Consider the following 50045-nt stretch of genomic DNA (forward strand, 5'->3'; position numbering starts at 1 on the left):
CCCCCGGCGTGACAGGCCGGTATTCTAACCAACTGAACTACCGCTCCAACCGTGGTGGGCGTTGACGGAGTCGAACCGCCGACATTCTGCTTGTAAGGCAGACGCTCTACCAACTGAGCTAAACGCCCTGAAACTTGTTGCTGGACACTGCATTCGCTGTGTCGTTCAGCGAGGAGGCGAATTAAAACACAGCTTGTACTGGCTTGCAAGTAGGTGTTTGAAAAAATGTTAGGGATAGTAATTTCAGGTTTTAAATAGCATTGGCATTTTGTCGGACAGGGTATGTGTAAGGATTTTGCCTCGTGCTATCATTGCCCGATTACCCCGTATCGGAATTGTATCAATGAAACCGACTTTTCTGGATTTTGAGCAGCCGATTGCAGAGCTGGAAAACAAGATCGAAGAGCTTCGTTTTGTCCAGGATGATTCTGTGGTCGATATCTCGGAAGAGATCGCCCGCTTGCAGAAAAAGAGTCAGGAACTCACCAAGAACATCTATAGCAAACTGACCCCATCCCAGATTGCTATCGTGGCCCGTCATCCACAACGTCCTTATACCCTCGATTATGTGGACGGCTTGTTTACCGACTTCCATGAAATGCGTGGCGATCGTGCCTTTGCTGATGATCCTGCCATCGTAGGTGGTTTGGCTCGCTTCAATGGCCAGCCCGTCATGGTAATCGGCCATCAGAAGGGCCGGGACACCAAGGAAAAAATTGCGCGCAATTTTGGTATGCCGCGTCCGGAAGGCTATCGCAAGGCTTTGCGCCTGATGAAGACGGCCGAGAAGTTCGGCATCCCGGTGGTCACTTTTGTCGATACCCCGGGTGCTTATCCGGGCATTGGCGCCGAAGAGCGTGGTCAATCCGAAGCGATCGGCCGCAATCTGTATGAAATGGCCAAGCTTAAAGTGCCGGTCATCGTTACCGTTATCGGTGAAGGTGGCTCGGGTGGTGCGCTGGCGATTGCGGTTGGTGACTACGTGAACATGCTGCAGTACTCCACTTACTCGGTGATCTCGCCAGAAGGTTGCGCTTCGATTCTGTGGAAGACTGCCGAGCGTGCGCCGGAGGCTGCCGAAGCACTGGGCATTACCGCGCCGCGCCTGAAAACCCTGGGTCTGATTGATCGCGTGATCAACGAGCCGCTGGGTGGTGCGCATCGCGATCATGCCGCGATGATGACCGCGCTGAAAAAAGTGCTGCAAGAACAGCTGAAAGATGCGCTTACCCGTCCGGTGGAAGAGTTGCTGAAAACGCGCTTTGACCGGCTGATGAGCTATGGCCGCTTCAAGGAAGATGCAGCCTGATCTGCTGGATGTGCTGATTGATGATTGGCCGGGCCTTGTGTCCGGCCAATCTGCTTTGGTGCTCGGTTTTTCCGGCGGTCTTGATTCGATGGTGTTGCTGGATCTGCTGTGCCGCTGGCGCGATGAGCGCGGCGGCCCGGCGCTTTCGGCGATACATATCCATCACGGGCTCAGTCTGCAAGCGGATGTCTGGGCGGATTTTTGTGGCCAACGTTGTGCAGAGCAGCTGGTGGCTTTGCAAGTCGTGCGTGTCAATCTGGCGCGGAGCGGCGGTCACAGCCTGGAGGCCGAGGCGCGAGCTGCGCGCTATGCCGCCTATGCGGCGTGTGCAGAGCCGGTTGTGGTGCTGGCGCACCATGCTGATGATCAGCAAGAGACGCTGATATCGCAGCTGTTGCGTGGTGGCGGGCCGCGGGCGCTGGCCGGGATGCCTGCATGGCGGCAGTGGCAGGGCAAGAACATCTGGCGGCCACTGCTGAAGGTTGGCCGCAAGCAATTGCAGAGCTATGCCGAGCAGCGCGGGCTGGCATGGGTCGAGGATGAAAGCAATCTCGATACGGCAGCGTATCTGCGCAATTTCGTTCGCCACGACATCCTGCCGCGCTTGACGGCGCGGATACCGGCGCTGGCGAGTCAGCTGCAACGTGCGGCACAGCGCATGCACGATGCTGCCGAGATGGCTGATGCCCTGGCGGCTATTGATCTGCAGGCGGCGAGCGCAGCGGATGGCCGTCTGTTGGCCAGCGTGGTGCTGTCCCTGTCGCCCGTGCGCCAGCGTTATGTTCTGCTTGCCTATCTGCAGCGGTGCGAGGCAAAGCTGCCGTTGCCCGAAGCTTTGCAGGAGTGGCTGCGACAGTTGGCCGCAGTGGCTGCCGAACCGCAACTATTACTCAAGAATGGCGTGCTGTTTGCCAGTCAGGGCATGATCCGTTTCTTGCCGGAAATCACAGTCACCGCTGATGTGCTACCCGCTGTGCGGATTGGCGAGGATCTGACACTGCCTGGCGGTAGGCTGCTCTGGTTGCGTCATCGCCACGGCTTTGCCGATGAGTGGCATGGCCGATTGCTGCAGTTGCAATGGCGGCAGGGCGGCGAGCGTATGGCAGCCAAGGTTGGCCGCAAGCCGTTAAAGCATTATTTTCAGGAAGCTGGTGTGCCGGCCTGTCTGCGCGAGCAATGGCCGCTGCTGTTTGATGCAGAGGGCGATCTCGTGGCGGTGCCTGGTGCGGCAGTGGCTTACCCTTTGCAATCTGATGGTGAAGGGTGGTGGCCGCAATGGTTGCCAACAGGGATGGTCAGAAAGTAAAAAGGCTGCGCAGGCAGCCTTTTTTCATGCGAGATTTTTCGGACCGAAGGCGCCCGGCAGTAGTGCATCCAGTGTCGTCTCGATGCGGCCTTCGCCATCACAAATCGCCCGTACCGGCATGGTCGGGCCAAACTCGTTGAGCACCTGACGGCAGGCTCCGCAGGGTGGCGTTGGAGTGGCGGTCGGGGTGTAGATGCAGACGGCGAGGATTTCCTGCATGCCATCGACGCGTGCGCTGTAGATGGCGGTGCGCTCGGCGCAGTTGGTCAGGCCGTAGGAGGCGTTTTCGACATTGCAGCCGCGCACGATCTTGCCATCGCTGGTGAGAATCGCGGCGCCCACTGCGAAGCGGCTATAAGGCACATACGCCTGACGGGCGGCGGCTTTGGCCTGTTTTTCCAGTTCTGCCCAATCGATATTCATGTTTGCTACTCCTGTATGGGCAGCTGATGCTGCGCCTGCGGCGGATACATTGTCAATGTTTCGATAATCATGTCGGGCATGAAAAAGCCCCGCTAGGGGCGGGGCCGGATGCGGGCAGCTGTTGAGCTTATTGCCACACCACCAGAGTATGGTTTTTCTTGCCACGCTTGAGCAGGCTGTAGCGGCCAAACAGGCGGCCTTCGTCGCCGATCTGGTGCTCGAGGCTGTCTGCCTTGTCACCATTGATGCTGACAGCGCCGCTCTGGATGAAGGTGCGCGCCTCGGATTTTGACTTGGCGAGGCCAGCTGCGGCCAGGGTGTCGATCAGGCCGTTCTGGTCGGCAGGCAGGGTTACGCTCGGCATGCCGTCCTGCGCCAGTTGCGCGAGGTCGGATTCGGTCAGGTCGGCCACGCTGCCGGAGAACAGGCTGGCGCTGATGCGCTGGGCCGCGGCCACGGCGGCTTCGCCGTGTACCAGCGCGGTTGCCTGCTCGGCGAGAATGCGCTGGGCTTCCGGCTTGGTGCCGCTGTTCTTGTCCTTTTCTTCGATGGCGGCGATTTCGGCCACCGACAGGAAGGTGAAATAGCGCAAGAACTTGTACACGTCGGCATCGGCAGTGTTCAGCCAGAACTGGTAGAAGGCATACGGTGAGGTCTTGCTGGCATCCAGCCATACCGCGCCGCCTTCAGTCTTGCCGAATTTGGTGCCGTCAGCCTTGGTTACCAGCGGCAAGGTCAGACCGTATACCTGTTTCTGGTGGATACGGCGGGTCAGGTCGGTGCCGGCAGTGATATTGCCCCACTGGTCCGAGCCGCCAATCTGAAGTACGCAGCCGTGGCGACGGTACAGCTCGGCAAAGTCATAACCTTGCAGCAGGCTGTAGCTGAATTCGGTGTAGCTGATGCCCTGGTCTTCACGGTTGATACGCTGCTGGACCGACTCTTTCTTGATCATCTGGTTGACCGAGAAATGCTTGCCGATATCACGCAAGAACTCCAGCGCGCCCATGCCGCCAAACCAGTCGTAGTTGTTGGCCATGATGGCAGCGTTGTCGCCTTCAAAACTCAGGAAGGGCGAAACCTGGCCGCGGATCTTGTCGACCCAGCTGGCGATGACGTCCGGGGTGTTCAGCTTGCGCTCGGTAGCCTTGAAGCTCGGGTCGCCGATCATGCCGGTCGCGCCGCCCACCAGAGCAATCGGCTTGTGGCCGGCCTGCTGGAAACGCTTCAGCACCAGTACCGGCACCAGATGGCCAAGATGCAGGCTGTCGGCGGTCGGGTCGAAGCCGCAATACAATGTAACCGATTCCTTGGCCAGAAGTTCTTCGAGCGCTGTCGCATCAGTTTGCTGAGCGATCAGGCCGCGGTCTTGCAGGTCCTGGATCAGGCTGGTCGGTTGCATGTGTATGATCTCCGTAAAGGCTGAAGGTGAATGAGTTACCCCGGCGGTGGCCGGAGGGGTGATTCTAGCGTAAATGACTTTGTTGCGCTGCCGGCATGTACGGCTGTTAACAAAAGGCGCTGTGGCGGTACGGGCTGGGCGGGTATCATTTCGCCTGCATGTCATGAGCAAGGGGCGGTGATGAAGAAGGTAACGATATGGGATGTGCCGACAAGACTGTTTCACTGGAGCTTGCCGGTGTTGTTCGGTTTGTTGTGGTTCAGTGGCGAGCAGGGCGGTGACTGGCTGGTCTGGCATATGCGCTTTGGCATGCTGTTGCTGACGGTCTTGTTGTTTCGCCTGGGCTGGGGTTTGTTTGGTAGCCAGACCGCGCGCTTTGCCGAGTTTATTGCTTCGCCGGCAGCAGCTGCGCGTTATCTGCGCGAGGGCAAGGCCGAGCGCTATGGCCATAATCCGCTGGGCGGCTGGATGGTGGTGGCGATGTTGCTGGCCTTGCTGTTGCAGATTGCGCTCGGGCTGTTTGCGGCCGATGTCGACAGCTATCTCTACGATGGCCCGCTGAAAGCTTGGATCGACAGTGATCTTGCCGAGCAGGTCAGCGGCTGGCACGGCCTTTGGTTCAATGCACTGCTGGGTCTGGTGGCCTTGCATTTGCTGGCGATCGTGCTGTATGCAGTGCTGCGCCGACAGAATTTGGTGCGACCGATGCTGCATGGCAAGTCAGATGATCAGGGCTTGCCTGTGCCGAAGATCCAGCCAGTGTGGTTGGCTGTGCCTTGGCTGCTGTTGGCGGTGGCGCTGGTTTATGTCGGGATTCCGTGGTTGGCCGCCATGGCGCCATCGGCTTATTGAGCCGGTTGAAAGCAAAAAAGCCACCGCATGCGGTGGCTTTTTTACTGCCGGCCGCTTAGCGGATCGGGCCGCGGAAGCTGTCGTGACAGGATTTGCAGCTGGCGGATACCGCTGCGTAATCGCGGCGGATGGCAGCCAGATCATCGGTCTGGGCGCTCTTGTGCAGGCTGTCAACAGCCTGCAGGAATTTGCTTTCTTCGGCCTTCCATTTGGCAGGCTGAGTCCAGATTTCCGGCTTGGCACGGCTGACGTCGTCAATCGCGTTGCTCTTGAACTGGGCAAACGGTGCCGCAGCAGTCGCTTTCAGGGCGTCGGCATGCTTGGCAAAGACATCCTTGCGAAAGCCGCCGCTACGCAGCATCACGCCCATGGGCTCGAAATTGCGAAGGACGGTCTTGAATGATTTCTGGCGCTCGGCGCCGCTCTCGGCATGACTGATGGCCGGGAGGCTTGCTGCCAGTACGGCGAGCAGGACTAGCTTTTTCATATTCGGTTCTGCGGTGGACTTGAGGCTGGTGTCAGAGCAAGGTTGGCCGCAATAGTTCGCGGCCAACCCTTTAAAGCTGCGCTAGTGTAGTCCAGAGCCTAGTCTTTGCGGAAGTTATCGTGGCAAGCCTTACAGGTTTGCTGGGTAGCGCCGAACTGGGCCTTGATGGCGGCTAGGTCGCCGCTGGCAGCAACGGTTTTGAGCTTGCCGACTTCGGTCTTGTGCTTGTCTACCGCAGCCTTGAACTTGTCAGGCTGGCTCCAGATTTCCGGTTTGGCATCGGTCTTGCCCTTGTCGCTGCCGGCCGGGAAGTGTTGCCACGGCAGTTGCGACAGGCTTTCCAGGTGGATGGCGAGCTTGCTGAACTCTTCCTTGTTGTACGGGGTATCGCCTTTGAGCATCTTGCCCATCGGGCCGACAGTCTTCTTGTACTGCTCGAAGACGTGCTTGCGTTCGGCGATCGGGTCGGCGGCGTGAGCGATGGCGGAGGTGGTCAGCAGCGCTGCCAGCGCCAGGGTAATCGCTTTCATGGGTTCTCCTTTATTGAAGTGACTTGGCGAGGGTTGTGCCAGCTTAGCATGTCGTTGTTCTGGACTGTGGCTTGCGCTGATTAAGGGTTGTTAAACAGGGTGTTACACGATAACATTTGAGAATTGATTTCATTATTGTGGCCAATCAAGCATGAATAGCATGACTTTTCTGGCGGCGGCCGAAGAGCTTTGCAGCCGGCAAGGTGCCAGGCTGACGGCTTTGCGCCGGCGTGTGCTCGAGCTGGTGCTCGCACATGATGGCGTGGTCAAGGCTTACCAGATCCTGGCCGAATTACAGCAGGAGCGCGGCATTGCCGCCCCGCCTACCGTCTATCGCGCGCTCGACTTCCTGGTGGAAGTTGGCCTCCTGCACAAGGTGGATGCGCTCAATGGCTTTATCGTTTGTCGTCACGTCGGTTGTCACCATCAGGGGCTGATCCTGGTGTGCTCGGTTTGCGGCAAGGTCAGCGAGCTGGATGCCTCGCCGGCATTTACTGCCCTGCGTGAGGAGGCCGACGAGCGCGGCTTTGTGATTACCGAACAGAATTTGTTGCTGACCGGGCATTGCCGGTCGTGTACCGCATGAAAAAAACCACTGTAAACGTGCTGACCGGCTTTTTGGGTGTCGGCAAGACCACGGCCTTGCGCCATATGATCAGCCAGCGGCCGGAAGGCGAAAAATGGGCGATCATCGTCAACGAGTTTGGCGAGATCGGCATTGATGGCGCGGTGCTGGACAATGGCGAATTGCCGGTAGCCGAGATTGCCGGCGGTTGCCTGTGCTGCGTGGCCGGCCCGCAGATGACGGTGACGGTGGCGACGCTGCTGCGCCGCGAGCGCCCTGACCGCCTGATCATCGAGGCCAGCGGCCTTGCGCATGCGGCAGGACTGATCGACGAATTACGCGCCGAACCGCTGGGCAAAGCGCTCGAAATCGGCGCGGTGGTGACCCTGGTTGACCCGCGCCAGTTCGTCAATAACGACTATTTCCGCCAGCCCCTGTATCGCGATCAGGTGATGATCGCCGATGTCCTGCTGGCCACCAAGGGCGATCTGGCCGATGCCGAAACCCTGCAGACTTATCGCGAGAAAGCTGCGGCGTTGTTCCCGCCCAAGTCGCTGATTGCCGAGATCAGTCATGGTGCGGCCAACCCTGCATGGCTGGATCTTGAGGTTCAGCCAAAGTCGCGCTACCGGCCGGCGGTGAAGCCGGGTGAGGCCAGTGGCTGGCAGTCGCAAGGCTGGACTTTCGCACCGGATGCCGAGTTCTCGGGCGAGGCACTGACCGACTTCTTCGATCAGCTGCCGCAGATGGTAAAAGGCCTGGTGCGCGCCAAGGGGGTTTTTCGCGTGTTGGATACCTGGTTGTGGCTGAACTGGACCGAGGGCCAGTGGGCGGCCAATCAGGTGGCGTGGCGGCGCGACAGTCGCTTCGAGCTGATTGCCAGCGAGCTGGATGCTGCCGCAATCGAGGCGGCAGTGAAGGCTTGCATCTTGCCCGCCGGGCAGACACAGGACTAAGCCATGTCACACTCTCATCACGGGCATGAGCATGATCATGCCGGGCATGCCCATTCCCATCCGCATCCTCACTCGCCAGGCGAGCATGCCCATTTGCCGCGCTGGCGGCTGATGGCGATGTCGGTCTGGCAGCGTCTGCTGCTGGCGGCGCTACCCTTGTTGTTGCTGTGGCTGGCGGTGTGCTGGGCCTTGCAGGAGGTCGCATGATTACGCTGGAAAATCTCACGGTTTCTTATCGTCGCCACCCGGCCGTGCATCATGTGAATGCCCATTTCGCCAAGGGTACGGCGACGGCGATTTTCGGCCCGAATGGTGCCGGCAAGAGCACCTTGCTCAAGGCTATGACCCGGGCTTTGCCGCTGGATGGCGGCCGTGTGCTGGCACCAGGTCTGGCTGCGCGCGAGATGGCCTATCTGCCGCAGCAATCGGAAATCGACCGCAGTCTGCCAGTGTCGGTCATCGACCTGGTCAGCAGCGGCCATTGGCAGCGCTGCGGCCTGTTTGGCCGGGTTGGCCGCAAGCAGGACGAGGCTTCGTGGAATGCGCTGGTGGCGGTGGGGCTGGAAGACTTTGCCTTGCGCCCGGTTGCAGCGCTGTCTAGCGGCCAGTTTCAGCGCGTGCTGTTTGCCCGCATCCTCGTGCAGGATGCGCCGCTGATCCTGCTTGACGAGCCATTTAATGCGATGGATGCGGCGACGACCGCGCAACTGCTGCAGCTGGTCGAGCGCTGGAAGGCCGAAGGGCGCACGCTGATTGCCGTGTTGCACGACGAAGAACAAGTCAAACAGCACTTCCCGCAAACCTTGTTGCTGGCACGCGAGGTGGTGGCGTTTGGCGATAGCCATGAAGTGCTGACTGCGGCCAACCTGCAGCGGGCGGTGCATACCGCCGCGCACTGGCTGGCCAATGCCCCGGTTTGCCGGGTGGATGGAGTGGCAGGATGATGGATCTGGTTTATCAATGGCTGGTCGCGCCGTTTGCCGACTTTGCCTTCATGCGTCGTGCCCTGGTGGCGTGCTTTGCCTTGGCGCTGGGGAGTGCGCCGGTCGGCCTGTTTCTGGTGATGCGTCGCATGAGCCTGATTGGCGATGCGATGAGCCATGCCGTGTTGCCGGGGGCGGCGATCGGCTATCTGCTGGCGGGGCTTAGCCTGCCGGCGATGAGTATGGGCGGCTTCTTTGCCGGCGTGCTGGTGGCAGGGCTGGCTGGTCTTGTCAGCCGATTTACCGAGATTCGCGAGGATGCGAGTTTTGCGGCCTTCTATCTGCTGTCGCTGGCGGTCGGGGTGTTGCTGGTGTCGTCCAGCGGCAGCAATGTCGACCTGATGCATTTGCTGTTCGGCTCGGTGCTGGCAGTGGATGATGCGGCGTTGTTGCTGGTGTCGGGTGTCGCAACTTTTACCTTGCTGTTGCTGGCGGTGATTTATCGCCCTTTGCTGCTGGAGAGTCTGGACCCGGTCTTCCTGCGTGCCGTTGGCGCTCGTGGAGGGCTGTGGCATCTGATCTTCCTGTTGCTGGTGGTGTTGAATCTGGTGGCGGGCTTTCAGGCCATGGGCACGCTGATGGCGGTAGGGCTGATGATGTTGCCGGCGATTGCGGCCAGGCTGTGGGCGGCCTCAGTCGGCGGCATGCTGGTGGCAGCCTTCACAATCGCCATGCTGTCAGGCCTTGGTGGTCTGCTGCTGTCGTATCACGTCGAGTTGCCATCCGGCCCGAGCATCATTCTGCTGGCTGGTGGCATCTATATTGTTTCCCTGTTTGTGGCGCCGCTTGGCGGCTTGTTGCCGCGCCTGTTGCGCCAACGTCATCTGGAGGCCTGATGTTTGCTAGCAAGAAAGTCCTGATAGTGTCCCTGTTGTTGTCGCCTATGCTGGCGCATGCAGAAATGCCGGTGGTGGCCAGCTTCAGCATTCTGGCTGATCTGGTGCGCGAAGTCGGTGGCGAACGGGTAAAAGTCGTGTCGCTGGTGGCAGAAGATCAGGACGCGCACGTCTATCAGCCGCGTCCGGCTGATGTCAAAAAGCTCAGCGAGGCCAAGGTGTTTGTGGTGAATGGCCTGGGGTTTGAGGGTTGGCTGCCGCGCTTGGGCAAGTCTGCCGGCTTCAAGGGCACGACGGTCACGGCGGCGCAGGGTATCAAACCGCTGGAAATGGCTGAGGATCATCATGATCACGGCCATGACCATGATCACAAGCATGGCGAGGCGGATCCGCATGCTTGGCACAATCCGCGCCATGTGATGCGCTATGTCGATAATATTGCTGCCGGGCTGGCGCGTGCCGATGCGGCTGGCGCTGCCTATTATCAGTCGCGTGCTGCGGCCTACAAGCAAAAGCTGAAAGAGACCGACGATTGGGCGCAGGGCAAGTTTGCCGCAGTTGCCAAAGCGCAGCGCAAGGTGCTGACCTCGCATGATGCGTTTGCTTATCTGGGTCAACGCTACGACATCCGTTTCCTGTCGCCGCAAGGAGTGAGCACCGAGGCCGAAGCCTCGGCCAAAGGCGTGGCACGGCTGATTACCCAGGTGCGTCGAGAGAAGGTGAAGGCGGTGTTTGTCGAGAATATCTCGGATCGTCGCCTGATCGAGCAGTTGTCACGCGAGGCGGGTGTCGCGGTGGGCGGCAAGCTGTACTCTGACGCGCTGTCGAGCAAGCCGGGCGCCCGCAGTTATCTCGAGCTGTTCCGCAGCAATGTCGAGGCGCTCAGCGCAGCGATGTAAGGGCGAGGTGGCCTAGTTGCCACACACCCATGCCCGCAACGGCCAGTCCGGCAATCAGCCTGACTGGCCGTTGTTGTTTCAGCCGGCCAAGCTGGTTGGCAAACCAGCCCATCAGCAAGAGATTGGGCAGTGTACCCAGCCCGAAGGCCAGCATCAGCAAGGCACCATCGCGGGCGTTGGCCGAGGCAAGAGCGGCCAGACTGGCAGTGTAGACGAGGCCGCAGGGCAACCAGCCCCACAGCATGCCGGCCAGCAGGGCTTGACCGGGGTGGCGAACGTGCAGCAACTTCATCGCGGCCGGACGCAGTTGATTCCACAGCGGGCTTCCCAGTTTTTCAATCTTGTTCATCCAGCTGGAAAGACCCGCCAGATACAGGCCCAGCAGCACCAGCAGCAGGTTGGCTGCAACAAATAGTCCGATCTGCAGCGGCCGATACGCCATCTGGTTGATACCCCATTGCGCCAGGCCGCCGAGTAGCAGGCCAACAAGGGTATAGCTGGCAATGCGGCCAAGGTTGTAGGCCAGCAGCATGGGCAGCTTGCTCTGTTGCTGTTGCATCGACATGGCCGTCACGATGCCACCGCACATGCCAAGACAGTGCACGCCGCCTAGCAGACCGGCAAGAAAGAGTGAGAAGAGGCTGAAATCCAGCATGGCTGCAGAAATGACAATGAAGATCCGGAATTGTAGCAGGGCATGACTTGCGTGAGCCGGCTAACATGCTGCAATCAGTTGAAATGAATATGGAATATTCTGTGTGGCAATATATATTAGGTGAATAAGCGGAACGTAGTAACTTGCAAAATCATGAACATAGTCCATCGTTAAAGCTAGAAATTATGCGTCATTGTCCACAGAATACTCGGTTCGGTCTGCATAGCAATATTGAGTATGGGCTGACGCAAGTCTGCCAATCCTGACAAAACCGGGGGGAGCTACATGACAAAAAGAATTACCGTAGAGAGACTGGGGCAGTCGGCGATTGTAACCATCAATAATCCGCCTGCTAATGTCTGGACTATTGAATCCCTGCAAGGGCTAGCCAAGGCGATGGACACGCTGGCGCAAGATGGCTCGGTGCGCGCGGTAGTCATTACCGGTGCAGGCGAGCGCTTTTTTTCAGCAGGAGCGGATCTGGCGATGTTTGAAGGCGAGGCCGCGGCCCATGCCGACAAGGTACTGGATGCTTTCAAGCTGGCATTTGACTCGATTCGCCATTTTCCGGGTGTGACGGTTGCGGCGGTTAACGGTTACGCTCTGGGCGGCGGCCTGGAATGCGCCTTGTCATGTGACTATATCGTGGCCGAAAAGGGTATCCAGCTGGGCTTGCCTGAGGCAAAGGTCGGCTTGATTCCTTGTGCGGGTGGCACCAAATTGCTGACGGATCGCGTTGGCGTGGCTTGGGCCAAGCGCTTGATCATGGGGGGCGAGTTTGTCAGTGCGCAGAAGGCATTGCAGATTGGTCTGGTTGAAGAGGTCGTTGATATCGGCCTTTCCAAGATCACTGCCTTGAGTGTGGCTGGCAAGGTTCGCCAGCAGTCTCCGGCTGCGGTGAGGGCTGCCCGTGCGCTGATCGAACAAAGCGCCATGGTTTCGCTGGACCAGCAGTTTGCTGACGAGAAGCGGGTTGCCTTGACCTTGATTGGCACCGCGGAGCAGCAGGCCGGTATCAAGGCCTTCAACGACAAGACGCCGCCGCCATGGTGTCAGCTTGATGATGACGATGATTGAATCATGACAATAAAAAAACCGGCTTTCGCCGGTTTTTTTATTGTCAGGCAAGGCCTTACTTGACCTGAGCCTTGTCTTTCAGCGACTTGATGTACTGCTCGATGCGCTGGGACTGGATACGTTGTTCCAGCTGCGGGCGCAGCTGTTCCAGCGGTGGTGCCGCCTCAACCTTGATGTCGTTCAGCTTGATGATGTGGAAACCAAACTGGGTCTTGACTGGCGTGGCGCTTACCTGACCTTTGGCCAGCTTGACCATGGCTTCGGAGAACGGGCCGACGAAAGAAGCCGGGTCGTTGTAACCCAGATTGCCGCCGTTATCCTTGGAGCCCGGATCGATCGACTTTTCCTTGGCCAGCTCGGCAAACGGCTTGCCTTTGCGCAGTGCGGCCAACACTTCCTGGGCTTCTGCCTCGGTCTTCACCAGAATGTGGCTGGAATCGTAGGACTTGCGCTCCGGGAATTCGGCCTTGACCTTCTCGTACTCGGCGCGAGCCTGAGCGTCAGTTACCGGGTTGGTGCGCAGATAGTCTTTCACTGCACGATTCGCCAGTGCCATGGCTTGGGCATTTTCGATCTCTGCCTTGTACTCGGCCGACTTGTCCAAGCCTTTCTTTACGGCTTCCTGACGCAGGATTTCAGCAGTAATCAGCTGATCCTTGATCATCTTGCCCATTTCCGGGGTCAGCTGCTGGCCTTGCGCTTCCATCATGCGGGCAACCGCATCGATGCGCTGCTGGGAAATGGCAACGCCATTGACGCTGGTGGCGAAGGCAGTGCCTGCGATCGCAAACAGGGCGGTGGCGATGAGCGTTTTCTTGAGTGTCATTATTTCTGTTTTCCTGTGTTACTGGATGGTCGCACGCTGGCGCAGATCGCCAATGGCATCGCTGATGGCTTTTTCTTGCAGATCACGGGCAATCTGGCCCTTGACCTTGTCAAACGGTGCGGCTTGCGCATCGCGGATATCTTCTACTTTGAAAATATGCCAGCCCAGACCGGATTTGAGCGGCTGATCGCTGATCTGGCCTTTCGGAATGGCTTGGAGTGCCTTGGCAAGTACAGGTTCCATGGCGGAGAGATTGCCCCAGCCCAGCTCGCCACCGCGCTCGCGGCTTGGCTGATGGATGGATTTGCTACGTGCCAGCACATCAAACTTGGCGCCTTTTTTCAGATCGGCAATCAGCTTTTTCGCCTCGTCTTCCTTGGCGACAATAATCTGCCGAACATTGACTTCTTTCATGCCGGCAAACTGCTTGGCGTATTGCTGATAGGCGGTTTTCAGTGCCTCATCACTCACGTTTACCTTACTGGCAACCTGATTGAAGTAAGCCTGTTGCAGCAGCTCGGTACGGGTGTTCTCAAGCTGTTTGATGAAATCTGCTTGCTTGTCGAGGCCGGCTTTGCTGGCAGCGTCAACAATCAGCTGGCGATTGATCAGGCGCTGTTTGACTTCATCACGCAGCTCTGGTGTGTCCTTGGCCTGGCCATTGCTGGCGGCAATCAGTTGCTTGACGGCGTTGTCCAGCGTGCTGCTGTCGATGGCGACGCCATTCACGGTGGCAACCGGTGCTGCGTAAGCGGTGCTCAGCAGCATGCCGCTAACGGCGGCAACGAATAATTTCTTCATGTATTCAGATTTCTTCCGGAGAAAGCGTTTTCTGGGCGAGGGCATGAATGCGGGTTTGCATCAGATCGCCCAGTGCTGCGTATACCAGTCGTTGACGGGCAATCCGGTTCAGGCCTTTGAATTGCTCGCTGACAATCAGCAGCTGGTAGTGACCACCGCTTTTGGCACCGGCATGCCCGGCGTGGGCGGCGCTGTCATCATGGATTTCAAGGACTTCAGGATTCAATGCGGCTAACCTGGTGCGCATCAGCTCGATGGTGTCACTCATGCAGGCAAAACCTTGCGGAACGGTTTGACTTCGACGTGGGCATACACGCCGGCGGCAATATAGGGGTCGGCATCCGCCCAGGCTTTGGCGGATTCAAGCGAGTCAAACTCGGCAACAATCAGGCTGCCGCTGAAACCGGCTGGGCCAGGGTCTGCACTGTCAATGCTTGGGAATGGGCCAGCCAGCAGCAGGCGGCCTGCCTCTTGCAGTGCTTGCAGACGAGCCAGATGATCCGGGCGGGCTGCCAGTCGTTTTTCCAGTGATTCAGGATGGTCGGTGCCAGTGATGGCGTAGAGCATGGTTTTTCCCCGTGCTTGATGAGTCGTGCAAGTACCGGTGCAGCCTTGTTGCAGCTGGCGGTCGCTCGTTATCTGAACGAGTTGGGGGCAGGAGCAACAGAATGCAAGCACTTTGTTTCGCGGCAGATTATGCGTCTTGCCTGTCGGGGCTGGCAAGGGTGGTAAACGGTGTGGCGGACAGGGCTGTGCTTGGATATGATGATTGATATGGCTTGATATGCTGGCAGTTGGCCGCCGAGACTGTTCTTAAGTTTGCAAGGAATCAGGAAATGACACAAAAGTACCGTTTGGTAACGCGCAGTGATTTTGATGGTCTGGTATGTGCAGTGCTGTTGAACGAGCTCGACATGATTGACGAGATCAAGTTTGTTCATCCGAAAGACATGCAGGACGGCAAGGTCGAGATTACTGATCGTGACATCACTACCAACCTGCCTTATGTGGCTGGTGCGCATTTGGCATTTGACCACCATCTTTCCGAAACCATCCGCAACGAATCCGGCAAACAGAACCACGTAATCGATGCCGATGCGCCTTCTGCTGCGCGCGTGGTTTATGACTACTACGGCGGCAAAGCGCGTTTCCCGAGTATTGCCGACGACATGATGATTGCGGTGGACAAGGCCGATGCGGCGCAGTTCGAGCGCGAGGAAATCCTGAATCCGACAGGCTGGGTGCTGCTGAATTTCCTGATGGATGCGCGTACTGGCCTTGGTCGTTTCCGCGAGTTCCGCATCAGCAACTATGCTCTGATGATGGACCTGATCAAATACTGTCGTGATCACAATATCGAGCAGATTCTGGATCTGCCGGACGTGCGTGAGCGTGTCGAGCTGTATTTCGAACACGAGCAATCGGCCAAAGAGCAGATTCGTCGCTGTACCCGTGTTGATGGCAAGGTCGCCGTGCTGGATTTGCGCAATGAAGAGCTGATCCATCCTATCAACCGTTTCATGATTTATGCGATGTATCCGGAAACCAATATCTCGATCCACGTGATGTGGGGCCTGAACAAGCAGAACACCGTGTTTGCTACCGGCAAGTCGATTCTGGATCGCGGTAACAAGAGCAATGTCGGCGAGCTGATGCTCGGTTACGGCGGCGGCGGCCATATGGCTGCCGGCACTTGCCAGGTGGACAATGAGCGCGCTGACGAGTTGCTGGCCGAACTGGTCGCCAAACTGAACGTTAACGAACAATAAGCCCGCGTAGCAGGGCATGAGCTTCATGCAGGCTCTGGCAGATTGCCAGGGCCTGTTTTGCTGTATGGGTGTCGGGCCAGACCAGATCGGGGATGATGATGACGCGCATGCCTGCGGCCAACGCAGCCTGCGCGCCTAGCGGAGAATCTTCCAGCACGATGCAGTCTTGCGGGGATGCACCGAGCAGGGCCGCTGCCTGCAGATAGGTGTCCGGTGCCGGCTTGCTGTGCTGGACATCATTGGCCGTCACGATATGTGAGAAGTAGGGAGCGAGGCTGCTGCGGCCAAGCTTGAGCTCGGCGAGAGTTCGTTCAGTCGCGGTACCGACCGCGCGAGCAATGCCTTCTGCCTGCAGAAACTGCAGCAGCGGAATGATGCCGGTTTTCAGCGGGATGTCGCCGTTCTGCAGTAATTGCCGGTAAGCTTGTCTGGCTTTTTCGGCAAGGGCGGGCATGTAGTCACGACTGGCCGGATGCTGGACTAGCAGTTGCAGGCAAGCGGCATGATTCAGGCCGGTCATGCGGTGCAGCAAGTCTTCATCCATGCAGGTGCCCAGCTCAGTGGCAGCATTGCGCCATGCCTGGCAGGACAATGCCTCGGTGTCGAGCATCAGGCCATCCATGTCGAATAATACGTTCAGCTTGTTGATCATGATTTTGCGCAGAGGGGACGAGTGACTATTCTGACCGATTTTGGCGTAAGCTTGCTGCTGTCGACGGGCATGATAGGCAATTAAAACAAGATGGCGTATTCGATTCTGGTGGCAAACCCGAAGGGTGGCAGTGGCAAGTCAACGTTGTCTACCAATCTGGCCGGTTTTTATGCCGGGCAGGGCACGCAGGTAATGCTGGGTGATGTGGACAAGCAGCAGTCTTCATTGCAGTGGCTGGCGCGGCGGCCTGAGCTTGCGGCCAACGTCAGCGGCTGGCAGATGCTGGAAGGGCTGGCAAAGCCGCCCAAGGGTACGCAGGTGATCATCCTCGATAGTCCTGCGGGCTTGGATGGCAAGTTGTTGAAATCACTGGTGAAAAAGGTAGATCGTGTCATTGTGCCTATCCAGCCGTCGCCGTTTGACATCTGGGCCAGCCGGGATTTTTTTACGGTCTTGCTCGAGGAAAAAGCCGTCCGCAAGGAAAAGACTTTTGTCGGCGTGGTTGGCATGCGCATTGATCCGCGCACTCGCTGGGCGAAGGAGCTCGAGCAGTTTCTGGAAGGCTACGAGGTGCCGGTGCTGGGCTATTTGCGTGATACCCAGCTGTATGTGCAGGCTGCCGGTAATGGCCTGAGCCTGTTTGATATGCCACAAGGGCGAGTCAAGCGCGATCTGGAAGCGTGGGAACCTATTTTGTCGTGGCTGGATAATTAGTGCTTGACGGCCCATCGGCTCGCCGGTAAATTCACCAACGTTTGCCCTGCGCCACTGCGCGCTGACGGGCGGGAAAATTGCAAGCGGAAGCCTGGTGGCTTCCGCTTTTTATTTGGGGGCTCCCAAATCCGCATTGTTATCCGGAACGGCAATGCGGCACTCCTGGCACAAGCTTGGCCAGGGGTTTCCCGAATGCAAACTGGAGTAAAACCATGATCAAGACCGAACTCAATTACGGTGATGTATACCTTGTTCCGAAGAAAACCGTCGTAGACAGCCGTAAGGAGTGCGATACCTCGGTGGCGTTTGGTCCACGCCGCTTTACCATGCCCTTGTATGCCTCGAACATGAAGAGCGTGGTGGATGCCGAGACTTGTGAATTTTTTGCCCGTCGCGGCTGGTTCTATACCATGCACCGCTTCAATGTCGACACCGTGGCTTTTGTGCGTGACATGCAGCAGAAGGGCTTGTTCGCTTCGATCAGCGTCGGCGTCAACGAAGACACCCACGAACAGTTGGCCGCACTGAAAGCTGCCGGCCTGACGCCGGAATACATCACGCTGGATATTGCCAATGCCTGGTGCGTGAAGGCAGAGCGCATGATTAAGCATATCAAGGCCGAGTTTCCTGGCAGTTTCCTGATTGGCGGCAATGTGGCTACGGCCGACGCGGCGCGTGATCTGGAAGCCTGGGGTTGTGACGCGATCAAGGCCGGCATTGCCGGTGGTCGTGTCTGCATCACCAAGAACAAGACCGGTTTTCACCGCCCGATGATTTCGACTGTGCTGGATTGTGCGGCCGCAGTGTCGGTGCCGGTGATTGCCGATGGCGGCATCGTCGAGCACGGTGATGTGGCCAAAGCGCTGGTGTGCGGTGCCACCATGATCATGGCGGGTTCGATGTTTGCCGGCTATGACGAATCGGCTGGCGAGATCGTCGAAATCGGCGGCAAGCACTACAAGGAATACTTTGGCAGTGCCTCGCAGTTCAACAAGGGCGAGTACAAGAACGTCGAAGGCAAGAAGATCCTGGTCGAGTACAAGGGCTCGATGGGGCGGGTGCTGAACGAGCTGCAGGAAGACCTGCAGTCATCGATCAGCTATGCCGGTGGTCGTGATCTGTTGGCCTTGCGCAGCGTCGAGATGATCGAGGTGCGTCGCTGATGGCGCTGCCGGCCGTGCTGCTGCGCTATCGCTGTTTGCCAGCCGTGCTGTGTTGGCTGCTGTCGGTATGGCTGTTGTGGCTGAAACCGGCCGGCGAGCCTTCCGGTCTGCCTTATGGCGACAAGATCGGCCATTTCGTGCTGTTTGCGCTGTGGGCGGCGAGTCTGCTCTATGCCATGCCGGCGCGTGTGGCAGTTTGGCGCAAGACCTTGCTGCTGTGTCTTGCCTGGGCGGTGATTTCCGAACTGGGGCAAGCACTGACGGCGACGCGCAGTGCCGAGCTGGCCGACGCGCTGGCCGATATGGCAGGAGCCGGTCTTGCCGTATATCTCTACTATCGCTGGCAGCGGTAACTAAAAAAACAGGCCCTTCCGGGCCTGTTTTTTTGCATCTACTGCTTAAGCCTTGACGACGTTGGCCGCAGGCTGCAGGTATTTGCCGCGGCTGTCGACGATCAGCTGGGCGTGCTGCAGGATTTGCGCATAGTCGAACTTGTCATGGTCGGTCGCCAGCAGCACGCAATCGTAGCTGGCCAGCGATTCGGCAGTCAGCTCGACACTGCTCAGCTCGAAGTGATGCTCGCGCATGGTCGGGAACACCGGCACGTGCGGGTCGCTATAGCTGATCTCGGCGCCCAGATCGCGCAGTTTTTCCATCAGGAATACCGACGGGCTTTCGCGCATATCATCCACGTTCTTCTTATAGGCAATGCCCAACACCAGCACGCGGCTGCCATTGATGGCCTTCTTGCGCTGATTCAGGGCTGCGGCCAACTTGCTCACCACATAGTCCGGCATGGCCGAATTGACTTCGCCGGCCAGCTCGATAAAGCGGGTGTGCACGCCGTATTCGCGCGCTTTCCAGGTCAGGTAGAACGGGTCGATCGGAATGCAGTGACCGCCTAGGCCCGGGCCCGGGTAGTAGGGCACGAAGCCAAAAGGCTTGGTGGCCGCGGCGCGGATCACTTCGTGAATATCGATGCCCATCTTGTCGGCAACGATTTTCATCTCGTTGACGAGGCCGATATTGACGGCACGGTGGATGTTTTCCAGCAGCTTGGTCATTTCAGCGGCACGGGTGGACGACACCGGCACCACTTTGTCGATCACGGCGCTGTAAAGTGCGACGCCGATTTCCTGGCAAGCCTCGGTGACGCCGCCACAGACTTTCGGAATGGTACGGGTGGTGAAGTCCGGATTGCCCGGATCTTCACGTTCAGGCGAGAACACCAGGAAGGCATCTTCGCCGATCTTGAAGCCACGCGATTCGATGCGTGGCAGCAATTCTTCGTCGGTAGTACCCGGGTAGGTGGTGGACTCAAGCGAAACCAGCTGGCCGGCGCGTAGATGCGGCACCAGGCTGTCGATGGTGTTGATCACGAAGGACAGGTCTGGCTCGCGGTATTTGTTCAGCGGCGTCGGTACGCACAGGATCAGCGCGTCGGCCTCACCGGCGCGGGCGAAGTCCGTCGTGGCCTCGAAGCCGCGATCCAGCGCCTGACGGATGCTGTCACTGCTGATGTGTTCGATATAGCTGTTGCCCTGATGCAGGGTATCCACCTTGCGCTGGTCGATATCAAAGCCTAAAACCTTAAAGCCGACCTCGGCAAAGCGCAGCATCAGCGGCAGGCCGACATAGCCCAAACCTACGATGCCGATAACGGCGGTTTTATCCTGAATGCGGGAGAGAAAGTCCTGTTTCACCATTTGCCCAATATACGAAAAAAAGGTGCCGGCAAGCGGCACCTTTCATTAACCGGAATGGGCAGAATTTTCCTATGCCCGGCTTAAAAGAACAAGCTATTACGAGAATAATGCCGTGCTGCATGTGCAGGCTTGTATGATGCGAACGAGTAATTTTGTCCAAATGAATGGCCGGAGGTAAACGATGTCGTTGCGTAAGCAAGAGTTGGATCAGGCAGTGATTGCTCTTTATGACCGCTTTACTCATGGCGAGATTCCGCGGCGCGAGTTCATGGGCAAGATGGCTTCAGTGCTGGGCTCATCCCTTGCGGTGACTTCGGCATTGGGCTTGTTGCAGAACAATTATGCGCAGGCAGCCCAGGTGGCCGAGACAGATGCCCGGCTGGATAGCTCACAGGTGACGTTTGGGCGCCTGGATAATCATGCGCTGAATGGTTATCTGGTGTGGCCCAAGGGGGGCAAAAACCTGCCTGCCGTGATCGTGATTCACGAGAATCGCGGATTGAACCCGCATATCAAGGATGTGGCCCGCAAGCTGGCGCTGTCGGGCTTTCTGGTGTTGGCACCGGATTATCTTTCGGTACAGGGCGGTACGCCACTTGACGAGGATGCGGCACGCGATGGTATCGGCAAGCTGCCTGGCAGCGCGGCACTTTCGACTTCGCAAATGGCGGTCAGCTGGCTGCAGGAGCAGGGAAATGGCAAGGTCGGCTGTGTCGGGTTTTGCTGGGGCGGCGGGCAGGCAGCGGCACTGGCAAGCCGTTCACCAGAGCTGAAAGCAGCAGTTTCGTATTACGGTGCGCAGCCACCGGTGGCGCAGGTGCCGGATATCCAGGCAGCCTTGATGCTGCATTACGCCGGGCTGGATGAGCGGATCAATGCCGGGATTGACCGTTTTGAAATGGCATTGCAGGCACACCGCAAGACCTATGAACTATACCGCTATGCCGGTGTGAATCACGCTTTCAATAACGATACCAATGCCGCGCGTTATGACAAGGCGGCGGCCGATCTGGCCTGGCAGCGTACGGTAGATTTTCTGAAGCTGCATTTGCGTTAAAAGGTTGGCCGCAAGCATGCGGCCAACCTTTTACTCGTTCCGGGTTCAGGCCGGGCAATGGCGATTGGCTTCGGCCATGCTCTGGTTTTTCACTGTGGTGAAATACAGCGAGCAGACCTGCTTGCTGTTCTGCCAGCTTTGCTGGCAATCCGTCAGCGCCTGGCGGGCATCACTTGCGCCACGAGCCATGGTGTTTTGCCAGCAGCTGACAGTCAGGTCTTGCTGCATGATAGTCAGGCCGTCCTGTTCGGTTTTGGCATACCAGATGGCACTCGGATGATTGCCGATCAGAACCGGCACCTGTTTGCTGCTGCCAAAATCAAGAAATCTCAGATCACCAACCTGCAAGGGGCCGGTTTGCCAGTTACGGGCCAGCCAGTCGCGTACCGGGCCGCCCAGTGCGACTACTGGCCTGACCTTGTTGCCGCCGGGTTGAGCCTGTGTCCATTGTTCCAGCAAAGCTTTGCTATAGGGGTTGAAACGATCGTACAGGCCTTCCAGTGTCGTGCCGGCGTTGGCCGGGGCGGCAATCGGGGCGATATCGGCAATGGTCTGGTACAAGGCATTCTGGCGCGGGTCCATGCCGTTCAGGTTCAGCAGGGTCGCCCAGCGCACGGTGGTGGCGGCGGTCAGGTAATTCTGCGTGTCGTTAAGTACGGTGTCCGGCGGGAAGTGCAGCAGTTGGACCGTGAGATGATTGCGCAGCGGCATGCCTAGCGTCAGGAAGAAGCGCCAGTCGCTTTGCCATTTGCCTTCTGCCTTGATGATCTTGGCTTCTTGCAGGGCAAGTTTGCCGGTTTGCAGATACTGGCTGATCAATGCCGGGTAGTCGGTCGGGGCGTTTTCAAGCTTGGCAATCAGATGGCGATGCCGGCTCTGATGCAGGCTGACGCTGGCGCTATCATAGCCGTCATGGCGCAGATTCTGTGTCAGCCAGCCGGCGATGGTTTGGCGCAGGTCTTGCCTCGGTGTTACGCAGTGTTGCTGACAATTGGGGTAGGAGAACAGTTGGGCCAGTTCGGCGGTCTTGCCAAGGTCAAGGTATTGGGTGTCAGCTGCGAAGGTGGCTGGCAGGCTGGTCAGCGTGAAGAGTGCCAGGAATTTGGTAGCAGCGCGCAATGATGTCTCCTTTTACTGATTATCGATTTCAGCCAACTGTTCTTCGATCTGTTTGCGTGTTTCATCCATGGCCTCGGCAAAGGCAAACAACTGCTCGCGCTCCGGCATATTGTCCTTGGCAACGCGGTCAAGCTCGGTGGCCAGTTGTTGCAGCGCCGGGGCATTGATGTAGTGCGCCACCGATTTCATATTGTGGGCAATGCGCTGGACGTCCTCCTGCTGACCATTCTCGAAGGCCGTGCGCAGCAGTTCGGCATCGCCGCCGTGATAGAGCAGAAATTTGCGCAGTAATGACACATGCTGGGCCGGGCTCAAGCCCGCTTGTGGTGTCAGTTGTACCGGCTTGCTTGCCGGTGCTGGCGGTTTTTGTGGCGGAGGCGACGCAACAAGGGCGGGGCTATTGTCTTTGTTCAGATGCTTGCCCAGCAACTGGTACAGCTGTTCGGCGCGATACGGTTTGCACAGGAAGTCATCCATGCCGGCGGCAATGGCCTCGTGTCTTGCCTCATCAAAAGCGTGGGCAGTAACCGCAATGATGGGCAGATCGCGCAAGCCGTGTTGTCGCAATGTCTGGGTGGCGCGCAGGCCATCCATCACGGGCATGTGCACATCCATTAACACCAGATCAAACAGGTTGTTTATGGCCTTGTCTACGGCCTCCTGACCATCGTTTGCCGTCTCGATCTTGCAGCCGATGCGGGTCAGCAGTTCGGTGGCAATCTGCTGGTTGATCAGATTGTCTTCGGCCAGCAGGATTCTGCAGTCAGGAAACAGCAGCTTTTCGGAAGCAGTACTGGCCTGGGTTGGTGGCACGCTGTCTGATTTTTGCGCCAAGGCTTCTAGTAGTCGTCGTGGCATGACGGGTTTGTTGAGCCATAGGCTGGCGAGAGGCGGGGCTTGCAGGGGCATCGCGTAGTGTGGCGCGATCAGCAGCATTTCGGCGGGCGGGTGGCCTGCCATCAGTTCCTGCAGTTGGTCTACCTGCCGATGCAAGGTGAGATTGGTGTCCGCGGTGTCGCTGATGATATGGCTGGGTGAGGTTGTTTGCTGGTCCAGCCAGGCCTTGGCGGGGCCGATGCCACGGACGGCATGATGCGGGATGCTGTTTGCGGCCAACTGTCTTGAGAGCTCGTTACGGACATCATTGTCCTTGATGATCAGCAACACCAGCTGGCAGTCGGGTGGCGACAGGGGGGTGACCTGATGGCCAAGTTTCAGGCTGGCAGTGAAGTGAAAAGTACTGCCTTCTCCGACGCGACTATCCAGCCAGATCTGCCCCTGCATGATGGCAACCAGCTGCTGGCAAATCGCCAAGCCCAGCCCGGTGCCGCCGTATTGCCGGGTGATGGATTCATCAGCCTGGGTAAAGGGCTGAAACAGTCGTGTGTGGTTGGCCGCATCAATGCCAATGCCGGTATCGCTGACCGAAAACTGAAGCATGATATCGCTGGCGGTACGGCTCTCGACCGCCAGCGACAGGGTAACCTTGCCGCTAGGCGTGAACTTGATGGCATTACCCAGCAGATTGATCAGCACCTGCCCGAGGCGCACAGTATCGCCTTGCAACTGTGGTGGCACGTCATCCGCAATGCTGACAATCAGCTCCAGCGATTTGCTGTCCAGCTGCGGACGCAGCTGGTCGATGATGCCTTCGAGGAAGCTCTCCAGCACAAAACTGCGTTGCTCCAGTCGCAGCGAACCGGCTTCGGATCGGGAGAAATCCAGAATGTCATTGATGATGACCAGCAAGGAGCTGGCCGATGACTGGATCTTGCCTAGGTAATCTTGTTCACGCTTGTCTTTGGCGTGCTCGAGTGCCAGCTCGGTCAGGCCGATGATGGCGTTCATCGGCGTACGGATTTCGTGACTCATGCGGGCAAGAAATCCCGACTTGGCGCGATTGGCCTCCTGAGCTGCATCAACCGCCTGCTGCAGGCTGGCAATCCAGGTTTTGACAAAACAGTAGGCCAGAAACGACATGGCGAGGAACATGATGGCCAGCACCATGTAAACGGCACCGGACGAGGCGGCGGTCAATTCTGCGGCTTTTTGCCAGCCTTCGACATTATTGAGCTGGCGGCTGGATTCGACTGCCTTGTTGCTCAGCCAGAATGACAAGGCGATGTACAGGTAGATGGCCATTACCAGCAGGATGGTGGTGGTCATCACCCAGCGCATGCTTACCTGGCCGGAGGCGCGTTGGCCAAGCAGGATCTTGTTGCGGCATTTTCCTGCCGGCGCGGCAATCAGGTATTGCAGCGGCGCGCAGATCAACATCATCTGCAGGAAGTTGCCCAACCACCAGCCTTGCCACAGGGCGAAGGCATCAAGCGAGCCCATTTGTGTGGTTTCAATCCAGGCAAAGCTGCCGATGCTGCTGAATACCGCGCTGAAGAAGGCAATCAGTACAAAGAACAGGATGGATTCGGCACTGCGCAAATGAGTAGAAATCGGCAGGGCACGATAAGTAATGGCAAAGGCCGACAAGCCTAGCGGGTTGGCCATCGAGAAAACCAGTGCCCAAGGAGCCGGCATGCCGGCATACAGCGACAGAGTCAGGGTGGCGAGATAGGCCGGAATCGCGCCCCATAACCAGCCGAAAGACAGCATCCACAACAGGCAGATGGTTAAGGGCGGGTAAATTGACACATAGAAGGCTACGCCGCCAAAGCTCATCGGCAAGCCTGACCACTGCTGGGTTACCGCGGCGAGTCCGAGGGCAATGCAAAGGATGACCGACGTCAGCCACAGGCCGATAAAGGCATTGCGCTGGCGTGGTGCAAGCTGGCGCAGATAGGCTGGCTTTATCGCGCGATAAACATCGCTATCGCTGGAGAATGTCGGCGACGGGTTCACGGTATGCTCCAATGCAGTTGCATGTAATCAGCATTCTGGCACAGCAAATGCCATTTTTCCTTGTGGCGAAACAAAAAGGCCGGCATTTCACCATGCCGGCCTTTTTGCGTTCGCAGCCCTGTTTAGTCTGCCTTGGCGACCAGACGCCAGGCGTGCAGCAGTGGTTCGGTGTAACCGGATGGCTGGGCGCAACCCTTGAACACCAGATCGCAGGCGGCCTTGAAGGCTACCGAGGTTTCGAAGTTGCCCGCCATGTTCTGGTAGGCAGTGTCACCGGCGTTCTGGCCATCCACAACCGCAGCCATGCGCTGCAGGGTTTCCATCACCTGTGCTTCGGTCACGATGCCGTGGCGCAGCCAGTTGGCGATGTGCTGGCTGGAGATGCGCAGCGTGGCGCGGTCTTCCATCAGGCCCACGTTATGGATGTCCGGTACTTTGGAGCAGCCCACGCCCTGATCGATCCAGCGCACCACATAACCCAGAATGCCCTGCGCGTTGTTGTCCAGTTCTTGCTGGATGTCGGCGGCGCTCCAGTTCGGATTGGCCGCAACCGGAATGGTCAGCAGCGCGTCTTGCAGATCTTCGGCCGGCTGTGCCTCCATGCCTTTCTGCACGTCTTGCACATTCACCTGATGGTAGTGCAGCGCGTGCAGCACGGCGGCGGTAGGGGACGGCACCCAGGCGGTGTTGGCACCGGCTTTCGGGTGGCCGATCTTCTGCTTCAGCATTTCGGCCATCAGATCCGGCATCGCCCACATGCCCTTGCCGATCTGGGCGCGACCACGCAGGCCGCTGGCCAGACCCACCTGGACGTTATTGCGCTCGTAAGCCTGGATCCAGCTGCTGGTTTTCATGTCGCCCTTGCGGATCATCGGGCCCGCTTCCATCGAGGTGTGCATCTCGTCGCCGGTACGGTCGAGGAAGCCGGTGTTGATGAAGGCCACGCGGTGACGGGCGGCGGCAATGCAGGCGGCCAGATTCACGCTGGTGCGGCGCTCTTCGTCCATGATGCCCAGCTTCACCGTGTATTGCGGCAGGCCGAGCAGACTTTCCACCGCGCCGAACAGCTCGTTGGCAAACGCCACTTCGTCCGGGCCATGCATTTTCGGCTTCACGATATAGATGGAGCCGGTGCGCGAGTTGCCCTTGCGTTGCTGATCGTGCAGGGCGATCAGGGTCGTGACAACGGCGTCCATGATGCCTTCCGGAATCTCGCGGCCTTCGCCGTCGAGGATGGCAGGGTTGCTCATCAGGTGGCCAACGTTACGGATGAACAGCAGGCTGCGACCGTGCAGGGTCAGTGCCTCGCCGTTGGACGCAGTGTACTGGCGGTCGGCATTCAGGCGGCGGGTAAAGGTCTTGCCGCCCTTGGCGACTTCTTCTACCAGCGTGCCCAGCATCAGGCCCAGCCAGTTGCGGTATACCACCACCTTGTCATCGGCATCCACGGCAGCAACGGAATCTTCGCAGTCCATGATGGTGCTGATGGCCGCTTCCATCACGATGTCTTTCACGCCGGCGCCATCCTGGGCACCAATGCCGCTGGACTTGTCGATCTGGATTTCAAAGTGCAGGCCGTTGTTTTTCAGCAGAATGGCGGTTGGCGCAGCAGCATCACCATTGAAGGCGATGAACTGGGCCGGCTGCTTCAGGCCGGTCACGCTGCCGTTTTGCAGCACCACTTCCAGCTGGCCATTTGCCACGCGGTAGGCAGCCGCATCCGTATGCGAGCCGCTTTCCAGCGCGGCGGCCTGGTCGAGGAAGGCGCGGCCGAAGGCGATGACCTTGGCACCACGCGCCGGGTTGTAACCGCCGGCACGGGTAGCACCGTCATCTTCGCTGATGGCATCGGTGCCGTACAGCGCGTCATACAGGCTGCCCCAGCGTGCGTTGGCCGCATTCAGTGCGTAGCGGGCATTCATCACCGGTACCACCAGTTGTGGGCCGGCCTGTTCGGCCAGTTCGCTGTCGATCTTGCTGGTGTCGATGCGGCTGTCTGCCGGCGCGGCTTTCAGGTAGCCGATGCTGCCCAGAAAAGCTTTGTACGCAGCCATATCGGCAATCGGGCCCGGGTTGGCGCGGTGCCATTGGTCGATTTCGGTCTGCAGACGATCGCGTTCGGCCAGCAGGGCGCGATTTTTCGGTGCAAGGGCGTGTACCAGCGCATCAAAGCCTTGCCAGAAGGCGGCGCTGCTGATGCCGGTGCCGGGCAGGGCTTCCTGCTCGATGAAGTCATGAAGGTTGGCCGCAACGGCCAGGCGATGCTGCTGGATACGCGCTGTCATGTTTGCTCACTCTTTGTCGTGTTGTACTGGATATCGAAACGGCTATTGCTATGCAGTGTATCCATGTTGCATTGCAAGATACAGCGGTAATTGCGCACAATATCTTTTACATTTAGTAATGCAATATGGCGATATTTTTTCTGATTGGAACATTAATCTCGCTATATCCAGCCCGCTTTGCGAAAGCGATACCAAAGCAGGGCATCCAGCACCAGCATGCTGGACAAGGCAAAGGGGTAGCCGTAATGGGATTTGAGTTCGGGCATGAATTCGAAATTCATGCCGTAGACCCCGGCAATCATGGTCGGGATGGCAAACAGCGCCGCATAAGCCGCCAGCTTTTTGCTGACATTGCTGTCTTCCAGCGAAATCAGCGCAATATTTACCTGAATGGCGGTTGCCAGCATCTCGCGTTGTGATTCGATCGCGTGCAAAAGGCGGGACATATGGTCGTCAACATCACGGAAGTATTCCTGAATCCCCTGGCACACCGCCGGCACGCGGCCGCCATAAAGGCGCGCGGTGGCTTCGTGCAGTGGGGAGACTGCATGATTGGCGCTGATCAGCTTGCGTTTGAGCTGGTAGAGCCGGCTGATCTTGTCGCGCGCCGAGCTGCCTTGGTGGAACAGGGTGTCTTCGATTTCGTCGAGTTCGTCTTCCAGTCGATGCAGTACGCCAAGATAGCGGTCAACCACGGCATCCAGCAGCGCGTACAGCACAAAACCGCTGCCGTGCTTGAGCAGATGCGGCTCGCGTTCGCAGCGTTTGCGCACATCAGCAAAGCCGCGACGGGTGCCGGTACGAAGTGAGATCACATAGTTCTTGCCGACGAATAGCGCGACTTCACCGACTTGCAGTTCGGCATTCTCGTCCAGCTCCAGCGTTTTCATCACCAGAAATACCAGGTCACCGTATTCTTCCAGCTTGGGGCGCTGGTGGCCTTTGCGCGCGTCCTCGACTGCCAGTTCGTGCAGACTGAACTCGATGGAAATGCGATTGATCTCTTCATCACTCGGGTTTTGCAGTGCCAGCCAGACAAAACAGCCGGGCTTGGCCAGGTAGTCGTGGACATTCTCGGCCGGGATGTCGGCCAGCTTTTTGCCGTGCTGGTAGGCGACACAGTTGACTATCATGACAGTTCCCTCCTGACGTTATGCCCGCGATGGTAACAGTATGGCTACGGTCATGCAGCTTGCCTCACGGTGGCGGACAAAGTGATAATCCGGCGCTGAACCAATGAGGAAAAGTTTGATGATGATTGATCAATCCAGAGTGGAGCGCCTGGTGGTGCACCGTGTCGGCAACGCGGCTCGTGGCGAGCCTTTGCAACTGTCCGGTCGCGGTATCGCGGTGGATGAGGCGGTGTCCGGCCTGATTCTGGATGGCTATCTGAAAGGGATCATCTCTGACAAGCGCAAGTACCAGTTTTATCACGAGACCGATCTCAAGCTGAACGAGCTGTATCACTTCAGCCGTGCCTTTTTCAATGGCGAACAGGATCTGGTCGAGGTATCGCAGGCGATTGCCCGCCATCTGCATGCACGCTCCACCCATCCGAACATCATGGCAGGGGATTTGCTGGTGATCCTGTTCAGCGGTCTGCAGGATGGCGATCGTACCAGCCGCGCTTTGGGTGTGTTCAAGGCCGAGATCCAGGAAGACTTTCTTACCATTATCGAAAACGAAGAAGTCTTCGATCTGCGTCACGCTACCGGCATCAATCCGCGGCTGATCGACAAGGGTGCCTTGTTGCTCGAGCACGGTCCGCAGCTATATGCACTTGATCGTCAGGGTGGTGAAGCCAAGTTCTGGGTCGAAGACTTTCTGAAGGCGATGCGGGTGCCGGATAGTGCCACCAGCAGCAAGGTCGTGGCCGAGGTGATCGAACAGATTTCCGAACAGATCGAAGACCCGCAGCAGCAGGTGCAGTTCAAGGATGAGGTGCTGACGCTGTGCAAGAGTGAGGCCGAGCTGTCGCCGCGACAGATGGGCAATGTGGCCGAGCGCTTTGTCTCGCCGGACGAGGTCAATCGCCTGTTTGACAGCGCCGCAGACCAGTACGGCTTTGAGCTGCAGTCAGACCGTACCGTACCGGCACAAGGGCTCGCGCGGCGGCTGGAGAAGACCTGGAGCAAGGTTGGTATCGGTCATGGCGTCAGCCTGCTGTTGCCGTCTGATCTCAGCTTGCAGAATGTGCGTAGTGTACAGGGCGAAAACGGCGAGCTGACCGTGACGTTGGAATTACTGCGCAAGGCTGACTGAGCCTTGCGGCCAACCTTTATCCGGGTGAGATGAATGAAGATTACGGCCACTACCATTGCGGACGTCAAATTGATAGAGCCGACGGTATTCGGTGACGAGCGCGGTTTCTTTTACGAAAGTTTCCATCAGCAACGTTTTGACGAGGCGATCGGCTACGCCGTGAATTTCGTGCAGGACAATCACAGCCGTTCACGTCGTGGTGTGTTGCGCGGTCTGCATTATCAGCTGGCGCCGCATGCGCAAGGCAAGCTGGTGCGTTGCGTGCTTGGCGAGGTATTCGATGTGGCGGTGGACATCCGCCGCAGTTCGCCAACCTTCGGCCAGTGGGTGGGTTATATGCTGTCAGCGGAGAACAAGCGCCAACTATGGGTTCCACCAGGCTTCGCCCATGGTTTTGTGACGCTCAGCGAGGTTGCCGAGTTTGTCTACAAGACGACTGATTATTATGCACCGCAAGCCGAGCGGGCGATTCGCTGGGATGATGCCAGCCTGGCGATTGCCTGGCCTGAGGCGGGCGAGTTGCAACTATCCGGCAAGGATCAGCAAGCCTTGCCATTGGCACAAGCCGAGCTGTTTGACTGAGCTAGGTTGGCCGCTAAAGCAAAAGCCATGCAGAGCGTTGCATGGCTTTTTCAATTAAAGTGGGTGCAATGGCGACAATCTTGCTGATTCATAATTCATGTAACTTGCATCATAATCTGGCGATCAGATTTTTCAGGTGGTTTGTATGGTCAATCGTGAGAACAATCCGCTGCCAGGCGTCCCTTGGGTTGAATCCCCTTTCTTTGAAGAGTTAATGGCAGGTGAGGATCCGAGAGTATTGGCTGTGGCAAGGAGTATGCGTGAGCATGGTTTTGCCGTTATCGAGTTTCCGGATGAGGAATTTACTGCTGTTTCCGAGCGCATGAAGCGCAATCTCGCTGCACGTTTTGCGGAGGAGGAGTGGGCACGATTTTCCCAGTCTGGTGGTGGTATGAGACTGTGGGACGCGTGGAAGTACGATGAGGATGTCTTACGTCTTGCGCGCAACCGAACCATTCTGGCTTTGTTGTCGCGCATTTATGGACGGCAGGCCCGACCATTCCAGACGTTGAATTTCCCGGTAGGCACCGAACAGCATGTGCACAGTGATGCAGTGCATTTTCACTCGATGCCTGAGCGTTTCATGTGTGGTGTCTGGGTGGCGCTGGAGGACATTACGCCAGAGAATGGTCCGCTGCTTTACTATCCGGGCAGTCACCGTTGGTCAGCTTATGCCAACGAGCACGCGGGCCACTATGTCAGTGATTTGCCTGTGCGGCCATCGCAAGATATTTACCACCGTATGTGGAATGAGCTGATTCGAATTAACAAGGCGCGCTCGCAGACGTTTCTTGCCAAGCGGGGGCAGGCACTGATCTGGTGTGCCAATTTGCTGCATGGAGGCAGTCCGCATCTTGACCGGCAAAAAACCCGCTGGTCACAGGTAACTCATTACTATTTTGATGACTGCACCTATTACACGCCAATGTGGTCTGACGTGCCTGCCGGTCGGATTTACTATCGACAGCTCAATGAGGTCGGGGGCGATAAGCTGGTCAATCAATGCATTGGACGTGAAGTTGATCCGCGCTATCTCGCAGCCGCGCGTAGTGGTCGCTATGGCGGAGAGTTTTCTGACTTTGATGGTGCTGCGTATCTTGCGGCCAACCCTGATGTAGCTGCGGCAGGCCGGAACCCGTATGAGCATTACATGCTCAGCGGTTGGCAGGAAGGCAGACCTCTTCGGTGATGACCGATGATGAATAAAGGGTGCGTGAGCACCCTTTATTCATTATTAAGCCCTAATGCAGTCTAAGGGTTTCAGCGACGAACGACAGCATTGCCAGGATTGTAGTCGGCTGCCTTGATCGGGCTCTTGGCGGTGACGAACGCTTTCAGCATTTCGGCATCGACAAAGCCGGTGTCAACAAAGCCTGGCTTGCCAGCCACGCGCGGGTAGCCGTCACCACCTGCAGCCATGAAGCTGTTGATGGCCAGACGATAGGTCTTGGCAGGGTCGATTTCCTTGCCGCCGATTCGGGCTTCTTTCACCGCGCCACCTTCGATCACCAGCTCGACACCGGCAAACTGGGCAAAGGCGCCGGCACCGGCGCTCATCTTGGCGGCGGCGTTCAGATACTCGAGAGCCTCAGCACCTTTCATGTCGTAATAGGTCAGGGTGCTGCCGAACGGGAAGACCTTCAGCACGTCCTTGTAGGTGATCTTGCCTTCCGGCAGCGAGTCACGGATGCCGCCGGAGTTCACCACGGCAAAGTCTGCCTTGGTGCGTTCCATCATGGCGCGGGCGGTGAAGACGCCGAGGTTGGTCGGCTGGCTGCGCACCTGGGCGCGATCGCCGATCAGCTTGCCGTCGCTGCTGCCGACTTCAACACCCAGCTTGGCCTGACCCTTGTCCTGGAATGGCTGCAGGAAGGCCAGCATTTTCTTGTCTTCCGGAATCTCGACGGTGTAAGGCACTTTCTGGCTCTTGCCATCGGCAGTCTTCACGGTCTTTTTCAGGTTGACCGGAATCAGCTGGTATTTCACCAGCTTGAATTCGCCATTCTTGTATTCGAAGTCGGCGCGGCCAACGTATTTGCCCCACTCGTGCGCCTGCACGATCCACGCGCCATTCTGGCGGTCCGGCTTGCAGTCGCCGCCCGGTACGTAAGCACGATCAACCACGTTTTCGGCCTTCATGCATACCGGGTTCTGGCTGTGGCCACCGACGATCAGGTCGAAGCCTTTTACCGCGCGAGCGAGCTCGACGTCACCCTCGGCATTCACGCCATGATTGCCATCTTCGTAGTGGCCCATATGGGTGGTGGCGATGACAACATTGGCCTTGGCTTTCAGCTCGGGCATCAGCTTGGCGGCTTCGGTGGCCGGCTTGCGGAATTCCACGCCCTTGATGTTGTCCGGGTTGACCAGTTTCCAGGTGTCGTCGGTGGTCAGGCCCATTACGGCTACTTTGACGCCACCCAGATTGAAGACGTGATAAGGCTTGAACAGGTGCTGGCCGTCTTTGTAAATGTTGGCCGACAACATCGGGAAGTCGATCCAGTTACGCTGTTTTTCCAGAATGTTCAGCGGCTTGTCGAATTCGTGGTTACCGACGGCCATCGCGTCGTAGCCGATCTTGTCCATGCCCTTGAAGTCAGGCTCGGCGTCCTGCAGGTCGGATTCCGGTACGCCGGTGTTCACGTCACCGCCATCCAGCAGCAGGCTGTAGCCGCCTTGTGCCTTGACGTCGGCACGCAGCTGGTCGATCAGTGTCTTGCGGGCAGCGAGGCCGTACTCGCCGTCGCTGTTCTTCCAGAAACGACCGTGGTGATCGTTGGTGTGCAGAATGGTGATCTTGTAGGTTTTCTCTGCACTGTACTGCGGGCCGAAGCTGGCGCAGCCGGTCACGCCGAGGGCCAGCAAGGTGGCCAGGCTGATGGTAGTGAAACGTGTATTCATGTGTTGCCCCTCTATGGCTTTGTTGATGCACGGCAAAATGGCAGGATTGCTCCTGCCATTTTCCAGAACCGGTGTTACACGGTTCTTATTTGCTCCAGTTGTCTTTCAGGCCGACGGTGCGGTTGAAAACAATCTTGTTGCCCGGCTGGTGTTCGTGACGATCGGTCACAAAGTAACCGGTACGTTCGAACTGATAGCGGGTTTCCGGCGCGGCATTGGCGACGGCCGGCTCGATATAGCCGGTAATGCTTTGCAGCGAATGCGGATTCAGGAAGTTCATGAAGTCGACGTATTCGCCTTTTTCGTCACGCACGGCATCAGGACGTGGCTCGGTGAACAGACGGTCGTACAGGCGGACTTCTGCTTCGACGGCATGGTTGGCCGCAATCCAGTGGATCACGCCTTTCACCTTGCGGCCTTCCGGGTTCTTGCCCAGGGTGTCGTGATCGATCGAGCACTTCAGCTCGACAATCTTGCCGTCGGCATCCTTGATTACTTCATCGCACTTGATTACATAACTGTAGCGCAGGCGGACTTCGCCGCCAGCGGTCAGGCGCTGCCACTTTGGTGGTGGCACTTCGGCAAAGTCATCGCGCTCGATGTAGATCTCGCGGGCGATAGGCACTTCGCGTTCGCCGAATTCCGGATGGTTCGGGTGGAAGGGGGCGCTGCGGCTGGCAGTCACGCCTTCTTCGAAGTTGGTCAGCGTAACCTTGATCGGGTCGAGTACGGCAATCACGCGTGGCGATTCGTTTTCCAGCGACTCACGCACGGCACCTTCCAGGATCGCCATGTCGATGATGTTTTCGCTCTTGGACACGCCGATGCGCTGGGCAAACAGACGGATGCCAGCCGGGCTGTAGCCGCGGCGACGCATGCCGGCGATGGTCGGCATACGCGGGTCGTCCCAGCCGCTTACCACGCCCTGGTTGACCAGATGCTGCAGCTTGCGTTTGGAGGTCAGTGCATACAGCAGTTCCAGACGCGAGAATTCGATCTGCTGCGGGTGATTGTCGATGCTGATATTGTCCAGCACCCAGTCGTACAGCGGACGATGGTCTTCGAATTCGAGCGAGCACAGCGAATGGCTGATGCCTTCGATCGCGTCCGAAATGCAATGGGTGTAGTCGTACATCGGGTAGATGCACCACGCATCACCGGTACGATGGTGATGCACGCGGCGGATGCGGTAGATTGCCGGGTCGCGCAGATTGATGTTTGGTGAGCCCATGTCGATCTTCAGGCGCAGCGTCTTGCTGCCATCGGCAAACTCGCCGGCACGCATGCGGGTAAACAGATCAAGGTTTTCCTCGATGCTGCGCTCGCGGTAAGGGCTGTTCTTGCCCGGCGAGGTCAGGCTGCCGCGGTATTCGCGCATCTCGTCCGGGGTCAGATCGCAGACGAAGGCCTTGCCCGCCTGGATCAGCTCGACCGCGTACTGATAAAGCTGTTCAAAGTAGTCGGAGGCAAAGCGGACTTCGCCATCCCACTTGAAACCCAGCCAGCTGATGTCCTCGCGGAAGGCCTGCACGAATTCGTCAGATTCCTTTTCCGGATTGGTGTCGTCCATGCGCAGATTGCACTTGCCCTGGTAATCCTCGGCGAGGCCAAAGTTGATGCAGATCGCCTTGGCGTGGCCAACGTGGGCGTAGCCGTTCGGCTCTGGCGGGAAACGGGTGACCACCCCTTGGCGCTTGCCGCTGGCAAGATCGTCATCAATGATGGAGCGAATGAAATTGCTGATTACCGGCGTTTGGGTTTCTGCGGACATCGTTTTATCGGGCTGAAGTGTTCGTTAATCGCCTGATTGTAACCGATATCCCGGCTGTTGCGGATAGCGGCCCGGCGGCAGCATTTGCTTGATCCACATCAAGTCTGGATAGAACGCAATAACGAATGCCTGATGCATCGGCGTAGCATGATTTCATGTCAAGTCATCCGGAAGAGGTAAGGATATGAACGAAACTCGCGAAGAAGTCATCGAGGTGGTGCCGGTTGATGAAGTGAAACCGGCTACGCCAAGAGCGCGGCGCAAGCCGGCGAGCAAGGCTGCCGAGCAGCGTGAAATCGCCGTGCGCGAAATCGAGGCCGTCAGTCACGAGCCGGTGGCGATGCAGGTAGCGCATGCGCCGCATGGTACGGCCGAAGACAGCACCACGGCACCGCTGCCGGTCGGCTATCCGTACAAGAACCGCATGAAGCGTGCCGAGTACGAGAAGCAGAAAGCCTTGCTGCAGGTCGAGCTTCTGAAAGTACAAAGCTGGGTGAAGGAGAGCGGTCAGAAGATCGTGATCCTGTTCGAGGGGCGCGATGCGGCAGGCAAGGGCGGCACCATCAAGCGCTATATGGAACACCTGAATCCGCGCGGTGCACGGGTGGTGGCACTGGAAAAACCGACCGAGCAGGAGCGTGGTCAATGGTATTTCCAGCGTTATATCCAGCATCTGCCGACCGCCGGCGAGATCGTGTTCTTTGACCGCAGCTGGTATAACCGCGCTGGTGTCGAGCGGGTGATGGGTTTCTGCTCGCCTCAGGAGTATCTGGAATTCATGCGCCAGACGCCGCAGCTGGAGCGCATGCTGGTCAACAGTGGCATTTATCTGTTCAAGTTCTGGTTTTCGGTCAGCCGCGACGAGCAGCTGCGCCGCTTCATCTCGCGTCGCGATGATCCGCTCAAACACTGGAAGCTGTCGCCTATCGATATCCAGTCACTGGACAAGTGGGACGATTACACGGCGGCGAAAAAGGCGATGTTCTTCCACACCGATACTGCCGATGCACCGTGGACGGTTATCAAATCTGATGACAAGAAACGTGCGCGTCTTAACTGCCTGCGTCACTTCCTGTCTGTGCTGCCGTATCCGGACAAGAATCTGGTGATTCTCAAGCCGGACGAGCAGATTGTCGGCCCAGCCTCCAGCGTATTCGAACCATCAGAGAAAGATCTGGACAGTTTCTAAGCCGGATGTCAGCAGCCGGAGTCGCTGAGTCATTAAAGGTTGGCCGCAAATATTTGCGGCCAACCTTTTTCATTCAGGCGCGGGCATTGGTGATTTTGCCGCTGGCAAAGGCCTGCGGGTGTTCACGCAGATAAATGCCTTTGACCTCGTCGTGGCTCAAGGCCAGCATGCGGCGCAGATCCGGCAGCAGCGGGAAGCAAAGCGCCATGACGAAGATGATCGCCGCGTAGAGCTGGTACACCTGCGACACCGGCAGCCACAACAACAGGGCGGCTGCCAGGCTCTGGCCACCAATCGCGCTGAGGTTGGCAATCATCAGATTGGTAGCCGAAAAACGGCTGCGAAAATCATCCGGCACCGCCAGCATGCGATGGGTCTGGCCGATCAGCTGGCTGATCGACATATTGCAGCCGATGACCAGCATCGCCAGCGTAATTGTCCAGCCCATGCCGGACCGGCCGATCAGCAAGGCCGCGGCACCATTGAGACCCATCGCCATCACTGCCGCGCGCAGGCGGCCTATCCGTCGGGACAGTGGCTGGGCAATCCACAGCGCGCCCAGCAACATGCCGCCGCCGAGCATGGCCTCGGCCAGGCCAAGCCACTGCGCATTCAGCCCCAGCTGGTGAATGTGGAGGGGCAGCAGCATGCCGATACAGGGGATGAACAGTGCCATCTGTACCATGGCATACAGACTCCAGTAGCGTTCCAGCGGAATCTGCCAGCGGGCACGCAGGCCAAGCCAGGCATCGTGCAGCAGGCTCTTGCGGCCAACGTTGGCCGCAAGGTGCGGGACTGTAGCGCGAGGGATTTTCATGGCAACAATGGTGGCAAACACCATCATGCCGGCCCAGATGGCCAGCGCCATCGGAATGCTCAAGGCGGCGACCAGCGCACCGCCCAGAGTGAAGCCGCCAAGGCGTCCGGTGGACTGGCCGCTTTTCTGAATGGCCAGTGCTTCGGTAAGTTTGTCGGCCCCGACAAGATCGGCGGCCATGCTGCTGCTGACCGGAATCACGATGGCAAAGCCGATGATATCAAGGCTGTACAGCAGGATCAGCGGCAGGATGTGGTAATCGGCAAAGCTGGCGTATAGCGCCAGCATGATGCCGGAGACGGCGGCCAGTGCCGTGCCGAGCACCATCAGTTTTGCCTTGCAGTAACGATCGCCGAGGCCGGAGCCGAACAGGGTGACGGCCAGCATCAATGTAGCGGCGCTGATATTGAACAGTGCCAGCTCGCTGGCATTGCCATGAGTCACAATCCACCAGTTCATGGCAACCGAACCGATACCCATGGCAAGGATGGCGCAAAGATCGGCCAGGATCAGGAAAAGCAGGGCGGGTGGCTGGGCGCGCAGGCGGGCAGGCAGCAAAGTCATGACGGCAGCTTTCGACAGGGTGGCCGGCTACTCTAACTGCAGGGTGAGGGGCTTGTGCAAGTCGGGCTGTTTATGCTGAAAGAATTGTGACAATGCCGGCGTTCAGGCTGAAAACCGAGGATGCTGCTGCTGGCGGCTCCCTCGGCGCAATTTTGCTGCGGTCACGAATTGGCTGGCTGTCGCTCAGACATTCCAGATCTTGATCAGGAAAGCGGGGCGAATGCCTGCCTCTTTCAATGAGACTGCCTCGGCGATCGCATATTCGGACTGTCGGGTATTGCGTGGTAGCGGTTCGCCGAACACCTCGCCATTGGCGCTGCGTACCGCGCTGACACGCGGTTGATTGGCGCCTTCGGCCGGGCGATGGGTAACCACCGCGATTTCGCGATTGGCCAGCCGGACAAAGCTGCCCGGCGGGTAAATACCGAGCTCCTTGATCAGCAGCGCCACAAAGCGCGGGTCAAACTCACTGAATTCGCCCTTGTACAATCGCCCCAGCGCAATCGAAGGCAGACGACCGGCGCGATGGGCCTGGGTCACCAGTAGCGAAGTCAGTACGTCGGTCAGGCGGATCAGGTGGGCGCCCGGGTCAACTTCTTCTTTCACCAGGCCATAGGGGTAGCCACTGCCGTTCCACTCTTCATGATGCTGTTGCACCAGCAAGTGCCAGCGATCATCCTCGACGCCCAGATCGCGCAACAGCGCAGAAGACAGCAGCGGGTGGCCATACATTTCGCTGCGCTGGTCATCTGTCAGCTTGTCATGCTGCTTGCTGAGGTCGGTATGCAGCTGGCTGGCCGAGATGTTCATGGTCAGCGCTGCGCACAGCAAGACCTGCATTTCGGCTGGAGGCAGCTTCAGGCGACGGCCGAGCACGGCCAGAATCGCCGCAGTATGCAGACTATGCATGCTGCCGTAGTCCTGAAAAGGCACCAGCAGGCAGGCGGCAATCAGGCCGTCGGGCTGCTTGTCAGCCAGCAGCAGCAGGCGCAATGCAACGTGGCTGATCTGGGTTTCGAATTTGTGAACATGAAAATAATGATGCAGCAGGCCACGCATCTTGTGCGCCAGCGAATCCAGCTCGGCCAGCGGGTTGATCAGCCGGCTCTCACGTTCCTTGCGTTCGCGTTCTTCCTGCTCGGCCTGCTTCTCGCGCTTTTCGCGCAGCTCGCGCTCGGCCTGCGCCATCTGCACATCTTTGTCGACTTCACCTTGCAGCAATAGCCGACGCTTCTGGTCGTCAGTCAGGACGTAGTGACCCTGCTTGACCAGCAGGACGCCACTCTTGTGGTAGACATCCATCGGCAGGCGTTTGCCGACGGCGATATCACTGGCGTGCAGTTTGGCTTTGCTGTTTTCGCTCATGGCTTGTTCTGCTGCATGCGTTAGCGTAAGTGTCTGACATTACCGGCATTGCGTTGCCACAATTTGGCCAGATACTGCGGGCGGATGCCGATTTCTTTCTGTTCGATGCTGGCTACTATACGGTGCTCGGGCTGGCTGCTTTCGCGTAGCTGCGGTTTGTTGTACGGCGTGCCGTCGCTGCCGCGCAGAACGGCAATGCACGGCTCGTTGGCCCGTTCGCGCCGGCTGAGTACCACACCCATTTCGTTACTGGCCAGCCTGACAAAGCAACCTGGCGGGTAAATCCCCAGCTCCTTGACCAGCAGCTGACTGAATTGTGGATCAAAACTCGCCTCAGTTTCGAGGAAAATACGCGCCAGCGCCATATTCGGCCGCATGGCGGCGCGATAACTGCGCGGCACCAGCTTGGCGGCGGTGATGTCGGTCAGGTGCAAAAGGTGGGCCAGTGACTCGATGCTGTCACGATTGAGGCCGTAAGGATAACCCTGGCCATCCCACTTTTCATGGTGGGTCTGTACCAGCAGATGCCATAGTTCGTCCTCGACACCCAGCTCGCGCAGAATCGCCGACGACATCAGCGGATGGCTGTCTATCAGGCTGCGCTGGGCATCGGACAACGGGCTGCGCTGGTGGTACATATCGTCCATCAGCCGGGCAATCGCGATATTCATGGTCAGCGCTGCACATAACAGGCTGCTGCGCGCGGTCTCGCTCAGGCTCATGCGGCGCGACAGCACCGCGAGAATGATGCCGACGTGCACGCTGTGTGCCGACGAGTAATTGCGCAGCGGCACCAGCAACATGCTGGCCAGCATGCCATCGGCCGCCTGTTCGGTCAGCGCCAGCAGGCGCGAGGCCAGGGCGCGCACGCGCGGCTCGAATTGCTGCACCTCCAGCCCGGCACCGAGAATGTAATCCAGATGGCGCTCGGCATACTGGATTTCCTCGAAAGGGCTGAAGTCGCGGCTGAGGCGGATTGGATCATGCTCGACCGGTGGCAGCTGGCTGGCCGCATGCGGTGTGCCCATGCGGATCAGGCGTTCGCGCTGATCCTCATGCAGGATGTAATGCCCCTTTTTCAGCAGCAGCAGGCCATTCTTGCTGTAAATATCGGTAGGCGTGGCCTCGCCGACTTGCAGCACGCCCTCTAGCGGCGGCTTGTTATTGTTGTCTTCCATCTTGCTTGTGTGTGGCTGTCCGGTTTAGCGCAGCATGGGCGGCAGCTCGTCCCAGATCTTCATTAATCGTTTGAGCGACACAGGGTAAGGGGTTTTCAATTCCTGGGCAAACAGGCTGACGCGCAGCTCCTCGATATGCCAGCGGAAGGCCAGCAGCTCGGCAGAAGCTTGGCCGCGTTCTTTTTCTTCGGCCACCCGTGCTTCCCACTTTGCCCACAAGTCGCGGATTTCCGCGCCGCGCTGGCCGTCGCGCTGGGCATTGGACGGCTGCTTGTCCATGCGCAGGCTCATCGCCTTCATATAACGCAAAATATTCGGCAGCTGGCTCCACGGCGTGGCGCTCAAAAAGCCCTTGTAAACCAGCCGGTCGAGTTGCTGTTTCAGCTCGAAACCGAGGCGGTGCTTCTGGATCTTGGCCGCCAGCGGCTGGTATTCGCCGGCAATCTGGTTCAGATAGCCGGTAATCGCCTGCGTCACCGCCGGCAAGCGGGTACGCGCGCGCGCTTTCTGATCATTGAAGGCCTTTTCGTTGCGCGGCACCTCGTCATCGCCGATGAAAGCGCGGTCGCAAATCGCGGCAATCGCGTCCTGCAGCAATTCATCGACATTGCACATGGCGCGCAATTGCAGGCCGATCTGCGTCATGCCGGGCAGGCCCTTGTTCATCTGCTTCATATGCTCTTTGAGCTGATATTGCAGCAGACGCACCACGCCCTGGCGATGCGCATGGTTGGCCGCAGGCTCGGTGTCGAACAGGCGGATGGCGACATGCTCGCCCTTGTCGTCTTTTTCGATGGTCAGCGCCGGGAAACCGGTGAGCTGCTGGCGGCCACGCGCAAACTGGATCGCCTGCGGCAACTCGCCAAAGTCCCAAGCCTCGACATGATCGCGCTCGAATTCGGCGCTGGTGTCGCGGAAGGTCAGCTGCGCCGCCTGGCCGAACTGCTTTTGCAGCGCGACGAGGTCGCGGCCCATGCCGATTTCCTGCTTGCCGTCATCAATGATGCGGAAGTTGAACACCAGATGCGGCGGCAGTTCCATGGTGTCGAATTCCAGCGGATCAACCTTGATGCCGCCGGTGTGGCGCAGGATGAAATGCGCAAGCTGCGGCGCAATCGGCTTGCTGCTGTCCGGCTCAGTCTGCAGGAATTTGGTCACGAAATCCGGCACCGGCACGCAGGTGCGGCGAATCTGCTTGGGCAGGCCCTTGATCAGCGCCTGCAGCTTGTCGCGGATCATACCCGGCACCAGCCATTCGAATTCTGCCGGCTCCAGCGTGTTCAGCGCGGCCAGTGGCAGGTCGATGGTCACGCCATCCAGCACATGATTAGGCTCGAAACGGTAACGCAGGCGGCAACGCGCGCCGGCGATCTCGCGGTATTCGGGAAACTGGTTTTCCGACACATGCTCGGCGGCATGACGCATCAGCTCGTCACGGGTCAGGAACAGCACTTTCGGATTTTGCTGTTCGGCCTCCTTGCGCCAGGCTTCAAAACTGGCGGCATCAACAACGTTGGCCGCAATGCGTTCGGCGTAAAAGGCAAACAGCGCCTCTTCATCCACCAGCACGTCCTGGCGGCGCGCCTTGTGTTCCAGCTGTTCGACGTCGCGGATCAGTTGCTGATTGCGCTGGAAGAAGGGCGCATTGCTGACGTATTCCATCGCCACCAGTGCACCGCGAATGAAAATCTCGCGCGCTTCTTCCGGTGCAATGCGGCCATAGCTGACCGGGCGGCGCGCCACCAGTGTCAGGCCGTACAGCGTCACGCGCTCGTTGGCCACCACTTCGCCACGGCTCTTTTCCCAGTGCGGCTCGAAGTGATGCAGTTTGACCAGATGCGGCGCAACTTCTTCTACCCACTCCGGCACGATGCTGGCCACGCAGCGTGCGTACAGCTTGGTGGTTTCGACCAGCTCTGCGGCCATGATCCACTTCGGCCGCGCCTTTTTCAGACCGGTGCCGGGGAAGACCAGAAAGCTCGCGCCACGTGCACCGCTGTAGTCGTCGCTCTCTTGCGATTTCATGCCGATATTGCCGATCAGACCGGTCAGCAGTGCCTTGTGCAGCTTCTCGTAAGCCAGCTGCTCGGCCTGCGCCTTTTTCTTCAGCGTGCTGGCGTCGGGCTTGGTGGCCGGCGCATGGGCAGCGTCGCGGCTGATTAAGTCCATATCGCTGGCGATATCGGCCAGCTGCGCATGTAGCTCGCGCCATTCGCGCATGCGCAGATGCGACAGGAAGTGGCTGTGGCACAGGTTCACCAGCTGGCGATTGCTTTCCTTGTTGGCCAGCGCGTCGGCAAAGAAATCCCACAAATGCAGGAAGGACTGGAAGTCCGATTTCTCGTCGTTGAAGCGTTGCTGCGCGCGGTCGGCGGCTTCACGCGCTTCGAACGGCCGCTCGCGAGGGTCCTGGATCGACAGCGCAGCGGCGATGATCAGCACCTCGCGCACGCACTGGTAATCGCGGCCGGCCAGCAGCATGCGGCCAACCTTGGGGTCGACCGGAATACGCGCCAGCTCCTTGCCGATGCTGGTCAGTTGCATCTCGAGATCAACCGCGCCCAGCTCTTGCAGCACCTGATAGCCGTCGGCAATCAGGCGGCTGGACGGCGGCTCGATGAAGGGGAATTCGTCAACCTTGCCCAGACGCAGCGCGGCCATGCGCAGAATCACCGCCGCGAGGCTGGAGCGCACGATTTCGGGGTCGGTAAACGCCGGACGCGAGTTGAAATCGGCCTCGTCATACAAACGAATACACACGCCGGCCTCGACACGGCCGCAACGACCGGCACGCTGCCGCGCCGCCGCTTGCGAGATTTTTTCGACTTGCAGCTGCTCGACCTTGGCGCGCGGGCTGTAGCGCTTGATGCGCGCATGGCCGGTGTCGATCACGTATTTGATGCCCGGCACGGTCAGCGAGGTCTCGGCCACGTTGGTGGCCAGCACGATGCGGCGGCCGCCGGAGGGCTTGAAAATCTTCTGCTGGTCTTCGTTGGACAGGCGCGCAAACAAGGGCAGGATTTCGTAATGGCGAATGCCGCCACGACGCAGCTTGTCGGCGGTGTCGCGGATTTCGCGCTCGCCGGGCAGGAACACCAGAATGTCACCCGCGCCGTGGCGCGAGATTTCATCTACCGCCTCGACAATCGCATCTTCCATTTCCACTTCGCGCTCGTCTTCGTCGCGCTGCTTCAGCGGGCGATAACGCACTTCGACCGGATAGGTGCGGCCGGAGACTTCGATCACCGGTGCATTGTTGAAGTGCTTGGCGAAACGGTCGGCGTCGATGGTGGCCGAGGTAACGATGATTTTCAGATCCGGCCGGCGCGGCAAGAGCTGCTTGAGGTAGCCGAGCAGAAAGTCGATGTTGAGGCTGCGTTCGTGCGCCTCGTCGATGATAATCGTGTCGTAGTTTTCGAGGTAACGGTCGGTCTGCGTTTCGGCCAGCAAAATACCGTCGGTCATCAGCTTGATGACGGAGCGCTCCGACAGCTTGTCGTTAAAGCGCACCTTGAAGCCGACATGGTTACCCAGCTCGCTGCCCAGCTCTTGTGCGATACGCGTCGCCACCGAACGTGCGGCCAACCTTCTCGGTTGGGTGTGGCCGATCAGCCCATGTACACCACGGCCGAGTGCCAGACAGATTTTCGGAATCTGCGTGGTTTTGCCCGAGCCGGTTTCGCCGCAGATGATGACTACCGGGTTGGCAGCGATCGCCGCCTTGATGTCGTCCAGCTTCTGGTTGACCGGCAAGGCATCGTCAAATGTTGACCGCGGCATATGCTGCGCACGCACCGCGGCGCGGCTGGCGGATTTGGCGATCTGGGCGGCGACATCGGCCAGCAGGCGATCGGCTGGCTGTTTTTTCTTCAGACGCTGCGCCGCATCCTGCAGCTTGCGCTTGAGATTGTGACGGTCGCGGATCAGGCAGGAGGCGAGGGCGGATTCGAGTTCAGGCAGGGTGGGCGTGCTCATGCGGCGATAAAGAACGGTCGATTCGAAAGGCGCGAGTATAGCAGAGGCCTTGCGGCCAACGTTGGCCGCATGCTGCACGGCATGGGCCGGAGGCGTGGCGGGATGCTGCGTTCAGTGCAAGCGCGACTGGCCGCGGCTTGAGGTTGTAGGTGCTCAGTAGATGAAATAGCCGGAGACCCGCCATTGTCCGCTAGTGTCTTTCTTCGGCGTAATGGTTTCAAGCAAAGCGGCCTTGTTGGCAAAGTCGGTCTTGAAGCGGATCACCACATATTCGCCGGCCGGCGCATCCGGCAGGCTCAGCGTGTATTGCGCCGACAGCAGCTGGCGCTGCCTGGCCGCGCCCAGCGGGCTGCGCACGGCTTGCAGGCTGGCGACCCAGTCCGGCCGTGCGATGGCGGCCTGGAATTCGCTGGCGGCCAGCTCCCAGCTGCGCGCGTAGTTGGCCGCATCCACTTCAGCTAACCAGGCTTGCGCCGCCGCAATCGCCGGTGCCGTATCGGCTTTGTCTTGTGCCGGGCTGGTGAGGGGTGTCAGCAGGGTGCAAAACAGGGTCAGGGTGGTAATCAGCTTCATGCAGGCTCCGGCTTCGGCTTTGTCCGATTGGGTGGTGGCCGGCCAGCGGGTTGGCCGCAAGCCGGAAAGGAGGCGGGGTAAATGCCGGCGGCAATGATAATGAAGTTTTATGTCATTGGCGAGATGGCTTGTCGCGGTGCCGGGATTGCTGGTTGCAAGCTGATGGTCGGATCCGGCCGGAGGCATGTGTGGCAGCTTTTGTTTTTGCTATGCGACTGATTTTTAAATAGTTGTTCGATAGGCGTAGTGACCGGTGCATTTCTTGGTTATGGATGTTGTGGTGAATGCTTTATCAATTAAAGTTTTCGCGTAATATCCAAGGCAGTTACTGAGATAAGCTGATTGAAATTTACGGATTAGGCACGAGAGGTGGCAAATGGCAGATTGGTCTGATGGTTATGTTTCGGAGTTGGCTTACACCTATGGCTATTACCGCGAGTTGAATCCGCAATTGGCCAAGCTGGCCTTTCTGCATAAACGTCTGGATTTTCCGACGGTCAGGCATGCATGTGAGTTGGGCTTTGGTCAGGGGATAAGCATCAATATGCATGCTGCCGCCAGTGGTACGGAGTGGTGGGGGAGTGATTTCAATCCAACGCATGCGGCTCATGCTCAAGGTTTGGCCAGCAGTGCCGGCCATGATCGTGCTCATCTGAGCGATGAAGCTTTCGCCGAGTTTGTGGCCCGGGATGATTTGCCGCAATTCGACTTTATCGGCCTGCATGGGATATGGAGCTGGATTTCCGATGACAATCGCCGACATATCCAGTCCTTGCTGCGTAAGCACCTTCGTCCTGGAGGTGTTGTCTATATCAGCTATAACACTTTGCCGGGTTGGGGCGGATTTTCAGCCATGCGAGAACTGTTGCATGGCTACAGTGAACGTTTGACTGCGCCGGGGAGCAATATGGCCGGCCGTATTAATGCGGCTATCGGCTTTGCTGAAAGGTTGTTGGCGACTGAGCCTGGTTTTGCTGTGGCATTGCCACAGTTGGCTGACAGATTCCGTCAAATGAAAGCACACAACAGGCAGTATCTGGCGCATGAATACTTTAATCAGGATTGGCAGCCGATGTACTTCCATGAGGTGGCCGACTGGCTTGGCGAGGCCAAGCTTCAGTATGCGTGCTCTGCCAATCTGATGGATATGTTTGATGCGATCAATCTCAAGCCCGATCAGCAGGGTTTGCTATTGAGTGTCGAGGATGAAGTATTTCGTGAAACTATGCGGGACTACATGATTAATCAGCAGTTCAGGCGTGATTATTGGGTAAAGGGGCGCAAAGAGTTAAGTGATAGCCAGCTTCATGATTTGAGTGGTCAGCTGAGAGTGCTGCTTGTCAGTCCCCGGGAGCGGATTACATTCAAGGCAAGAGGCGCGCTCGGAGAGGGAGGGTTGCAAACCGAACTGTATAATCCGGTACTGGATATATTGTCGGATCACCAGCCTTATACACTTGAACAATTAAGGCAGCGTCTTGAAGGTCAGCTGAATATGGCACAGTTGCGCGAAATTCTGGTCATGCTGGTTGCCAAGAATGATGTGGTATTGCTGCAGGACGAAGAGATAAGTGATGCTTGTCTTTCGAGTTGCCATGCGCTCAATGCCGAGTTGGTGAAGAGGGGGCGAGATGGCAACCAATATCAGACTTTGGTGAGTCCTGTTATCGGAGGTGGGGTGGCTGTCAGTGACTATGCGATGAAGTTCTTGCACTATTGGGATGCTGGCATTCGTACGGCAGAGGCTTTGGCGCAATCTGTTTGGCAGCAGTTGTCTGCCAGAAAGCAGAAGCTGGTTCGTCAAGGACAGGTGCTGGAGAGTGAGGCTGATAATCTTGACGAGTTAAGAAAGCAAGCAAGCAACTTTCTGGAGCAGGATTTGCCTGTTCTGCAGCGGTTGCGGGTTTGTAAATCTGATTAATGGTAATTCAAGAAGTCACCAAATATCGTATCTGGTGGCTTCTTGTTTAAGGGTTTCTGTAGTCAGGGATGGGTTGACAACTGTATGCTGAACGAAACCTGCTTTGACACGCTAGGGGCGGTTTTAGGCGCACTTGCCTGCATCACCCCGCGCAGCGTCTGCAGCTGCCAGTCAAAATAGGGGTTGAACGTCAGCCGCGCGTGCACTTTGTCCGGCTCGCGATAACCCCAGTCGCTATACCACACCGGCTGGCCCTGCCGGCAAGCCGCGTCGGCTGCTTCGTCCTGTCCGTTCTGGCAAAAACGCAGGCTACCGTCTCTGCCATATAAGGGATTGTCCGGCGAGAACAGCACCGACATGTGCGAAAACTGGCTGATGCGCTGCTGCGGCAGGTAGTCGCTCTGCCACAGCAGGCGACTGTCAGCACCTTCGAGCGCCGTGCGGCCGTACCAGATCAGCCGGCTGGCCGGATGCGTGAAGCGGCTGTGAAACAGCTCGCGCGCGTAGGCAACATCCAGCACCGAATCATGCTCGGCCAGCACCATCAGCGCAGGCTTGTGGTAGGCGTGTGCGGCCAACGCCTCGCGCGCAACACTGCTGCTGCGATAAAACTGGCCAAAGCCGTTGGTCGGCACATTCAGATAACGCACCGGCGTTTGCTGCGCCCTGCTACCTTCCGGCTCGCGCAACCAGGGGCGCAGCGGCGCAACCAAGGGAGCCAGCCAGGCGATCCGGCTATCTGACTTGAAGCCCGGCGAAAACAGCAATACGCCAGCCACCTCGTCGTTGTGCATCGCCTCTTTCATCACCAGATTGCCACCGGTAGAAAAGCCGCCCAGCCAGACCGGCCCGGCCTCGCGTTGCAGCAGTGCGGTCTGCTGCGCGACGACCGCTTGCCAATCCTCAAGGTTGGCCACAATCAGGTCAGCCGGCTTGCTGCCATGCCCCGGCAGCAACACCGTGCGCACCAGAAAACCGTCTGCGGCCAACTTGGGCGCCAGATCGCTGAATGAAAACGGCGAATCACCCAAGCCATGTACCAGCAACACCCCGCCACGCGGCACACCGTCTGGCCGCCATTGCTGCGGGCTGTTATAGCCAAGCTCCGCCTCGCGGCTGCTGCCGACAAAAGCGCGATGCTTGCGCAGCCAATCGCGCGTCTGCACCTGATAGCTGGCAAAGTCGGTCTGCCCCAAAGGCGGCAGTGCATCCGGGGAGCGCGTCTGGCTGCAGGCAGCCAGCAATATGACCGAAACAAGAGGCATAACAAAAGTCAGCAATCGCACCATCATCCCACCTGAAAACCAAGACTCATCAAGCGGATAAACACCGCAAAAGCAGCAACATAAACCGCCATCGGCACTAACGCAGCCAGATTTTTGTCAACAGGTATAAAACAGGTAATAAGCATCTGACAATCCGCTCTGTGCATGTCTACGCCGTAGCTATTTTGTAGACTCCCGATGCATGGCATTTCGGTGCCAGTTGGCTGTAATACTTGCAATAGAGGGGCTGTAACTTGGGCTGGGCAAAGCCGCTCAGTAATCTCTGGCACATGAGCAAACTTTTCCTCATTACTGGGTGATCTGTAGCAGTGCGCCCTGCATGGATGTATCGCTGGATTGGTGATATTCAGGTCATGTGCGGTTGATTCGTTGTGTTTCCAGCGCCGGCATTCAGACTGTTTATATGGCGTAGGCGAGGTTGATTTGGGAGAAATGGCCCCCGCCAGGAATGGACGGGGGCTTTGGTTTATTACGGCAAGAATCGGTCGTGATACTCCTGCACATTCAGGAAGTGCTGGATGATGTCAATCTCCGGCGTTCCCTGTTGCAAGCGACCCAGCCAGTAGTCGAAACCGGCTTGCTCAGGCGCCCGATCCAGCAGACCGACATAGTCCAGAGCAATGCTGATCTTGGCGTCTGTAGCCTGCTTGTACTCGGCCGACTCGGTAAAGGCCAGCACGACATTGCCTTTGCTCTGTCCCTTCTCCAGTTGTTGCACCCAGTAAGCTTTGCCGTCAGCATCCGCCTGGCGGCCGAGCACGTTCTGGTAGAGACGGTCGACAAAGCTATCCAGGCTCTGGGTCTCGAAGCGACTACCAAACTCGGTACTGTTCACAAAGTCCGTAGCAATCTGCGCCAGCGTCTTGCCTTGCTGGAACTGATCAACCCAGTAGCCCAGACCATCGTTGTCAGGCAGGCGATCCAGGGCACCCAGATACAGACGGCTGATCCCCCCTGCACCGGTCTGGAATTCGACCGAATCGAGGAAGGCACTGGTGATCTGTGCCCGGCTCAATGTGTCGCTATCCAGCTGCTTCTGCCAGTAGATCAGACCATCGGACTCGGCTTCGCGGAACAGGGTGTCACGGTACAGCTGCATCACGAAGAATTTGCTGCTGGCAAACACATCGTTGTCCTTCACCCCGACCTGCAGGCCATTGGCGGCCTCCAGGCTGTCAGGGAACTGGTCACGATCGCTGTCACTGCTGCTGCCGCTACGGAAGCCGATGGCGCCCGGGTCAGTGATAACCCCATCCGCTTTGCCGTCGTTATCAAACTGTCCACCGTCCTCGATAGTGAAGTCCAGTCGGGTCTTGCCGCCTTCCGTCACGATCTTGCCGCCAAACTCGGCGCTGGCCAGGTTGACCCAGTCATTGCCGATCTGTTTCCAGTATCCGTTGACGCTGACCTTACCATCGACATACAGGCTGAAGTCCTTGCTGGCACCTGCCGTGCCGGCATCGGCCTGGAAAGCAATCAGGCCCAGCGGCATGGAGAGGTCGGCGGGGGCATCTGCCGGTTTGTCGAGCTGCTTGACGTTACTCAGCGCTGCACTGGCATTGCTGTCACTCTTGCCGTCGACAGAGTCGGCGACGAGGGTGACATAAATCTTCTCGGCGGTGCCAGGATTGCTTTCGGCCGTTTCAGAGTCGAGGAAGCCGACCGAGCTGACATTGGTTTGCAGACTGTCGGCAATGCCGTCGCCATTGCCGTCGCCTTTTGCGACCTGACCATTGGCATCAGGCAGGCTGGGGGCGTCATTTTCAACAACGTCATCGACGCCGTCCTGATCCGTGATCGGTGGGGTCGGATCGCTGACAGTGAGGAAGGTCACGTCTTTGTCTGAAGAGAGGGCGCTGACGGCATTGCCTGCGGCATCAAGCAGCGCGTTTGCGTCCCAGCTGACATAGTAGGCGGTCTCGAAGGCGAGCAGTTTATCCGGAGTCAGTACCAGTTCACCGCTATCGTTGATCGATGCGGTCACCGAGACCGGGTTATGGCCATAGACATCCTTCAGATAGACCTTGTCGAGCAGGGAGGCTTTGCTGAGGGGTTCACTGAACTGGACAGTCAGGGACTCATTGACCTCGGTACGGTCGCTACCCGGCTTGATAAAACTTGGTGTTTGAGTGTCGATATCGACAGTCAGGCTGCTGCTGGCGGCGGAGACATTGCCGGCGGCATCGGACTGTTTGACGGTGAGGCTGTGGCTGCCATCGGCCAGCGTGCTGCTGGTGATGCTCCAGTTGCCCGAGCCGTCGGCAGTGGTAGTGCCCAGCAGGGTGGTGCCATCGGTGTCGTAGAGTTTGACGGTAGCGTTGGCCTCACCGGTGCCGGTGATGACCGGTGTGTTCACCTTGGTCAGTCCATCGCCCAGGATGCCGCTGTCCGAACCGGCGCTGAGCGTCGACGTGGACGGGGCCGTCGGGGCGG

The 50045-nt window shown here is 58.3% G+C and carries 44 protein-coding genes and 1 tRNA gene; 20 read left to right on the forward strand and 25 right to left on the reverse strand.

All coding sequences use genetic code 11. From position 1 onward, the window contains the following. Positions 1 to 52: 52 nt before the first annotated feature. Positions 53 to 128 (reverse strand) — tRNA-Val (locus ACZ9W6_RS05545). A gap of 215 nt (positions 129 to 343) precedes the next feature. Between ACZ9W6_RS05545 and ACZ9W6_RS05550 the strand changes: the two genes are divergently transcribed. Both ACZ9W6_RS05550 and tilS read left to right on the forward strand, forming a co-directional pair. Then, positions 344 to 1309, forward strand: a complete 966-nt coding sequence (locus ACZ9W6_RS05550; RefSeq protein WP_465190070.1) for an acetyl-CoA carboxylase carboxyltransferase subunit alpha — start codon at positions 344 to 346, stop codon at positions 1307 to 1309. Continuing rightward, entirely contained in the window at positions 1299 to 2615 is a 1317-nt protein-coding gene (gene tilS / locus ACZ9W6_RS05555) for a tRNA lysidine(34) synthetase TilS (RefSeq protein ID WP_465190072.1), read from the forward strand. Before ACZ9W6_RS05550 ends, tilS begins: the two co-directional genes overlap by 11 nt. 24 nt (positions 2616 to 2639) lie before the next feature. Here tilS and ACZ9W6_RS05560 read toward each other — a convergent pair whose 3' ends face one another. Together ACZ9W6_RS05560 and tyrS are read right to left on the reverse strand one after the other, a co-directional pair. Next, complete coding sequence (locus ACZ9W6_RS05560; RefSeq protein ID WP_465190073.1) at positions 2640 to 3038, reverse strand: cytidine deaminase; 399 nt, start codon at positions 3036 to 3038, stop codon at positions 2640 to 2642. 127 nt (positions 3039 to 3165) lie between these two features. Continuing rightward, positions 3166 to 4440: a tyrosine--tRNA ligase gene (gene tyrS / locus ACZ9W6_RS05565; RefSeq protein ID WP_465190074.1), complete on the reverse strand. Its 1275-nt coding sequence runs from the start codon at positions 4438 to 4440 to the stop codon at positions 3166 to 3168. A gap of 180 nt (positions 4441 to 4620) precedes the next feature. Between tyrS and ACZ9W6_RS05570 the strand changes: the two genes are divergently transcribed. Continuing rightward, positions 4621 to 5292 (forward strand): cytochrome b/b6 domain-containing protein, encoded by a 672-nt coding sequence (locus tag ACZ9W6_RS05570; protein ID WP_465190075.1) that lies wholly within the window; start codon positions 4621 to 4623, stop codon positions 5290 to 5292. 55 nt (positions 5293 to 5347) lie between these two features. Here the strand turns inward: ACZ9W6_RS05570 and ACZ9W6_RS05575 are convergent, their stop codons facing one another. Together ACZ9W6_RS05575 and ACZ9W6_RS05580 are read right to left on the reverse strand one after the other, a co-directional pair. Further along, positions 5348 to 5779 (reverse strand): c-type cytochrome, encoded by a 432-nt coding sequence (locus tag ACZ9W6_RS05575; protein WP_465190076.1) that lies wholly within the window; start codon positions 5777 to 5779, stop codon positions 5348 to 5350. Between the two features lie 98 nt (positions 5780 to 5877). Beyond that, positions 5878 to 6309, reverse strand: coding sequence for a c-type cytochrome (locus tag ACZ9W6_RS05580; RefSeq protein WP_465190077.1), 432 nt, complete (start codon positions 6307 to 6309; stop codon positions 5878 to 5880). Between the two features lie 160 nt (positions 6310 to 6469). On the opposite strand from ACZ9W6_RS05580, the gene ACZ9W6_RS05585 reads away from it, so the two are divergent. Genes ACZ9W6_RS05585 through ACZ9W6_RS05610 form a run of 6 tightly spaced genes read left to right on the forward strand, consistent with a single transcriptional unit; the run spans position 6470 to position 10548 of the window. Next, positions 6470 to 6895, forward strand: coding sequence for a Fur family transcriptional regulator (locus tag ACZ9W6_RS05585; RefSeq protein WP_465190078.1), 426 nt, complete (start codon positions 6470 to 6472; stop codon positions 6893 to 6895). Beyond that, positions 6892 to 7830, forward strand: coding sequence for a CobW family GTP-binding protein (locus ACZ9W6_RS05590; RefSeq protein ID WP_465190079.1), 939 nt, complete (start codon positions 6892 to 6894; stop codon positions 7828 to 7830). The genes ACZ9W6_RS05585 and ACZ9W6_RS05590 overlap by 4 nt, the downstream gene beginning before the upstream one ends. Before the next feature lie 3 nt (positions 7831 to 7833). Next, positions 7834 to 8037: a hypothetical protein gene (locus tag ACZ9W6_RS05595; RefSeq protein WP_465190080.1), complete on the forward strand. Its 204-nt coding sequence runs from the start codon at positions 7834 to 7836 to the stop codon at positions 8035 to 8037. Continuing rightward, the gene (locus ACZ9W6_RS05600; RefSeq protein ID WP_465190081.1) at positions 8034 to 8774 is read left to right on the forward strand and encodes a metal ABC transporter ATP-binding protein; all 741 of its coding nucleotides are present in this window, start codon (positions 8034 to 8036) and stop codon (positions 8772 to 8774) included. Before ACZ9W6_RS05595 ends, ACZ9W6_RS05600 begins: the two co-directional genes overlap by 4 nt. Continuing rightward, positions 8774 to 9649, forward strand: a complete 876-nt coding sequence (locus ACZ9W6_RS05605; protein ID WP_465190123.1) for a metal ABC transporter permease — start codon at positions 8774 to 8776, stop codon at positions 9647 to 9649. The genes ACZ9W6_RS05600 and ACZ9W6_RS05605 overlap by 1 nt, the downstream gene beginning before the upstream one ends. Beyond that, positions 9649 to 10548 carry a metal ABC transporter solute-binding protein, Zn/Mn family gene (locus tag ACZ9W6_RS05610; RefSeq protein WP_465190082.1) on the forward strand — a complete coding sequence of 300 codons (900 nt, stop codon included), beginning with the start codon at positions 9649 to 9651 and terminating at the stop codon, positions 10546 to 10548. The genes ACZ9W6_RS05605 and ACZ9W6_RS05610 overlap by 1 nt, the downstream gene beginning before the upstream one ends. Here ACZ9W6_RS05610 and ACZ9W6_RS05615 read toward each other — a convergent pair. Further along, positions 10532 to 11203, reverse strand: coding sequence for a sulfite exporter TauE/SafE family protein (locus ACZ9W6_RS05615; protein WP_465190083.1), 672 nt, complete (start codon positions 11201 to 11203; stop codon positions 10532 to 10534). The two genes, ACZ9W6_RS05610 and ACZ9W6_RS05615, sit on opposite strands and share 17 nt — an antisense overlap. 285 nt (positions 11204 to 11488) lie before the next feature. On the opposite strand from ACZ9W6_RS05615, the gene ACZ9W6_RS05620 reads away from it, so the two are divergent. Beyond that, entirely contained in the window at positions 11489 to 12280 is a 792-nt protein-coding gene (locus ACZ9W6_RS05620; protein WP_465190084.1) for an enoyl-CoA hydratase, read from the forward strand. A gap of 55 nt (positions 12281 to 12335) precedes the next feature. Here the strand turns inward: ACZ9W6_RS05620 and ACZ9W6_RS05625 are convergent, their stop codons facing one another. Genes ACZ9W6_RS05625 through ACZ9W6_RS05640 form a run of 4 tightly spaced genes read right to left on the reverse strand, consistent with a single transcriptional unit; the run spans position 12336 to position 14474 of the window. Beyond that, positions 12336 to 13106, reverse strand: a complete 771-nt coding sequence (locus tag ACZ9W6_RS05625; protein ID WP_465190085.1) for a peptidylprolyl isomerase — start codon at positions 13104 to 13106, stop codon at positions 12336 to 12338. Positions 13107 to 13124: 18 nt separating this feature from the next. Then, on the reverse strand, positions 13125 to 13907 hold the full coding sequence (locus tag ACZ9W6_RS05630; RefSeq protein ID WP_465190086.1) for a peptidylprolyl isomerase: 783 nt from the start codon (positions 13905 to 13907) through the stop codon (positions 13125 to 13127). Between the two features lie 4 nt (positions 13908 to 13911). Then, positions 13912 to 14175 carry a BolA family protein gene (locus tag ACZ9W6_RS05635; RefSeq protein ID WP_465190087.1) on the reverse strand — a complete coding sequence of 88 codons (264 nt, stop codon included), beginning with the start codon at positions 14173 to 14175 and terminating at the stop codon, positions 13912 to 13914. Continuing rightward, on the reverse strand, positions 14172 to 14474 hold the full coding sequence (locus tag ACZ9W6_RS05640) for a YciI family protein (RefSeq protein WP_465190088.1): 303 nt from the start codon (positions 14472 to 14474) through the stop codon (positions 14172 to 14174). The genes ACZ9W6_RS05635 and ACZ9W6_RS05640 overlap by 4 nt, the downstream gene beginning before the upstream one ends. A 269-nt stretch (positions 14475 to 14743) precedes the next feature. Between ACZ9W6_RS05640 and ACZ9W6_RS05645 the strand changes: the two genes are divergently transcribed. After that, a complete protein-coding gene (locus ACZ9W6_RS05645) occupies positions 14744 to 15676 on the forward strand; it encodes an exopolyphosphatase (RefSeq protein ID WP_465190089.1) in 933 nt (310 codons plus the stop codon). Here ACZ9W6_RS05645 and ACZ9W6_RS05650 read toward each other — a convergent pair. Next, on the reverse strand, positions 15663 to 16328 hold the full coding sequence (locus ACZ9W6_RS05650) for an HAD family hydrolase (protein WP_465190090.1): 666 nt from the start codon (positions 16326 to 16328) through the stop codon (positions 15663 to 15665). The genes ACZ9W6_RS05645 and ACZ9W6_RS05650 overlap by 14 nt on opposite strands. 90 nt (positions 16329 to 16418) lie before the next feature. Here ACZ9W6_RS05650 and ACZ9W6_RS05655 point away from each other — a divergent pair, with 90 nt between their 5' ends. The 3 genes from ACZ9W6_RS05655 (at position 16419) to ACZ9W6_RS05665 (ending at position 18558) form a co-directional block, all read left to right on the forward strand. Then, positions 16419 to 17042, forward strand: coding sequence for a nucleotide-binding protein (locus ACZ9W6_RS05655; RefSeq protein ID WP_465190091.1), 624 nt, complete (start codon positions 16419 to 16421; stop codon positions 17040 to 17042). A 212-nt stretch (positions 17043 to 17254) separates the two neighbouring features. Continuing rightward, positions 17255 to 18205 carry a GMP reductase gene (locus ACZ9W6_RS05660; protein ID WP_465190093.1) on the forward strand — a complete coding sequence of 317 codons (951 nt, stop codon included), beginning with the start codon at positions 17255 to 17257 and terminating at the stop codon, positions 18203 to 18205. After that, positions 18205 to 18558, forward strand: a complete 354-nt coding sequence (locus tag ACZ9W6_RS05665; RefSeq protein WP_465190094.1) for a VanZ family protein — start codon at positions 18205 to 18207, stop codon at positions 18556 to 18558. The genes ACZ9W6_RS05660 and ACZ9W6_RS05665 overlap by 1 nt, the downstream gene beginning before the upstream one ends. Positions 18559 to 18603: 45 nt before the next feature. Here ACZ9W6_RS05665 and ACZ9W6_RS05670 read toward each other — a convergent pair whose 3' ends face one another. Then, a complete protein-coding gene (locus ACZ9W6_RS05670; protein ID WP_465190095.1) occupies positions 18604 to 19911 on the reverse strand; it encodes a nucleotide sugar dehydrogenase in 1308 nt (435 codons plus the stop codon). 181 nt (positions 19912 to 20092) lie between these two features. On the opposite strand from ACZ9W6_RS05670, the gene ACZ9W6_RS05675 reads away from it, so the two are divergent. Next, entirely contained in the window at positions 20093 to 20968 is an 876-nt protein-coding gene (locus ACZ9W6_RS05675; RefSeq protein WP_465190096.1) for a dienelactone hydrolase family protein, read from the forward strand. Between the two features lie 45 nt (positions 20969 to 21013). On the opposite strand, the gene ACZ9W6_RS05680 is transcribed toward ACZ9W6_RS05675, so the two are convergent. The 4 genes from ACZ9W6_RS05680 to corA form a co-directional block, all read right to left on the reverse strand. After that, positions 21014 to 22087, reverse strand: a complete 1074-nt coding sequence (locus ACZ9W6_RS05680; protein WP_465190097.1) for a hypothetical protein — start codon at positions 22085 to 22087, stop codon at positions 21014 to 21016. A 12-nt stretch (positions 22088 to 22099) separates the two neighbouring features. Then, the gene (locus ACZ9W6_RS05685; RefSeq protein ID WP_465190098.1) at positions 22100 to 24943 is read right to left on the reverse strand and encodes an ATP-binding protein; all 2844 of its coding nucleotides are present in this window, start codon (positions 24941 to 24943) and stop codon (positions 22100 to 22102) included. Between the two features lie 122 nt (positions 24944 to 25065). Continuing rightward, complete coding sequence (locus tag ACZ9W6_RS05690) at positions 25066 to 27228, reverse strand: malate synthase G (protein WP_465190099.1); 2163 nt, start codon at positions 27226 to 27228, stop codon at positions 25066 to 25068. 161 nt (positions 27229 to 27389) lie between these two features. Beyond that, positions 27390 to 28361, reverse strand: coding sequence for a magnesium/cobalt transporter CorA (corA, locus tag ACZ9W6_RS05695; protein ID WP_465190100.1), 972 nt, complete (start codon positions 28359 to 28361; stop codon positions 27390 to 27392). 118 nt (positions 28362 to 28479) lie between these two features. Here corA and ACZ9W6_RS05700 point away from each other — a divergent pair, with 118 nt between their 5' ends. From ACZ9W6_RS05700 to ACZ9W6_RS05710, 3 genes are all read left to right on the forward strand, one after another. After that, positions 28480 to 29490: a nucleoid-associated protein gene (locus tag ACZ9W6_RS05700; RefSeq protein WP_465190101.1), complete on the forward strand. Its 1011-nt coding sequence runs from the start codon at positions 28480 to 28482 to the stop codon at positions 29488 to 29490. A 33-nt stretch (positions 29491 to 29523) separates the two neighbouring features. Next, a complete protein-coding gene (gene rfbC, locus ACZ9W6_RS05705) occupies positions 29524 to 30072 on the forward strand; it encodes a dTDP-4-dehydrorhamnose 3,5-epimerase (protein WP_465190102.1) in 549 nt (182 codons plus the stop codon). 145 nt (positions 30073 to 30217) lie between these two features. Further along, complete coding sequence (locus tag ACZ9W6_RS05710; RefSeq protein ID WP_465190103.1) at positions 30218 to 31261, forward strand: phytanoyl-CoA dioxygenase family protein; 1044 nt, start codon at positions 30218 to 30220, stop codon at positions 31259 to 31261. A 71-nt stretch (positions 31262 to 31332) separates the two neighbouring features. Here the strand turns inward: ACZ9W6_RS05710 and ushA are convergent, their stop codons facing one another. Then, complete coding sequence (ushA, locus tag ACZ9W6_RS05715) at positions 31333 to 32973, reverse strand: bifunctional UDP-sugar hydrolase/5'-nucleotidase UshA (protein WP_465190104.1); 1641 nt, start codon at positions 32971 to 32973, stop codon at positions 31333 to 31335. An 85-nt stretch (positions 32974 to 33058) separates the two neighbouring features. After that, positions 33059 to 34744, reverse strand: coding sequence for a glutamine--tRNA ligase/YqeY domain fusion protein (locus ACZ9W6_RS05720; protein ID WP_465190105.1), 1686 nt, complete (start codon positions 34742 to 34744; stop codon positions 33059 to 33061). A gap of 340 nt (positions 34745 to 35084) precedes the next feature. Here ACZ9W6_RS05720 and ppk2 point away from each other — a divergent pair, with 340 nt between their 5' ends. Next, positions 35085 to 35933, forward strand: a complete 849-nt coding sequence (gene ppk2, locus ACZ9W6_RS05725) for a polyphosphate kinase 2 (protein WP_465190124.1) — start codon at positions 35085 to 35087, stop codon at positions 35931 to 35933. A gap of 73 nt (positions 35934 to 36006) precedes the next feature. Here the strand turns inward: ppk2 and ACZ9W6_RS05730 are convergent, their stop codons facing one another. The 5 genes from ACZ9W6_RS05730 to ACZ9W6_RS05750 form a co-directional block, all read right to left on the reverse strand. Beyond that, complete coding sequence (locus ACZ9W6_RS05730; protein WP_465190106.1) at positions 36007 to 37314, reverse strand: MFS transporter; 1308 nt, start codon at positions 37312 to 37314, stop codon at positions 36007 to 36009. 183 nt (positions 37315 to 37497) lie between these two features. Further along, complete coding sequence (locus ACZ9W6_RS05735) at positions 37498 to 38679, reverse strand: HD-GYP domain-containing protein (protein WP_465190107.1); 1182 nt, start codon at positions 38677 to 38679, stop codon at positions 37498 to 37500. A gap of 20 nt (positions 38680 to 38699) precedes the next feature. Then, positions 38700 to 39857 (reverse strand): HD-GYP domain-containing protein, encoded by a 1158-nt coding sequence (locus ACZ9W6_RS05740; RefSeq protein ID WP_465190108.1) that lies wholly within the window; start codon positions 39855 to 39857, stop codon positions 38700 to 38702. A gap of 24 nt (positions 39858 to 39881) precedes the next feature. Next, positions 39882 to 43832: an ATP-dependent RNA helicase HrpA gene (hrpA, locus tag ACZ9W6_RS05745; protein WP_465190125.1), complete on the reverse strand. Its 3951-nt coding sequence runs from the start codon at positions 43830 to 43832 to the stop codon at positions 39882 to 39884. A gap of 153 nt (positions 43833 to 43985) precedes the next feature. Continuing rightward, complete coding sequence (locus tag ACZ9W6_RS05750; RefSeq protein WP_465190109.1) at positions 43986 to 44405, reverse strand: DUF4019 domain-containing protein; 420 nt, start codon at positions 44403 to 44405, stop codon at positions 43986 to 43988. A 376-nt stretch (positions 44406 to 44781) separates the two neighbouring features. Here ACZ9W6_RS05750 and ACZ9W6_RS05755 point away from each other — a divergent pair, with 376 nt between their 5' ends. Beyond that, positions 44782 to 46326 (forward strand): methyltransferase regulatory domain-containing protein, encoded by a 1545-nt coding sequence (locus ACZ9W6_RS05755; protein ID WP_465190110.1) that lies wholly within the window; start codon positions 44782 to 44784, stop codon positions 46324 to 46326. 62 nt (positions 46327 to 46388) lie between these two features. Here the strand turns inward: ACZ9W6_RS05755 and ACZ9W6_RS05760 are convergent, their stop codons facing one another. Next, positions 46389 to 47591: an alpha/beta hydrolase gene (locus ACZ9W6_RS05760; protein ID WP_465190112.1), complete on the reverse strand. Its 1203-nt coding sequence runs from the start codon at positions 47589 to 47591 to the stop codon at positions 46389 to 46391. Positions 47592 to 48081: 490 nt separating this feature from the next. After that, the coding region (locus ACZ9W6_RS05765; RefSeq protein WP_465190113.1) for a DUF4214 domain-containing protein at positions 48082 to 50045 on the reverse strand (1964 nt) is incomplete at its 5' end.

The sequence above is a fragment of the Vogesella lacus genome, assembly GCF_979366295.1.

Bases quoted from the DNA above. Each gene is read 5' to 3' on its own strand.
- rfbC (WP_465190102.1), top strand. From the start codon at position 29,524: ATGAAGATTACGGCCACTACCATTGCGGACGTCAAATTGATAGAGCCG.
- ushA (WP_465190104.1), bottom strand. From the start codon at position 32,973: ATGAATACACGTTTCACTACCATCAGCCTGGCCACCTTGCTGGCCCTC.
- ACZ9W6_RS05635 (WP_465190087.1), bottom strand. From the start codon at position 14,175: ATGAGTGACACCATCGAGCTGATGCGCACCAGGTTAGCCGCATTGAAT.
- ACZ9W6_RS05760 (WP_465190112.1), bottom strand. From the start codon at position 47,591: ATGCCTCTTGTTTCGGTCATATTGCTGGCTGCCTGCAGCCAGACGCGC.
- ACZ9W6_RS05595 (WP_465190080.1), top strand. From the start codon at position 7,834: ATGTCACACTCTCATCACGGGCATGAGCATGATCATGCCGGGCATGCC.
- ACZ9W6_RS05670 (WP_465190095.1), bottom strand. From the start codon at position 19,911: ATGGTGAAACAGGACTTTCTCTCCCGCATTCAGGATAAAACCGCCGTT.
- ACZ9W6_RS05620 (WP_465190084.1), top strand. From the start codon at position 11,489: ATGACAAAAAGAATTACCGTAGAGAGACTGGGGCAGTCGGCGATTGTA.
- corA (WP_465190100.1), bottom strand. From the start codon at position 28,361: ATGATAGTCAACTGTGTCGCCTACCAGCACGGCAAAAAGCTGGCCGAC.
- ACZ9W6_RS05720 (WP_465190105.1), bottom strand. From the start codon at position 34,744: ATGTCCGCAGAAACCCAAACGCCGGTAATCAGCAATTTCATTCGCTCC.
- ACZ9W6_RS05590 (WP_465190079.1), top strand. From the start codon at position 6,892: ATGAAAAAAACCACTGTAAACGTGCTGACCGGCTTTTTGGGTGTCGGC.
- ACZ9W6_RS05755 (WP_465190110.1), top strand. From the start codon at position 44,782: ATGGCAGATTGGTCTGATGGTTATGTTTCGGAGTTGGCTTACACCTAT.
- ACZ9W6_RS05650 (WP_465190090.1), bottom strand. From the start codon at position 16,328: ATGATCAACAAGCTGAACGTATTATTCGACATGGATGGCCTGATGCTC.
- ACZ9W6_RS05690 (WP_465190099.1), bottom strand. From the start codon at position 27,228: ATGACAGCGCGTATCCAGCAGCATCGCCTGGCCGTTGCGGCCAACCTT.
- ACZ9W6_RS05610 (WP_465190082.1), top strand. From the start codon at position 9,649: ATGTTTGCTAGCAAGAAAGTCCTGATAGTGTCCCTGTTGTTGTCGCCT.
- ACZ9W6_RS05675 (WP_465190096.1), top strand. From the start codon at position 20,093: ATGTCGTTGCGTAAGCAAGAGTTGGATCAGGCAGTGATTGCTCTTTAT.
- ACZ9W6_RS05700 (WP_465190101.1), top strand. From the start codon at position 28,480: ATGATGATTGATCAATCCAGAGTGGAGCGCCTGGTGGTGCACCGTGTC.
- ACZ9W6_RS05665 (WP_465190094.1), top strand. From the start codon at position 18,205: ATGGCGCTGCCGGCCGTGCTGCTGCGCTATCGCTGTTTGCCAGCCGTG.
- ACZ9W6_RS05580 (WP_465190077.1), bottom strand. From the start codon at position 6,309: ATGAAAGCGATTACCCTGGCGCTGGCAGCGCTGCTGACCACCTCCGCC.
- tilS (WP_465190072.1), top strand. From the start codon at position 1,299: ATGCAGCCTGATCTGCTGGATGTGCTGATTGATGATTGGCCGGGCCTT.
- ACZ9W6_RS05730 (WP_465190106.1), bottom strand. From the start codon at position 37,314: ATGACTTTGCTGCCTGCCCGCCTGCGCGCCCAGCCACCCGCCCTGCTT.
- ACZ9W6_RS05570 (WP_465190075.1), top strand. From the start codon at position 4,621: ATGAAGAAGGTAACGATATGGGATGTGCCGACAAGACTGTTTCACTGG.
- ACZ9W6_RS05550 (WP_465190070.1), top strand. From the start codon at position 344: ATGAAACCGACTTTTCTGGATTTTGAGCAGCCGATTGCAGAGCTGGAA.
- ACZ9W6_RS05655 (WP_465190091.1), top strand. From the start codon at position 16,419: ATGGCGTATTCGATTCTGGTGGCAAACCCGAAGGGTGGCAGTGGCAAG.
- hrpA (WP_465190125.1), bottom strand. From the start codon at position 43,832: ATGAGCACGCCCACCCTGCCTGAACTCGAATCCGCCCTCGCCTCCTGC.
- ppk2 (WP_465190124.1), top strand. From the start codon at position 35,085: ATGCAGGTAGCGCATGCGCCGCATGGTACGGCCGAAGACAGCACCACG.
- ACZ9W6_RS05710 (WP_465190103.1), top strand. From the start codon at position 30,218: ATGGTCAATCGTGAGAACAATCCGCTGCCAGGCGTCCCTTGGGTTGAA.
- ACZ9W6_RS05750 (WP_465190109.1), bottom strand. From the start codon at position 44,405: ATGAAGCTGATTACCACCCTGACCCTGTTTTGCACCCTGCTGACACCC.
- ACZ9W6_RS05575 (WP_465190076.1), bottom strand. From the start codon at position 5,779: ATGAAAAAGCTAGTCCTGCTCGCCGTACTGGCAGCAAGCCTCCCGGCC.
- ACZ9W6_RS05740 (WP_465190108.1), bottom strand. From the start codon at position 39,857: ATGGAAGACAACAATAACAAGCCGCCGCTAGAGGGCGTGCTGCAAGTC.
- ACZ9W6_RS05585 (WP_465190078.1), top strand. From the start codon at position 6,470: ATGACTTTTCTGGCGGCGGCCGAAGAGCTTTGCAGCCGGCAAGGTGCC.
- ACZ9W6_RS05600 (WP_465190081.1), top strand. From the start codon at position 8,034: ATGATTACGCTGGAAAATCTCACGGTTTCTTATCGTCGCCACCCGGCC.
- ACZ9W6_RS05560 (WP_465190073.1), bottom strand. From the start codon at position 3,038: ATGAATATCGATTGGGCAGAACTGGAAAAACAGGCCAAAGCCGCCGCC.
- ACZ9W6_RS05640 (WP_465190088.1), bottom strand. From the start codon at position 14,474: ATGCTCTACGCCATCACTGGCACCGACCATCCTGAATCACTGGAAAAA.
- ACZ9W6_RS05630 (WP_465190086.1), bottom strand. From the start codon at position 13,907: ATGAAGAAATTATTCGTTGCCGCCGTTAGCGGCATGCTGCTGAGCACC.
- ACZ9W6_RS05615 (WP_465190083.1), bottom strand. From the start codon at position 11,203: ATGCTGGATTTCAGCCTCTTCTCACTCTTTCTTGCCGGTCTGCTAGGC.
- ACZ9W6_RS05625 (WP_465190085.1), bottom strand. From the start codon at position 13,106: ATGACACTCAAGAAAACGCTCATCGCCACCGCCCTGTTTGCGATCGCA.
- ACZ9W6_RS05605 (WP_465190123.1), top strand. From the start codon at position 8,774: ATGGATCTGGTTTATCAATGGCTGGTCGCGCCGTTTGCCGACTTTGCC.
- ACZ9W6_RS05660 (WP_465190093.1), top strand. From the start codon at position 17,255: ATGATCAAGACCGAACTCAATTACGGTGATGTATACCTTGTTCCGAAG.
- tyrS (WP_465190074.1), bottom strand. From the start codon at position 4,440: ATGCAACCGACCAGCCTGATCCAGGACCTGCAAGACCGCGGCCTGATC.
- ACZ9W6_RS05735 (WP_465190107.1), bottom strand. From the start codon at position 38,679: ATGAGCGAAAACAGCAAAGCCAAACTGCACGCCAGTGATATCGCCGTC.
- ACZ9W6_RS05645 (WP_465190089.1), top strand. From the start codon at position 14,744: ATGACACAAAAGTACCGTTTGGTAACGCGCAGTGATTTTGATGGTCTG.